We start from the raw sequence: 57671 nt of genomic DNA on the forward strand, positions 1-57671 counted from the left end.
CATCCTGGCCGTCTCGGGTTCAGTGACCGGCTCGCAGTTGTCCGTCGACGGCAACAGCAACACGGGCTCCGTCACGGGCAACAGCGCGACCAACACCTCGAGCGTCGCCGGCAACGCCGTCGCAGCCGGCAGCGGCCGCACGGTGGCGAACGCTGGCGCCCTCGTCACCGGTTCGGGCGCGCAGGCTGACAACGCGCTGTCGAACGTGCAGTCGGTGACCGGTGACTCGGCACTGGTGAGCAATGTGTACGGCAGCTTCGCCGTGGATACCGTGGCTGGCTCGGCCATCGGCAACTCCACTGTGAGCGTGTCCAACAACAGCCAACGAGCGAGCTCGGTTGCCAACACGGCCACCAACACCCTGGACGTGAGCGCCACCAACCTGGCAGCGACCTCCGCGCTGGCATCGCAGCAATCGAGCGCCGCCTCGGTCGCCGCGACCTCGGACGCGGAACTGTATGCACCAGGCGCAGTGTCGGGTTCGTCGGTGGCTCTGGCCAACAACCGCAACGTGTCGCTGGGCGTGATCAACGACGCGACGAACGCGCTGACGGTCACCGCGGGCAACGCGACGCCGGTCGGTGCCACGACCAACGCCGTTCTGAACGCTGCGGGCGCCACTGGCGACCATGTGCTCAGCAACAGCCAGGCTGCGTCCACCTCGGTCGCCAGCACGGCGAGCACGCGTCTGTACAACCAGGACCGTGTGGCCACGGCCACCACGGGTCTGGCGGACAGCACGTTCTCCATCACCGGCAACGCGACCACGGCGGAGGCATCGGCCAATCGCGCGGACAACAGCGCGACGCTCTCGGGCGCCGCACTGCAGGGTAGCAACGTTGGTCTGAGCAACGCGCAGACCAGCAGCGCCGCCGTCAACGCGACGTCAAGCACCACCGCGGGTTTCAACCTCGAAGGTGGCGTGCCGGCGGCAACCGCCGCGCTCAACAGCGGGCTGACCATCGACAGCAATAGCACGACGGCGCTGGCACGCGGCAACGCGGCAAGCAACGTGCTCAACGTGTCGGCGGGCAGCAGCTACGCGACGCCCGCACCGTTCGCCGGCAGCACCGTCGGCGCCTCGCAAGCGACCGCCGCCGTGCTCAACAACCAGGGCAACACGGGCAACGTGAGCTCGTTCGCCACGGCCAGCTACCAGGTGGCCCTGAACGCGACGGCTCCCGTGCTCGTGCCTGGCGTGAGCGGCAGCACCGTGGCCGTCACCGGCAACACGACGGCTGCGCAGGCGTACGGCAACATCGCGACCAACAGCGTCAATGTGAGTGCTCCGAGCGCAAGCCGTCCGACGGCCGCGGTCGGAAACTTCCAGACCAACAGCGGTACGGTCGTGGCGACTGCCACCAGCGTGAACTACGGCATCGGCGTCACTGGCGCGGCCACGGGCAGCACGCTGCGCGCGGCAGGCAACCAGGTCAACGCCACGGCCGTGGGCAACTCCGCCGTGTCGACGATCGCGTCGGTGCGGTGATCTAGTTTCGCCCCTCCCCCGGCGGACGGTTTGCTGCCGGGGACTTTTGCTCAAACCGCTTCGGCGGTTTGAGCCTTTTGATTCGCCGGTTCTTCTCTTGAATCCCTGCATCTTCATCAGAGCCCAATTTCCCGATGTCGCGCGTCGCCGTTGTGCCGCTTCGACCTCGTCGCGCTCGGACGCGGTGGATCTGACGCACCGAGTGAAGGCATACGGCCCGGTCGACGATCTCTCGCCATCCCCTGGCGCGTTCGTTGCCATTCCAACCTGTCACTTCCTGTCCTTCACACAGCTGCTGCAAAGAGAAAAAACAGCTTCGATTTCCATCAACTCCATCTCATCAATCACGGAAAAGCCGGGACCCTGACGTCCAGCGATACAAGTCCCTTCGCGGGACGAGCTGGCGTACGGGGAGGGGAGTCCGTATCCGTTCCAGCATGTATCTGCATCCACTTATTGCCACGCTGCCCGACAGCGAGCGTGCGCTGCTTGTTCAAAGTACCGAACTGCGGGACTATCGTCGCAACGACGTCGTCCTTGCAGTAGACCAGACCTCGGAGCATGTCTATTGCGTCGCCAGCGGCTTGCTGCGCGTGGTGGTCCATGGCAGCGACACCGGCAGCGAAGGCGTCACAACCGATTTCGTCAGCAAGGACGACTTCTTCTTCGGTACATCGATCAAGGAGGACAGCTTCGTGGCGCAATCCACGTTGATCGCCGCCCTCCCATCGTCCGTCTACCTGATACCCATCAGCGTCCTGCGGCGTCTTTGCACGCTCTTTCCACAAGTCGCGGTAGGTCTGCTTGAGCCGGCCCTGAAGCGGATATCCATGATCCGCGGCCAACTGAGGCGAATCTCGTCGCTCTCGCCGGTCGAGCTGGTCGGGCGGGTCCTTCATGAACTGACCCACCTGGCCCCCGCAGGGGCTGATGGATACGACAAGCGGATCACACAGGCCGTGATCGCCTCCTACGCCGGGCTCTCCCGGGAGGGGGTGAACAAGGCCATGCGCGAACTCGAGAACCGCGGGCTCGTGCGTCGCGACGACGAAGGTGTGCACGTGCCGCCGGGGTTCGCATCGACAGACTTCGGCGCTCTGGAGTCGGACGCGGAAAAACACGACGGGAAGGATGCCTCGCGTCTTCGGCTGCAGGACCTTTCGGATCGTCAGCGATCGCGCCGCGGCAGCTGAGCCCGCTGCGGCGCGACTCCTCCGCAAGCACGAAGCCCACGACGCGCCGCAGAATACGCGGGTCATCGAAAAACAAGAATAGTCAGGGAGCTGGTTTTCGCTGTGCGCATCGAAGGATCCGCACCGCCGCGAATCGAAGAGAGATAGATGAACAATGTCCAGGATCCGCTCACCGGTTTGCTCGCCCGCCAGAGCTTCATGGTCGTTGCTTCCGATTGGCTCCGCTCGCAGAGGGGACCGCGTCAACGGCTGGTGATCATCGAAGTCTTCGGTCTGTCCATCATCAACGAGACGCAGGGCCTCGCATCGGGCGACCAGATCCTGCGCGACGTCGCCTTCTGGCTCGGGTCCAGGTTCGATCCGACCCAGTCGGTCCTCGGGCGTTGGGACGGCAACAAGTTCGTCGTGCTGTACGAGGCATGCGATACGGAATGCTTCCTCGCGAGCGTCCACCGTGCGAGTCTTGGGTCGATCGGTCTCGCGACCGACCTCGGCAGGCAGGCCGAAATGATCCGACTGCATGTGGGACTCTGCGACTGTCGCTCGCTTGATCTCGACGATCTCCTGACCTTCGCCAATGAGGCCCTTCATGAATCCGGCAGGTCCGCGACGGCGCCGGCCTATCGGTTCGATGAAGCGATGCATCGACGCCTTCTTCGGCGCCAGGACGTCGAGAAAGACCTGGCATGCGCCATCGAATCGGGGGCCATCGGCTTGTGGTACCAGCCTATCTTCAGCGGTGACGGTCGCAGGATCCAGAGTCTGGAGGCCTTGCTCCGCTGGCACCATCCTCGGCAGGGCTGGACGTCGCCCGAGGAGGTGGTCCACGCCGCCACTCTCATGGGCATGGGCGAGACGCTCCTGCAGCATATCCTTCAGGAGGTATGCCACGGCCTGCATTCGCTCTCGCAAGCCGACGCGGGCTTCGACAGCGTGCCCGTCGCGATGAACGTGTCGCCTCGCGAGATAGGGAGCCTTGCCTTGCGCGATGTGCTGCTGCCCACACTTCGGCGCGAAGGCATCGCGCCCGAACGTCTGAGAGTGGAGATCACCGAGGAAAGCGCACTGGATAGTCCGTCGACGTCCGTCCAGCTCGAGGCGCTCTCGGACGACGGCATAGGCATCGCCGTGGACGACTTTGGTACCGGGTACTCGTCCCTGGCAATGCTGGACGCGAAGTACGTGAGGCAGGTCAAGATCGACCGACTGCTGATAGCGGACCTTCACAAGTCCGATCGGCGCAGGCTGTTGGTAGGTTCGATCATCAATCTTGGCCAGGCCCTGGGCTTGGAGGTGGTGGGTGAGGGAGTGGAGACGGTCGAGGAATATGAACACCTCCGATCGCTCGGCTGCCCTCTGGTCCAGGGTTACTACTTGGCGCGCCCGAGCCCGTTGGAATCCTTGATCGCCCAGGTTCGTCGCACAGGGGCCGGGCTGGGCTAGGTTCGCCCGGTCGTCATGGCCTTCGCGCGCGGGATTTCTCAAGGGCGATGCGGGCATGCCTGCCCGACGCGTTCGCACGCTCGGGACGGCCTTTCGCGGCCAAAGCCATTGCGCAGATCCCTCGCGGGAGGGCTGTCTCGTGCACATCGTTCGCAGCCTGCGTCTAGCGCCAGGGATTCGCCGCCACGAGGGCACGACCGCCGCGCTTCTGCAGCAGCGCGATCCCCTGGTGGATCAGGACCTGCAGCGCTTGATCGAAACGAGCCGTCGACAACGGCACGGCGCACCACTTCCTTACTTCCGCGCGCGCCATATACCCCAGTCCACGGTAGGCGATGGTGTGCAAAGCGTTCGCGACGATCTCGGAATCGACGATGCGCTGATCGCCGGGTTGACCCGCGCCGAACCGCGCCAGGAATTGATCCAGATGCCAGTAGCCGATCTGCCGGGCTCGCTCGAGAACGTCGACCTGCAACGGGCCTTGGAACTCTTCGACCTTGTGGAGCGTGCCTGCGACCCGGGCGATCTGCTCGGCGGTCTTGCCGGCATGTCCCGCGACATCGTTGAGGATCCTGCCGCGTCCCAGGTTTGCTTGGATTTCGTTATAGATGTCGTCGAAGTAGCGCGCCGCCGCTTCGGAGAAGGCGATCACGCAGCGAGCCTCGTCCGCCTCGCGACGGCGAGCACCCTGCTCGAACAGCTCCCGCATACGACAGCCCATGGCGTCGATGTCGTCGTAGCTCAGCGGGCGATCCGAGCGCAGATAGCGACCTCCGAGCGTCGAATGGGGTACGGTCAACAACATGCGTGCCGTTAGCCCGCTTCCATGGGCGAGATGGCCCGTGCGGGCGAAGATGCTCTGCAGCACGGGGCCCTGGAGGGCGAAGTGGCCGCAGACGCGGTAGTCGCTGAGGACGACGCGCTCTTCCTTGACGCGATCCTTGACGAGCGGCGTGGAGTCCCAGGCATTGTTGAGCAGGTCGGTGGAGCGGCCGAGTCGACCGTTGAGCAGACCGCCGGCCTCGGTCGAAGTGATGAAGATCGACTTCGACCCCTCGCCGATCAGATTCTCCAACGCGCCAGGGGTGATGTTGTCGACGAGCATCTTCGGTTCGCCAGCTTGGGCCGGCCGGCGTGCCATCAGCTCCCGGTGCTCGTTCTTGAGGGCGTCGAGATCCTCGCCTTCGCTGGCGGCCTGGTCGAGCCGCTTGTTCAGCACGCGCATCTGCGCCTTCCACGCAGCCTCCTCGGCAAGGCGATCGAGTCGTGCCAACGCATGACGCTCCTGCAGTGCGTCTTCGTACTTGCGCAGAAACCCCACAAACGGGCGCGAGGCAGTGTCCTTGCCCTCGCTGGAATCCGCACTGACCAGATCGAAGGACGACACCGGCGAGGGCGGACAGCGCGGGCGCTGGATGTCTACGTTGTCCTGTGCGCCTACGTGCGCGATCGAGCGGGCATAGCTTGCGATCATCTCGACGGCGACGCCGGTGTTGAACGAGTGCTGGCACACGGCGGGCGCCAGCACGGGACCCAGAGCGTTGACCGGATAGTTCGCCGGATTCGGGTAGTTCAATGCGGGCGAATAGGTGCGTGCAGGGTACGGGTCCACGGGATACATAACAGTCGTCGTCCTTGTCAAAAAATATCGATGACTTGATTGGACTATCGGTTCGAGAAGGGGAGAAGCGCGTCAGCTGTCGGAGTGCGGTGAGCGACAGCACCTTCCAAAAAGCATCTCGTAACGATGCACATCGAATCTCGCATGATCGAATGAAGTCAAGACGAGCGACTGCCTTGGCATCGTGCGCTCGCGTCGTGCTTAGGCACGAAGGCCAGGTAGTAGCGCTACCTGGTCTTGGAAACTACTCGACGACACCGCCGCTTCGCGGCGAGCACACCTCGTCCTTGGATATCCGCACCCAATGCCGAGCTATGTACATATTTGACCTGCATGCGTGATGCAGGGAAACCGTCACCGGTCGGCCACTCATGGTCTTCCCCGAGGCAGCGCGCTCTCGATCGATGGCAGAGACAAGACAAGACAAGGCCGGCATCGCGCGATGTCGCCTCGTCCGTGTGACGCGGGCAGCCATCGATCCCCCCGCATGCCTTGAGGCAATCCAGCTCCAGCCGTTGTCCGCTTAGGACCGCCGAAAGGAGGGACTGCGACCGACGGGAACCAACTCGACCACCTGTCGGGGCAGCTTCACGGCGCTGACGCTCACGGATGCACGACGTGTGCTGAGCGAGTTGCCCAAGGGGATAGCACGTGTACTTGTTGCGCGGCGAACTCGAATTGAACAATCGATTCGTCTCTGCAGCAGGTCCTAACTCGACAAGCTGCAGCCCACTCGAAACAGAAGGAGTTGCCGAGCAAACCAACGATCCCTCGTGAGAGCGCCCGTACCAAACCTGGTCGGGTGTTTAGGAACGTATGTTATCCAAGGAATAGCTATTTACAGAGAAGGATATTCAACAACGCTACAGGAGGATATTGCCGAGTGTTCCATATGGCACTCGAATGGAAACACGCAGGCTGGTACAGCCTGAGCCTCATCGACAACCAACTACATCAAGCAACCACTTTCGGGTACCACAAGCAATACCCCTCCAGCATCGAGCCACCGAAAACACACGACCGAAACAAGGCATTCGAGCAAGAACCCAAGAACTGCAGAAGCAAAGAACCAACGAAAGCAGAAAACCATGTTCTCATTAGAACAACTCGATCAGTTGATGGAGTCCGAGGCATCGCCGCGTCACGTCATCGGCGACGCACCCCAGACTCTGATCCGTACGCAAGAGTACCGGGTGTCGCGGAGTGTCCGCAGGATTGCCCAGTTCGTTCGCAAGATCACGGACACGAGCGATCCCTTGTTCACCCTCAGCCCCCGACCGACGTTCCCGCGAGTGAGAAGCTCCTTGCTTGGGGACCGGTTGCAGGAAGCCGTGTGCAAGGATCTGCGCGAGTTCCAGGAATACTTCCCCTGCCACGCCTACAACCCGTACATCGAATTGCTGAGCAAGGCGATCGATGCCAATCCCAACATCCTCAATGCATTTCTCGACCTCAAGCGCGCCAGGGGCGAAGAGGCCCAGGAGATCTTCCGTGTGGCGACGCACTTCGTGGAGTGGCTGCGTCAGGCGGCCGCGACGAAGGAGTTCCTGGCCGAGTTGGACGCGCGTCGTCGCCAGTGCCAGAAGAACGACGCGTCCGCCGCCAAGTACATCGACGAGATCTTCACCTATCGGGCCTCGAAGAATCTGGCCGTCCGCATCGACCTGGTGGTCGGCTGCGAGGATCCAGACCGTCGAGGCATCACGAGCACCGTGGACGCGCACGAGGCTCGCCATCAGTTCGATCGCTTCATTCGCCATATCCGGAAGAACTTTCCTCTGACCGGCTGGTTGTGCACCTTCGAGTACGGTTCCCTCACGGGCTATCACTTCCACCTGCTCCTCTTCTTCGATGGTCACAAGCAGTGGAATGGGGAGGCGTTGGGATACCTGCTCGGTGAGTTCTGGAAGAACAAGATCACCGAGGGCCGGGGGCGTTACTTCAACTGCAACGCGGTCGACTACGCGATGAATGGCATCGGCATGATCTGGCACGACGACGTGAGCAAGCGAGAGCTGCTCATGAGGAACGTGGTCTCGTACCTGACGAAGACCGACTTCTGGCTCAAGTTCGAAGGTACGCATAGGACCTTCTTCCGCGGCCAGATGCTCACGCAGGAGGAGAAGGACGAGATGGGCAAGTCGGGCGGTCGACCCCGCAGACAAAGCCTCCCCGATCTCGAAGCCGAGGCGGTCTGACCGAGTGACAGTCGGCGATTGGTGGACGCAGATCGCCGATCGCTGACGTTCGGGTGTGGTGTCAGCAGAGCGATATGCAGGCTCGAGTCTTCGGCTGCGCGATGTTTCGCGCTGGCGTCGTGTTCCTTGTGCGGAACGCGCATGCGAGCGACTTCGGCGACCTCGTGAGGGTGAAGACGAAGGCGGGGCGGTGCTTCGCAGGTGCTTGGACGTTTCGGAGCCGGACTGGCAGTCTGCGCCGCTGCGAGGCGGGACGGTAGGGAAGGGCACCCATCTATGGGGTGTTGTGTTCCGCGGGCGGCCTGGCGAAAGTGACGGGGGGACTTCGCCGTTCTCTCTGTCCCTCTCTCTCGTCTTCATGCATCTTGTCTCGCGTCTCGTCCTTCTCTCGTCCTTTCTCGCCTATCGGCGCAGCGAGTCCGATCGGTCGAGCGCCATCGGCGCATTGAGAAAAAGCTGTCGAGTTCGAATCGCGCTGAGCTGACGTCTCCTGGAAGAGCGAAGTCGGCCATAGACTTCATTTTGTCGCGACAACTTCTATCGCATCCGGAAATCGATCGATGCGAGTCAACCCTTTGAATTGGAGTCGAATGCAGATCTATCGAGAGAATCGGATTGCGGTGAGATTGATCGTCGAGGCGATCAAGCTGCTGATCCGGAAGAATGGCCATCGGAGCGATCGCTACCTTTCGAAGGCCGGCTGTCTGCTCTGGGAGCATCGTCATCTGCGGATGGCCCTGTTCGATGACGATGACGATGACGATGTCGGTGCCGTGGCAGGCGAGGAGTCGCACTGCGACTTGGACATCCGGACCTTCGACGGCGTGAAGGTTCTTTGCACCTACTCGGGTTCGCACGATGTGCACATGTTCGAGGCCGACCAGTGGACGGAAGCCCTGGCGCAGATGGTTCTGGAGGAGGGAGTTCTCGGTGGGGCGCCCTCGGTCTCGCAGGACCAGCCCGGTGCGCCCGTCGGACTCCCGCGACATGTTCTGCGCTCTGCCAGCGAGTAAGGCGGATATTTTTTCAACAAGGCAATAAATAGATGAACAAGACCCGCTACAACCGCCAGTACATCGCGAATCTGGCGATCTCGACCCTGGTTCCGCTGATCAAGGCCCGCGGAAAACTCGAGGCAGGCAACGCACGCCAGCCGGCCTATCGCATGCTCGAGGCCTACGGGCTGGAGATGCTTTGGATCGAAAAACGTCCCCCGCAGCTCGATGGTGCCCTGGGGCAGTCCAGCCTCGAGATCTGGACCCCGGGAGTCGGAAAGTCGCTCTTTGTGGTTTGGGCGCCGTTGCAGATCGTTGGATTCCGCGGAGGGCCCTGGGTCGATACCTTGGTCGAGATCGCTCTGCAGACGCAGCCCGATCGTGCAATCTCGGACGGCGTGAGCGGCAGCGCTGCACCCGGCGTCGCGCGCAATTGATCGCCTCGGTTGCTAGTCCACCATCGAGACTTCTGCGCGTGAGGTCACCGTCTAGCGCGCAAAGCTCTTCCTGACGATATGCAAGGACGTCTTGTGCTTGGCCGGGCGATCGCTGCGGTCATGTCGATGCTCGGCGGCCGGGCATGCCGCCGCGGACGCGTCAGCTCGAGGTCTCGCCGGAGCGGTCCGGATCTTGGGCGGGCGATCGGATGGAGCTGACGATTGGATACGGTCAACCGGGAGGGGAAGATAAAAGGCCTCGCACATGCGAGGCCGAGTGGTGGAGGGGGTCAGCCTTGCGCGTAGAAGGCTTTCTTCAACCAACCGCGGATGGTGCGGATCAGGCTGTCCTCCGCGAGCATGGGGAGACGGCTGCTCCACACGAATTCCTTGACCTTGGGGTAGATGGTGCGCGCCGCGTGCGCCGCGTCCTTCCATCCCCCCGCCGGGCACATGGAGCGGAACAGTTTGAACGCATACTCCCGGGCCGGGCGCAGGCGATCCTGACGGGTCTTGCCGCCTTTGACGCGGTCGGCGTGCCGCTTGTCGATGGCGTGCTGCTCGGCGACACGCAGGTGATCGAACGTACGGCAACCTGTATCCGCCGCCGCGAGCAAGCCGGCGAGCGATTTGGGGACACCAACGCGAGCTGCCACGCAGTGCGCGGTTGCGATCTCCAAGGCTGCGATCTGTCCACGTTTGGCGACCTTGGCGTAGCGGTCCCAATGGCCCGCGGCGGTCGGGGGGATGCCGAAACTGGGCTGGTATGCGTCGAGGTCGTGAGGCGTCGGCCGGTGGTCGCGCACATGGGCTTCGAGAGCCGCGAAGGGCACATTGGTCATCAGCGAGTCCCAGCGCTGCGCGATCTTGCGAATGCAAGCGCCAATGGGGAAAAGATGGTCATGGCTGTAGTTCATCTAGATCGGTTCTTTCCAGGTTTGAAGGCTTCGCCGAGCACTGGGGTGTGCTCGAGCGCGACACCGGTGACGGCAGGCAAAAAGGCGGGATCGGATATCTGGGTTGGAATCAGCGGTTGCTGCGGGCGGAGCGATTGCGCACCCACGTGTCGATGTCGCACGCGTGCCATCGCAGCGTCTCATGACGGCGGCAGCTTGCCTCGTGCATCGTCTCGCGGCGCGCCGGCGCCGGGAAGCTCGGGTCGTAGTGCTTCGAGCCCGGATTGAGCCGCGCCAGAATCGCCAAGTGCCGCAGTCCGATGCGTCGCTCGACCTCCCAGATGAAGAGGAGGCGCGAAACCCCTTCCTGGGGCTGAATTGCGCGATCTGCCGGCGGCAGCGCGGGGGTCGGCATGACGGAGAAGGGCGCGCACTTCGGGGGCGAGGCAGGTACCAGCGCACGGTCCGGTGCGCTGGTGCCTGATTCGGGTGCAAGGGAGCAGGGACCCTTGAACTTCGGAAGCTGCGCGCGAGCGCCTCTCGGGCTTCGGCAGTTGCCGGTTCGGGAAGGGCGCTGCCCCCGGAGGTGGGGGCGGCCTTGGCCGTAATGGTTGGGCGGGGAAAACATCGGACTCCTTTCGTAAAGAGCCCGGATCGTCCGTTTTGAGACCTTCGCTGTGGAGGCCTCGGAACGCGATCACCTGCCGCGTTTTTCACCACTTTACAGCCGTCGGCGTTTATGCTAAAGGCTTGGTAGGGGTGGCATTCTTCAGGCCTTGGACCTCACCACCTGCCGCTGCTTTTCAGGGCGCGCGGCTCGGGCGGTGCGGGCGAATTCCGGCAAGATCAGGCGTTCGGCTTGCCCGGCGGTCGTCTTCGTGAAAACCTGTCCTTCAAGGTCGGTGAACCATTTGACGATCTCCTTCCTTGTTGGATAGGTGTCGGGGTCTTTGGGGTCAATGCCTTCCTTGGCCCAGAAGAGCACCGCAGCCTTGCACATCCATTGCAGCATCGGCGACTTGTGGTCGTCGTTCATGTCTGCGAAGCCCGGCAGGTCGTTTTCGGCGCCCGGCTTCTCGCTCACCGCCAGATGTTTGCCAGGATAGTGCCTCTCCATGCGCCAGCGTCTTGCTTCCGCGCGTCTGACGAAGACGTCCTCCTTGCGCACAGCATGTTGAATGGGCCCCGCGTCGGACCAGAGCGCCCATGTTCCCCAGAACGCGCTCTGCGGATCGAGGGGGGCAAATGGTTTGCCGTCGACCATGACGGCAAAAATCGGATTCTTCCCGGCGTCCGAGGGAGCGATCCGGGAAAGGTGTGTGTTATCGCCCCTGCTTCGATATCCCATCGTCGATGCATTGACGAGGGCGGCCGGGCGATCGAGAAGTTGGCCGCAATCGGCCATTTCGAGCTTGAGAAAGTCCGGCGTCTGCATCAAGCTTGGTTCGCCTGTGATCAGTTCACTGCCTCGAGGACGTAGTACGGTTCGCGGATTGAATGGAGGCCGCTGGAAAAGAAGCTCAAGCTGTCCTGCTGCCCCGGCGCGTATCAGCTTTTTCAAGGGAATGCCGGATTCCTTCGCTTCAACCTCCAGCCTCGTGACGACGTCCTGGAGGAGGGATTCAGCTTCCTGCTTCTTGTTGTTGTCTGGACTTTCTACTGTCTCGCTCATGGCCACTTTCAAAAACGTTAGCTTTCTGATCCGGAGCAACGATCGTCTCCGGTTGCGTTGATCGACGCGAGCAGATTCTATTGGCCCTCGAAAATGTCCGTATTGGCCATCATTCGGCAATGACGAGTCGGTCGATCAATGCGGCGGTGCGGCCCGCGAATGCGTGATGTAGCGAAAGCCCGAAGCGAATGGTTGAGGGACCGAATCGATTCTGCGAAGAGGGCCGCGCTTGACGAGGTCAATATCGAAAACGAGCGGGGACGGGGAGCCGAGGCCCTTTGGAGATTGGGTAAATCGAAGGCTGGTTGATGTCGGACCGGACACGTGTCATCGGCTGCGTCACCGTTCGATTCCAGAATATTTCGATCACCTGTGATATGCCCGAGTTCGTGATTCCTTGCACGGAACCACCCTGGATCCTGGCTAGCGCGCTCGGGTATTCGCAAGCCGCGGTATTGGGCGGCGGGACCGCTGAATCCTCGCTTCTCGTATCATCGAACAGTCAGGCGATGGGCGGTGAAAATACAGAACAAACGGGAAATCGACTTGCAGCTGAGAATTTTGTCAAACCATACGGGAGACCGGATCAAGGAGCACGCTGAATTGCGTGGCAGGCGATACGAAGAAGCGAAGACTCGTCGCCAGGATTCCGAAGAGGCGCGCATTCGGGCGCGTTGGAACATGATTGCCGCACCCGTGAAAGCCTTTTCCGATCGTGAGTTCGCGAAGGGGTTGGGCCTGATCTTCGACAGCATTGTGACCCCGCTGCCTGGGCTTGCTCCGATAGCTGTGATGGAGCCTCCTGGCACCGAGGAGCAGCGGTGGACAGCGGGCCGCAAGGGCGAGTCGGATGTTACCCGTTTCCTTTCAAGAAATCTGGATGATCGTTGGATTCTTCTTGTGGGATATCAGGGCGCGCGCGGGGAGATCGATCACGTACTCATCGGACCCTCGGGTGTTTGTGCTGTCGAGGTCAAGCACTACAAGGGCCTCATCTCCTGTTCTGCATTGAAGTGGACTAGGCGAAAACGTGCCGCGAATGGATATGTATATCCCACGGAGGAAGTCCTGCAGGATGCTGGAGGGCGAAGTCCTAGCAGGCAGCTGAATGAAGCAGCGGATGCCCTACAGAGCTCGCTCGATCGAAGATTTGGGAAAGGACGTGTTCGCAGAGGAATCGTTCTCTCGAATCTAGCTGCCGAACTGGATCAGATCCACGAGTTGGGCATCGACTTCTTGACGCGTCTGAAAGGTTGGAACCTCGATAAGACTCTCGGTACCCAGCCTCGAATCTCAATGGAGACCGTCGACGCGATCGCTCGTTTCCTTGCCCAAGATCATCAACTCAACGTTTACCGAAAAAATCTATGACATGTTCAGTGCCGATCGAATGAGAACTTGCCTTCTTCCTGCTGAACAGGATGAGATGGCGAGCGTCGCTCAAAGCAGAAGGCCCTAGAGAAAAACCGATCGGGCTGGTCGAAGGAAGGAAGTAGGTGTTGGATGAGAAAAGCGTTGGTAAGCGGTCAGCCATTCGATCTTGACTGAAAAGCAAGCGCGTGCGGCTAGACTTTCGCTATCGGCCAAGAGAAGTTGCACGTCGGGTCGCCCCAATTGCTCCCAGCAGACTTTCGGGAACGGTGAGGGAGGGGTTCAATGGTGATCACGATGTATTGTTGGCGCTGCAAGGCTGACATGCCCATGCTGACCGAGGAAGAACGGCAAGAAGTCGACCCGATCAGCTACTTCGAGCAGGTGAAGAGATCGAGAAGAGACGGGATGCACATTGGCGGAAGCGCAGAAAGCGGTGGCTATCTGTTCTTGTCCGCGTAAGAGCGAATCACTGGTTTCAAGGAGACCAATTCCAATGCGCTCCTTCATCACCGGGTGAGTCAATACGGCCCACTGTGCCGTGAGTGCGCTAAACCGCTGTGCAGACCGGCTGCAAGTTGCTGCGCCTCGTGTAGTGCGCAACGGCTACGCTGACGCTCCAGGCGGGTGCTGCTCTCGCGCGAAGAAAAAGTTTGACAACGGGTTCGTCGCGGCGGCCGTGTGACCGGCTAAGTCGGCCAAGAGCAGACTGATTGCGTCAGTCTGTTTACGGGCCGGAAGATCACATTGGTCTTCCTCCGATGGCGTGTACTCCAAGTTTTCACCAGTTCTTCAAAAACGGAGACCAATGAAATCGATGACGGGAAAATCAGATGTAAGCGCGCCTTGGTTGCTAAAGCACTCGGCGCTTTCCTATACCAATCAATGGTTCATGACAGACCGCAAGTTCATGAAAGAGCTGAGAAAGAACGGCTCTCAGGCAATTGATGCTCTCGTCCTAGGAAATCTCGCGGCGAAGTACATGGTAGCGCGCGGATTCAAGACTGAGAAAGACAATCCGCTCTCGAGCAGCCAACGATGGCTGACGGCGGCAGCGCACCTCACGGCCGCCGCTCAAAGCGCGCAGCAAGCCGAAGTCAAGGTACGCAATCTCGCGATTGAATTGGGCAAGGTCTCACCGGTAAAGAGCATTACTGGAACCAATCTGCTGTCGGCCGCCACGAAGTTCTTATGGTTTGCTGGCGAGCACGAGGTGCGAATACTGGACAAGCGCGCAGTTGATGCACTCGGCCGGCTCGGAGGCGTTCGAGGCAAACTGGGTGTCGATTACGAGCAGTATGCGGCAGTCTGGAAAGACCAGTTTGATGCGCACAAGGGAGTTCTCGCGGAAGCGCTTGTTAACCTGCCTCGCCAGCTCGCGTGGACTTGCATCCCGTCCGATGCGCATGCCGAGGCAAAGGCGGTTTTTAAAGAACTTTGGTTCGCTGACCGCATTTTCGACAAGTACCTTTGGACGCTCGGGGTCGGCGCGGATGGCGGGTCCACGTCGTTTGTCTAGGATGAAGCGCAGCGATTCGGTACGCGCCCTGAGAGTCAGTTTTTCGGGGCTCAATTGTGCGTAGCCGATTTCCGCTTCGGGCCGAGGCTGTGTGAAAACCCTTACCCAAGTGCCAGTCAAAAAAAATAAATTGAGGTCAACCGTTTCGAGCGAGGTGGCTCATGAAGCGATTTATCGAAGGCGCAGACCGATACCAATTCACTTGGTTGCCGGAATGCCTACGTCGGCAAAGACAACCCGATGCGCGTCGTCGATGCGTTCGTCAACGAATTGAATCTAGGCGCTCTCGGCTTCGAGGGCGCAGACCCTGCAATCACTGGCCGCCCGGGATATCACCCATCGGTCTGCTCAAGCTCTATATCTACAGCTACTTCAGTCGCATCCAGTCCAGCCGCCGGCTGGAGCGCCAAGCCCAACGCAACGTCGAACTCATGTGGCTCACCGGCCGCTTGACTCCCGACTTCAAGACCATTGCTGACTTCCGCCGCGACAACGGCAAGGACGTCCGCAATGTGTGCCGCAGCTTCATCGCGCTGTGCCGTCAAATGAAGCTCTTCTCTCAAGCCGTGGTGGCCATCGACGGTAGCAAGTTCAAAGCGGCCCACAGCCGCGATCGCACTTCTCCCCGGGTAAGACCGACGCACGCAAGGGGCAGATAGGTCCAGACAGCGGTCGACGGAAGCACTACCTCATCGTCGCTTACGAAGTCACGAACATTGGCAACATCGCGCAGTCTGAGCGTTGGCCTTCATTTCACGCCCGCCTGGTAACGCTCAGCTCGGGCAGGCTCACGCAGCGGCTATGCGGGGCAGCACCAAGGCCGTCTGGGGCGCTGCGATCTCACCGCCTCGGAGCGATCCGTTGGTCAGGCGCCATGAATCGAACATGCCCGCGCGTCGACAGTGGCAGGGTTGTATTCGATTCCAGAAAGTTTCAATCCCATATGACATGACCGAGTTCAGTACGCATTGCACTCGCTTCCTGCTCGCGGCGGTACCTGCACTCCAACAGCATCTTTGCCGATCCACCGCCATTTGTAATCCCTAAATCACCGCATCGGAGAAAACATATTCTTATGAGTCGAAGAAAATCATCCAGTGATCGACCTGGTCGATCGTTCGGCCGACGCATCCGACCGCTAATACCAAGCCGCGAGGCGCTCATTCAAGAGGCCCCGTGTTCCGACTGGAACACGGGGCCTCTTGCATCGAGGAGGGTGGAAGCGTCATGACCCGTATGGGTTCTGCCGGCGAGCATGCCGAGATGCCCTGGGGCATCGATTCGCTCGACGCTCCCGCGGCTCTTGGTTTCAGCCCCGCGAAGTCGCCCGTACGGCTTTGGAAGGAAATAGTGGACCGCCTGGATCTGTCCCGACCCGAACTCGGCGAGAGGGTAAAGGGCGGCACATCCAGTCATTGGAGCCGAGTGATCGAGACCCTGTTGCGTGGGCACTATGCCGTGCGCACCGGATACAGATTGCAGCGCACTAAACAAAGCAGACATGCCGAACATCCTTGGATGCTTGGCGGATGGGCCGACCACGTAGCTAGATCGGCTCAAGTCGAACTTCTGATGTGCTTGTCCGTCGGGTCGTCCGAGGTCGCGCTCTGGTGCGACGAGATGCCGCTCGATATCCGAGCGTGCGCGCTCCACGAGCTTGTTGTCGCGTCCGCGAAGGCGATCGACGTCATGGTGCTGCTTGGAGGGCGCGACCTGCAGGTTCATCGCGTCCGGGTCGAACCTCGGGCAGTTGGAGAACTGGTAGCTCGCGAGGCAGCATTCTGGGAATGTGTGCAGGCGCGGCGCCCTCCATCGGCCGACATCGCCCTGGATTCCAGGGTTCTGCTCGACCTGCCGATCGAGCGCATCGACAACGAGTTCCTCGCTTTGCGGTCGTGCTCATAGCTTTCTCAACCAATCCACACCTGGCCCGCTGATGCGGGCCTTTTTATTTGTCTCGTTTCTCACCGTAAGGAGATTTCCTGTGTTTGCCAAATTCGTTTCGGCTTCGATCGACTTCGTGCGCGCCCGGCTTTCGGCGTCATCCCACCTTGGAGGCTGAAATGGGAACCTTGGTCTTTAGTGGAACAAAGCAGCAGGTCGTTCGCGAAAAGCTGCGGCGTGTGCAACGCAACTCCGCAGTGATCGCCTCCAGATTGATGGGCAACAGGCTCTGGTATCTCGCCCGGGCGGACAGGGGCGACGGCTCGACCATCACGTGGATCGGCCTGACGCTTGTCGAGAGCCGGCGGGGAGACGTTTTCGTCAAGAGCATGGACGAGGGTTCCGGGCCGTTCTTCTATGACTGCCCGCTTTCCTTCCTCGCGCAAGCCGATGCTCCTGTTGGGCCGTACGCCACGGCCTGGCGAGAGCAGGTGCGCGCTTTCCATGCGGCGCGAGCCGTCAGGACTGCCGCGATTCGCGCCGGGGCGTGTGTTCATCACGGTACCCAGGTGTTCGAGCTCGTACGTAGCCTGGGGCGTCGCGGCTGGCAGGTGCGCCGCGTGAGCGATGGCGTGATGTTCCGAATGACACGCCGGCAGCTGTCCGTGGCCGAGGTGGTGCGCAGCGACGTCCTGGAGGAAGACTCCCTCCTTGTCGGGCGACAGGCGCAACCAGGCACGCACCCCGACTCCAAGGAGTGCCTCCAATGAGCGCGTCGACACGCACGGTCGTGTTCACCGCCCAGTTGCGTATCGGCGACGTAGAGGCGCTGCGGGCGGCTGCGGCCATGCGCGCGGTGCAAGTCGGGCTCACCGCTCAAGAGTGGACCTCGATGCGTTCGGGCAGCAGCGACGACGTCGTGATGCTCCTGGACCCCGGCAGCATCGCCGCAGCGGGTCTGGAGATCATCCAGTCCCGGTGCGAGATCCTGGATTCCGAGGCCGTCGAGTCGCAAAAGGCCTGCGCGCCATGAGCGAAAGCCATCCGACCAACGTCGAGTTCGTCGTCGATCTGATGGAGCACTCGAAGCATGGGGCGCTGATCCAGGCGTTCGTCCTGCGCGCCATCGAGGTCTACGCCAAGGCGGTGTCCGTGAAGTCCCCCGAAGAAGTGGACACACCGCTGGTGGCCGGTCGGGCCTGGCACGGCTGCGCGGTGGAACTACTCGACAAGCTCGAGGGGCGCTACGGGCGCTGATCGCGCTCTTTCCTTTCCCAGGCAGATCCCGACGAAGACCTGGCTCCCAGCGGGTGCAGGTCGTCGTCGGGGTGTATGCCGCATCTCTGAACATTTCTAATGGACATCGATATCCAAACCATGAAACCCGATGAGCGCGCAGCGTTCTGGATAAAGAATCTGCAGGCGGCACGGACCCTGATGCTTTCGCTGCATCCAGGCCAAGTCGAACTGGATCACTGGAGGCATCCTTGCGGCACGATCTTCTGCTTCGGCGGTTGGCTTCCCACGGACGCGTACTTCCAAAGCCTGGGCGTGACCGCGGAGCCGATGCTGGGATATCCACAGCTGCCAAACGACGAAGATCGCTTCGAGCCCTACAAGGTAGCGCTCGTGCTATTCGGCGAGGAGGCGTTGTTCTTCGCGCGCGACTGGCTCGAGAACGAGTACGAGGCCAACTCCAGCCATACGGATCGCGACGTCGTGCTTCACCGCATCGACGCCCGGTTGCGCAGGCTTGGCGAGGAGAACTGACATGCGGCTGCTCGTTCGTCATGTCGTGCTGCACGATCGTCTGGGCATCACCCGCATGGTGCCGGTCTATACGCGCCGAAGCCGCCGGGCGCCGATGCCCTCGGGTTGAGGGCGCGCGCCTCTTTTCCGAAAGGCGTCCCAGGGTCCCGACCGCGAGGTCAACCGACCCCTCCTGACGCGCCATCGCCCGCGAGCACCGCGCGCGACGTGCGCGTCGACTCGACCTCCGGTCGAGCCCGATGTGCGCGCCCGCGCGGCGCCTGCACCATTTTCGCCCTCACCGGCGCATATCCTTTTCCTAGGAGACCTGCCTATGCGCAGTGGCCTTGCCACGGCCGGCGACCAATTCGCGCCGACCGAATCGACTTCGACGTCGGGGCTACCACCCACGTTGACCTATCACTTCACCCGGGTAAGTCGGAACACCAAGACCGGACCGATCCCCGTCACCACAACCAGCAGGAACTCCTGCCCCGCGAGCTGCAGCTATCGTGCCGTCGGCTGCTACGCCAACACCGGACCGCTCGCGCTGCATTGGAAAAACGTCAGCGAAGGGCACCGAGGAGGAAGCTTCGAGGAGCTGCTCGAGGACGTCGCATCCATCCGGCGCGGCGCCTTGTGGCGACACAACCAGGCTGGCGATCTGGCGCCGACGGCGATTGGAGAGTTGGACATTGCACTTCTGGACAGAATCGTGCGAGCCAACAGTGGCCGTCGTGGCTTCACGTACACGCACCATAGGCCCAGCGACGGCAACCGCGCGGCGCTGCGTCGTGCGAACCATCGCGGCTTCACCGTCAATCTGAGTGCCGAGACCCTCGCTCAGGCGGACAGCCTTGCGGCGACTGGCTGTGCACCGGTGGTCGTCGCGCTGCCCTCCAGCACAAGGCGATCTTTTCGGACACCCGAAGGGCGTCTGGTGATGATCTGCCCCGCAGTCTCTGGTGAGACCGACTGCATGAGCTGCGGGCTGTGCCAGCGCGCGGAGCGCGGCTTCATCGTAGGGTTGCCCGCGCACGGTAGCGGCGCTCGTCACGTCGAGCAGGTCTTCCTCCAAGGGAGAACCGCATGAGCAAGTCGGCGCAGCACTCCAGTGCGGCGGAGGAAGAGCGTGGGCCCACGGACGACCTGTTCGACGAGACCTTCCTTGCTTCGGTGGACAGGGAAATGCTTCTTCTCAAGGAACACGATCCCTGTCGGCTGCGGAGGTTGCCCTACGCCGTGGAAGAGGACATCCGCCATGACCGTTCGGCGCTCATCCATCAGGACCGGCCGAAGGTTAGGAACTAGCGCCGAAATGTCCTGCGATCTCTGCGTCTGGTCGCATAGGAAGTGCGCACCCACCGCCGGCCCCGGGATCCCAAGTCACGGGGCGAATCAGGCGAAGCAGCGCTCTCGATGTTCCACCTGCCGGGCCAGGCTCAACTGTTCCCTCAACTCACCGGGTCCGAGCCTCTTCGGCGTGAACGACCCGGCCACCACCATGGAAAGTGAACACCTCTTCGACCCCGACTGCGATTCGCTCGACGACGGGTATCACTCGGACGCCTTCCCGGGCGAAGGCTGCCCAACCTGCAGATCTTCGCGGGTCGTTCCCCGCGAGCTCGGTAAACGCGCGGGCGCCTTGACCGGCACTGTGGCGGGAATCGTCAGTGGCATCTGTGGCGCCGTGCTTCACGGCGCCATGGACGACGACGGCCCTGCGAACGCCTTGAACATTCCTGGCGCTTCGTGGCTGGGCCCCGTCCTCCGCCGTCCTCGGCGGCATCAGCGGCGGCGTCGCGGGCTGCAGCGTGGGCTCCTCGCTCGGCGCAGCGATCGACGCTTCCATCTTGCACAACCGGCGCTGCACGGACTGCGGGCACACCTTCTCGGTGCTCGTTTTTTGAGCAGTACGCTGGTCAATCACTTCAACTTAAGGGAATCCATCCATCATGTCTACTGCTATCCATTCCACCGTGCTCAATGAAAAGGCGGGGCGTCAACGCCCGGGCCACGCCTTGGAAGCACACCAATCGGTCGAGGCCTGGGCCCAAAAGGCCGGCATGGACTGGACCATCAAGGAGGCTCCCGTGCGGTTCGAGGCCGAGGAGGGCAGGGCGGCAGAGTCGCTGCGTCTCTACGAGTCGCAGAAGGTGCTCTACCGCAGCGACTCGAAGCAGCCGTTGTCAGTCGTTAGCAGCCGATACCAGGTCGTGCAACCGCTGGAAGTGCTCGAGTTCTACCGGGATCTCACCGAGCTTTCCGGCTACGAGCTGGAGACGGCGGGCATCCTGAAGGGCGGGCGAAAGTTCTGGGCGCTGGCGCGCACGGGACGCGAGGCTGTCCTGAAGGGCAGCGATCTCGTCCGCGGCTACTTGCTGTTGGCGACGTCCTGTGACGGGTCGATCGCCACCATCGCCACGCCGACGACCATCCGTGTGGCTTGCGAGAACTCGCTCACCGCGGCGTTGGGGACCGCTCAAGGGGCCGTCAAGGTCTCACACAGCACGGCCTTCGATGCCGACGCGGTCAAGCGCGAACTCGGTGTGGCGGTCGCCGGCTGGGACGAGTTCATGTTCCGAATGCGCACGCTGGCCGACCGAAAGGTCAAGGCGAGCGAGGCTTCGGGCTTCTTTCTCAAGGTCCTATGCAACGCCGAGCGTGAGGCCGCGGGCGATCAGAAGCTCTTCAACGAGCGGGCGCTGAAGAAGGTCCAGGGCCTGTACGACGGGCAGGGGCGGGGGGCAGACCTTTCCTCGGCGAAGAATACGGCGTGGGGACTGCTCAACGCCGTGACGGAGTTCGTCGATCACGAGCGCAGGGCTCGGAACGACGACTACCGCCTCGACAGCGCCTGGTTCGGGCAGGGGGCGGCGTTGAAGGACCGCGCACTCAAGATCGCCTTGGAGCTCGCATCATGAGGCTGCTAAACCTTGCGGCACAAAGCCCCGGCGTCAGAAAGGAGCCGGGGCTTTGTCATTGGGGCCGTGCTCTGGAAAGACGACGCTGTGGGGCGGGCTATGTTGCCAGGCGCTAGCCCCCTGGAGTACTTGGTCGCCTACGCGCTGGCTCTGCTGTTCGGGATCGCGGTGGGCGCTGTGCTGGCTCGGCGCGGACGAGAAGAATGGTGAGTGGCAAAAAAGCTACTTATCGCTCTTTCTTCGCGCTGCTCGACTCCGGCGTCAACGCGACGTCCTGCCGGTTCAGGAAAAAGGTCGGGCCAACCTGATCGTCGCTACGCGGCTGCAGAAGGAAAGCTATCTTGAAGAAGTCGCAGCGCCTGTCGTCGATTTCTTTGGGAGAGCCTGTGATAAAGCAGGAGCAGTTCTGCCTCGTCGTCGTCCTCTGCCCAAAAGTATGACAACGGAACGGCGAGTACTTTCGCCAAGTGCGAGGCCATCAGAACATCAGGCGTGTGCTTTCCCCGTTCGTACTGGTTCACGCGGGCACTCGCCGAAAACTCGTCAACCCCCGCCACAACGCCAAGCTGTTCTTGTGACAGGTCGGCGCGCAACCGCGCTTCCTTCAGCCGCCGGGAAAACAGCGGGAGGGAGGAGTCGATGTGCGATTTGGAGCCAACCGGCATCCTCAGATAGTCTTAGCTTCAACTTTTGCTTACACTAAGGATTCCTTAGTATCGAAAAGCTCTTTGTCCTTGCTGGGTATAGGCCGAAACCTCGCTGGAGGCCGTCGATGCTGGGCGTGGCTTTCCCGGAGAGACACTTGTTTTCTTAACTAAACCACCATGGATTCATTCAACATTTTTCATCTTCTGATCCTCGCCGGCCTGGTCGTCCCTCCCCTGCTGGGCTGGCGTTTCGCTAAGAAGCTTGGCTACCACGGGGCGTGGGGTCTGCTCGCCTGGGCCTTCTGCTTCCCTTGGGCAGGCGTACTTGTGCTGGCCGCGCTTGTCGTTCTCAAGCTGCCCTTCGAGCGCACGGGTAGGCCAGCGTCCCTAGAGGCGGGCAGCAAGCAAGCCTGAATACCGTCGGCAGGTTTATCAAAGCCATGCCCAGTGTCTTGAAGGCATCGAAAGTCGCGGGTGGCGGCGCAGGGCATCACCCGCCAGCAGCAGGGCTAGCAAGAAGCAACTCTCTCGCCGCGTGCACAGCTCTGCTTTTCTACGGCCTCTCGCTCGCCGCCCTGGCCGGCGCCACTGACCCCTTGATCAATCCCGATGCAGTGAAGCATCGGATTGATCGCTCGGCGATGGAAATCCAGATCCAAGGCTGGAGCCGAGACCTCAGGTTCCCTGTCTATCCCATCCAGGTGCAGGCGGGAGGCACGGGCGTGTACTACACGACCAACGAAAACGCACGGGACTACAAGGAGTTCGACTTCGACGAACTGCGCTGCGAGATCGGCGACGCGGATCGCGCGGTCCTCAAGCTGCCGGGGTATAGCTGTGCTGACGGCGTTTGTGTGACCAAGGAGGGCGCCGTGTTAGGCACCGATCCACGCAAGCCTCTTGACAAGAAGCGCGAGTGCTGAGCGTGCCGCGCGGTGAGCGTCGTCCTGCTCAAGTGCTTATCGCCTAAAAAAAGAGTAGTTCTCTTCCGAGCTTGCGACTTCCCCGGGCCACGCCTCCGGTTTTCGCGAGCTTGCACATTTTCAGCCATTCACCATTTATTCAAATGAATCTCAAAGGAAAACTCATTTCTGGTTATGCCGCCATCGGCGTTCTGGTGCTTCTGTATCAGTGGATCTTCGTATCTGGCGCGAGCTTCGGCGTTGCGCTGGGCAAAGGGCTCGTGTGGCCGGCAGTCATCTTCCCCGGGTTGGGTGCCTTCGTCGGCGGGATCCTTCTGATCGCCATCTTGGTGGCGATCTACTTCGCCTGAGGGACGAGGGCATATGCCGTCGACTCCCATGCGGCTGGGCAGGTGGGGCTGTGCTCTGGCTCTGACACTCGGCGGACTGGCCGGCTGTTCCAGCAACGACAGCCGAATCTACGACGCATACAAGTGCGCCCACGTGGCGAAGATCTTCAGCCGTCACTCGCAGGCCGACGCGGCCATCAGGAAGATCGCACCGCTGCTCGAGCAGAAGAACGAGAACCCTCGGATCTACATGATGGCCATGAGAGAGAAGCTGACCGACGACCTGGCGCTGTACAAGCTCAGCCCCGCGGGCCAGGGCGAAAGGCTTCGCGACATCTACGAGTCCGGCACCTGCCAGAAGCTCTACGAGTAACTCATTCCGGCCCTCAGCTCGCGCCCTCCACAGGGGTCGCGAGCGAGGACTGCGGGAGTCATTTTTTTGGTTCGAGGGCGCCGACCGCCTGCTCATCTGCTAATTTTCAGTTCCGACTTCCTCATCATGAACTACTACGACGTCCTGGGCGTGCGCCCGAGTGCCTCTGATCAGGAGATCGAGCTCGCCTACAGAAGCCGCAGGACTCAATACCACCCGGACAAGTACGCCGGCGCGGACGCCGAGACCATGAAATGGGCAACGGCGAAAATGCAGGAGGTCAACGCTGCCTATGCCGTTCTGTCCGACGCTGGCCAACGCAGAGCCTTCAACGAGAGCGCTCGTGGGGCCACGCAGGAGAAAGCCAGCCAAGCCCGGGAGCGCTCCGCGCAGACCGGCAAGAACACCCATACCGGGCAGGCGGATAGTCGCGGGGAGCCGCACGCGAACAAGCGGGTGGCGCTGAGCCTGCGGGAGATGCTGCAACAACGTCTTGCGCCGTACCGAGGGTTCAGCCGCACCTACTTCGCTCCCGCAATACCCGCGAAAAAGCTTGCCGCGGCGCGAGGAAACTATGCGATGGACATCAAGGAGGAAGACGTTCTGGTCATGATGGATGCCACCGTGTTTGGTGGTGCCAAGGAAGGCCTGATCCTGACCAATGAAGGCATCCGTATCAAGGAACTCATGGTGTCGCCGATCGACTGGCAGTGGAAGGATGTTCGGGCCCTGGAGGTGCGAGGCACCGCGCTTCGCATCAACGGGCATCAGATGGCCGACAACACGATGGTCGACAAACCGGAAATGCAGCGTCTGTTCGCGGTGGTGCAGGAATTCCTGAGGCAGCTCAGTGGTCCCGTCTCAGGAAGCCGCGACGCGCATGCGCCGCAGTTCTCTCAGTCCGAGACGCCCTGGAATGATCCGGCTCAGTGCCAGGTGCTCTACGTGGCGGCCAAGGAACATCTGCTCGAACTGTCGAAGCTCCTCGAGCCGGTGGAGCAAGAGGTGGGTGAGGAATGGCTCGATCGCCAAGCGCTCGCAGAGCTCTTCGAACTGTCTCGTGAGGCGTTCAGCGACCCCAGGAAGGCGCGCTTGGCATACCGATGGGTTCTGGCGGTGGGGCGGTTGTGCGAAGCCGCGGTCGCATCCCTGAACCGCGGCGGCACGCCGCTCGACCCAGAGGTCCAGCGCGGCGACTGGGACGAGCCGGTGGTCATCAGCGATCTGCGATCCATGCTGGAGCGGCTGTTGGCCGTCATTCAAGTAGAACGCGAGGAGGAGAGGGCGGATCGATTCTTCGAGAGGTAATGGTCGTCTTCGGATCGGGATGAATGAGTTGCACTTGGCGGTGACTCGATGCACGCGGCCCAAAGTCCTCCAGGTCGCGTGAAGTGCGTAACCGTCTTCGCGGCGATGCTTTGTAGGGTTCAGGGCCGACGCGATGCGTTGCGCAATGCCGCGTCGTGTTTACTGATGAACTGTTTAGCCTCCCCAACGTTACGCAAGGTCATACCACGACTCTCCGAGTCCCCCATCAGAAACCCGTTGTTGCGCCAATTAGCCTTCAGGCACCCTTTTGCGTGCTGAAGGCGTGCCTGAGTGTCGCTGAGCGGAAGAACCACCTCCTTTCGACATGCGGTTCACCACGGGCGGAGTGCTACCTCGTCTAGCGATTCTGCAAGGGTATCGGCGCTGCTGAGGCTTGGCCACGATCAGGCTTTCTTGCTTCATCAGGCGCTGCACTACCTTCTCGGAGATGGTGACGTCTTGCCTGGTCAGCGAGGCCTGCAGCCTGCGGTAGCCGTAGCAACGGTGGTTCGACTCAAAGATCTCGGTGATGGACTGCCGCACTTGGAGGTACTTGTCGCCCACCACTGCGCGGGCCCGATGGTAGAAGTACGAGCTACGTGCCAGGCCCAACTGTGCAAGGAGTTCTGGCCAGCCGTAATGCTCCTTGAGGGCGTCAATCAGCAGTGTCTTCTCCCGGTTGGACAGGAGCTGCAGATCGGCGCACAGGCCTTTTTTTAACAGTACATTAGCCTTGTTCAGGAGGTCCTGCTCAAGGCGCAGTTGCCTCACTTCGCGGCGCAACGTCTCAACCTCGCGCTCGAGCTCGAGCTCGTCACGCTCTTGAGCACGCGGGGATTGCTTGGTGTGTTTCATTGATGCGGGCGTCTCACGTCCCAGAAGCTGGTTCTTCCAGTTGTACAACGTCGGCCTGCTCACGCCAAGCTTCTGCGCAACCACCTGCGCGCTTCCCTCACGAGTACACAGTTCGAGGACCGCCAGCTTCTTCAGTTGCGGCGGCCGAGGTGTACTAACGGCCCTGCCGACAACGCGCTGGCGGGAGTCGGGGTCCAGTTCCATGAATCCAGGCACGCAGCAAATCGCGGCACGGATAGCCCAACGCCTTGACCGCGGAGGCAATGCAGCGCCCGTGCTCGGCGTAGTGTTTGATAGCCTGCTCCTTCTGAATTTGAGAATACTTCGGCTTCGAGCGCACGTAGCCGGGCGACATGTCCAGGCGCCGCACGTACTCCTCATGCCAGCTCCTCAAAGAGTTCTTCGTCGGATAGCCCAACTGGCGGATAGTCGCCCCGGTGCGCTTGCCCAGCTTGATGTAGAGCGTGACCGCTCGGATGCGGTCTTCGTATGAATACATGAACTATCTCCAGGTAGTCCAAGTTTTCCGCCGCACCCCCTCATTGAACTGACGTCAGCGCAACGAGACCAAGATCACATCCCGACAATTTTATGGAGTGACCCTCGAATTCCAGACCGACCATCGGGATTCCTCGGACGCGGAGAGAGTCCTCTTCCTTGGTTCAACAACGCTATTGCGGCATTGATCCAGAATGGTGCGGGCGCCATAGCAATTCCTTGCAACACGGCCCATCTCTGGCACCCCCAGATGGTCGAAAATACATCGCGTCCAGTATTGCACATCGCTCGCGCAGTGATTGACGATTTGCATCGTCGAGGAATTAATTCTGGACGAATCGGGTTGATGGCAACAGATGTGACTCTCGATGCGCGCCTCTACCAAAACCTTCTGGAGGAGAGTGGATACGAATGCGTGACATCCGACACCGCAGAAGTTGAGAAGTACTGTACTGAACCTATTCGACTCGTTAAGAAAAATCGAATCGCAGAATCATTTGCCCCGTTGCACGCTGCGTTGACTTACTCCTGCAACGAGGGGCTGAGGCAGTCGTACTTGGATGCACGGAATTGCCGGTCGCCTTGCCGCATTCGCGGCGTGCTGGGCTTGCCGTACCGATACTTGATTCCATCGACGCGTTAGCGCTTGCGGCCATCGACTGGTACCGATCAGCGCCGGTGACCCCTCTCAGGTACTGAACCACGAACTGAAAGGTATCAATTCATAGAATTAGAAGTTGATCGACAGATTTTCCGAGGTTTTTCGTTTTCTTTGTCCGTGTGCTGACTGTCGCAGTCAACCATTTTCTTGGAGAAACGCGGTTGGGTTCATGGTAATAACCTGACGAAATGCATGTGAGAAGGCTGCTGTACTGCAAAACCTGAGTCGTAGGCGACTTTCGAGGGCGGGAATCCTCGTGCGAGCTGCTAATCGTTCTCACAATTCTTGCTCGCTGCCGCCACGACTTGACGGTAAGCCCAGTTTCCTTAGGAAAGAGACGGCTCACTGTGCGAACAGACGTCGCAGCTCGAAAAGCAATTTCACTCAGGTCGAGTGAAATGCGTTGGTCTGCCAAGCGATCGTAGCGACACGTCGTCCTGTTGGACTCGTCGGCAGGGGCAAGATGTCGGTGCATCCACCATCTCCGTCAACTCATAAAGTGTGAGGTGGACGATGAGCTCGGCCTTGGGAGACGAAGCATCGATCTCAATCGTCTCTTCAAGTAACGATCTAAGTAGCGGCGTCACTCTCAAGACGAATGGAATTTCCAATCTGACATCGCGCAACCACGCGTCAAGTATTGCGCGTGGCCAGTTCAGACCGAGCAGACGCTACATTGCGAATAGCTCGTGTCCTGAAATACGGAGGCGAGATCATATGACTAGCAAGGCGTTTAAACAAGTGTCACGACAAAGGCAGGGGTGGCTGGCGTTCTTTGTCCGAGCCTAATTCGATGAGCACCAAACAAAAATTTGCATAAAAGAATGATCTCCTTTACCTCGTAGAAATTATTCGAAGAGGGCGGGTTGCAGGTCGTGCGGAGGTCCTGTTTAAACCCTGTCGAGGTCAAGTTTTGATTGCCGCCGTAAGGATGTAGCCGGTCGTGGTGATTGCGGGAGGATTCGGTCAGGACAGCGACTTCGCGGCGCGATTGGAATCATGCGTTGGACAGGCACTTGTCACAGAATTAGCCGTTGACTCTCTCGTCGGAGCCGTTCCGCCAAGGCTTGCCTGAGTCGTCCTGGAGCACTGTGGCGTGTCGGCATGCGCGACCCACTCCAGGTGGCTCAGGTGACGAGCCGCGACTCGGTGCCCGAGTGGACGAAGCGCGGCATCCCGTGCAGGCTTGCCGTGCGCGACGGGACCGCGGTCATTCGTTTGGAGCGAATGGCCCCAGCCAAATTCGAGGTTAGGTACTCGCTTTGCTTGACCGCTACAGGCCTGCCTCGCGTTGTAGACGATGTGTGCGTGACCAGTTCCACTCAAAGCTGCTGCAAAGCAGGAACACCTGCTCGTAGAGATAGCCGTAGTACGGATGCTGGGCCGCAAGATTCTTCGTCGCCGCGAGCACCGGCGCACTCTGGCGGGCGGGCGTTGCAGCGCGTAGCTTGGCGAGCCACGCGACCTGCAAAGTCGCCGGTCGCCAGGATTCAGGCAGAACGAAGCCTAGGGCTGGTGCGCGCAGGAAGTCTTGCTGCTTGCGCCGAGCCAGCAGGTCACTTAATTTCCGGCGTTGAGCTGCTTAAGGATCGCGGTCGAGATTTGTCTGAATCGCCCCGGCTTTGAACTGACCCCCAGAAGTTGGACAAACTTCAAAGGGTCCCATGAGGAAGTACGAAACAAAGTTCAAACTCAAAGTCGTTGAGAGCTTTCTGGCTGGAGACGGCGGCGCGAAGCTACTTGCGCGGCGTTGGTCAGTGCCCGAGGAGAAGATTCGCACTTGGGTCAGTCACTACCGGCTGCACGGAGTGGCCGGCCTGCAGCCAAAACGCAGTGCGTACACTGCGGATTTCAAGCTCCAGGTGCTGGCGCATCAAGATCGTGAGAGGCTCTCCAGCCGGCAGGTTGCTGCGATCTACGATATTCGCAATCCGAACCAGGTTGTCGTATGGCGGCGCGCCTTCGATGGCGGCGGTGCCGCGGCACTCGAGGGCAGCAGAAAGGCGCATTCTATGAAGGCTGGCAAGCAGAATTCAGAGCTGCTGGACACGGACAGCGCCAGCTCGAACCGTGCGTTGCGTGAAGAAGTTGAACGACTGCGCGCGGAGGTAGCCTACCTAAAAAAATTGGAGGCCTTGGTTCGAGCCAATCGGCAAGCTGCGCAGAAAAAGCGCAAGCCGTTCTCGAACTGAGGCCAGACTACCCATTGCCGGTTCTGTTGACCGCGGCGCGCTTGTCGCGCAGCACGTTTTACTACCAAGTTAAGGTCTTGGAGACCGGTGACAAGCACGCGGGCTTGAAATCGCGCATCAGGGCCGTTTATGAGCGTCACAGGGGCCGTTACGGCTATCGGCGCATCACCGCCGAGCTGCGTCAGTCGGGCTTGGCGGTGAACCACAAGACCGTGCAGCGGTTAATGGACGGTCTCGGCCTGAAGTCGCTGGTTCGGCCGAAGAGATACCGCTCCTACCGGGGCGAGTCCGTCTCATTGCCGAATGTGCTCGATCGCCAGTTCGACGCAGCGCGGCCGAACGAGAAATGGGTGACTGACGTGACCGAATTCAATGTCCGCGGCGCAAAGCTTTACCTGTCACCTGTCATGGACCTCTACAACGGCGAAATCGTGACCTTCGAGATGCAGGAGCGACCCCTGTACTCCCTTGTAGGGAACATGCTCAAGGAGGCGCTCTCGAAGCTGAAGGGACGGGCCGCTGCGCCACTGCTGCACTCCGATCAGGGATGGCACTATCAAATGCCTGCCTACCGCAAACAACTCAGCGCTCACGGGCTGAGGCAAAGCATGTCACGCAAAGGCAATTGCCTGGACAACGCCGCCATGGAGAGCTTCTTCGGTACGCTCAAGTCCGAGTTCTTCTACCTCAACAAATTCGCCGACATTGAAGAATTGAAGACCGGCCTACGCGGCTACATTCACTACTACAACCATCATCGCATCAAGCTCAAACTCAATAGCCTGAGCCCGGTGCAGTACCGAACTCAGGCATCGAGATGCTAGCTCCCAACCGTCCAACTTCTGGGGGTCAGTTCAAAGCCGGGGCGATTCAGTCTGCGATGAGCTTCTGAGGCGAGCTGTTCTCGACCTCCAGGGATTTCAGACGCTTGCCCCTACGCCTCGGAGCTGCCTCGGCAGCGCCGTGCGATCTGTTTCGCACAGCATCCATGACCATCTCTTCTGGGCATTAGTTTCTCCATTGCCCCGCTTTGGGCGGGAGCCATCTGCTTAAGTGTCAATGTCTTGGGGAGACCTCGCCGCTCAGAACAGGCGGTCTATCTCCATCACAGATGGCGGCATCGAAATATCTCATTTTTTCCTATCCGACGTTTTCATGACAATGACTCGGCGCTGCTAACAGAGTACTTCCATGAGGTCTGCGGAAGCGTCGAGATGTCGCGTCGTAAGGACATCAAAGAAAAGGAAAAATAATGGAGACAAAACTATGCGAAAAAGGACAGTTCCTTGTGGTGCATTGCTTGCGGCTGCTTTTGCAGCTCAAGCGCAAGGTAGTGTGCAGATCTTTGGCAGGGTTGACAACGGGATCGAGATCTCGAAGTCAGGGCTAGGCCTGCAGAAACGCCAGATTTCATCCGGTTACGGCGGCAGCCGATTGGGATTCGACGGAGCGGAAGACCTCGGCGGCGGAGCGAGCGCGGTGTTCAGGCTGGCGATGGGGATCAATACAGATGACGGGACGCTGGCGCAAGGCGGCCGCGGGTTCGGTCGGGAGTCATGGGTGGGTCTTTCATCGAAAGACTACGGAACCGTCTATGTGGGCCGCGCCGAAACACCTACCTATCGTACGCATACGGTGATTGATGCCTTCAATTATGGCTCAGCCGGCATGGGGCAACTATCAAGAAGTACTCCCGGTGGTGTATACCAGGTCGTCCCACTGGCCAACAATGCCCGTTTGGACAATGCCATTTCTTATCTGTCCCCGCTCATGTCTGGTTTCTCGGTGCACGCGATGATGGCCCTCGACGAGGACAGCCCGACTGTCGGGCGCGCATACGACATAGCGCTTCGCTACCGAACAGGATCGTGGGATCTGAACGCGGCCTTCGGTCTACAGAAGGGTAGCGCACACGTCGCGGAGTCAGGGAAAGCTTCCTCGTTTTTGATTGGCGGCATCTACGACTTCGGCACTGTCAAGCTCGTGGCTGGATACACAGAAGAGCGCAATAGTTGCGCCACATGCACCGGTGCGCTCGCACGAGTGCCAGGCGTTACCGGGAGCAATGCTAGCCGCTTCCAACTGGCACATGTAGGTACTCGGGTCGTTATCGGGCCAGCTGTATTGATCGCTCAATACATACGGCTGCGTGATCGATCGGACTACGCCGTAGAAACCGGAAGCCGAAGCGTAGATTGGTTGGCAGTTGGCATGGAGTACTACCTTTCAAAGCGAACGATGGTCTATGCGGCGGCGACCACTTTGAAGAACAAGAACGGCTCGCTTTACGCGCTGGGGACGGGAAGCTCGCAGCAGCCAGTTGGAAGTGTTGGTCGTGGAAATCCTCAAGCGACGACCGTGGCGCTCGGCATATCCCATGCTTTCTGAGGCGTTAATTGAATTTGTATCTCATTAGCAAATATTAAAGAGACAAAAATGATACATTGCAAGGCAATTAATATATTGGCAGCGGGGATGATGCTTGTCATGGCGCTGTGCGGCCATCATGCGGCGGCCCAGGAACAGCTTTGGACCGCCGGGAAGCCCATACGGGTGATCGTTCCCTGGGCGGCTGGTGGCGTAGCCGACGCGACTGCGCGTGCAATGGCCAACGCCATGACGATTCGCCTTAAACACCCGTTTATCGTTGAAAACAAACCTGGAGCTACCGGCATGATTGGCGCAGCTTATGTCGCGACCAGTTCGCCTGATGGCTATACGCTTCTCTTGGGAAATGTAGAGACTCACGTGATGGACCCGCTGCTGTTTCCCAAGACTATTCGCTACGACCCCGAGAAAAGTTTCGATTCGATCATGGAAATGGTTCGTGTTCCCATGGCACTCGTAGCGCGTGGAGACATCCCGGTCCAAGGGCCCCATGATCTAGTGCGTCTTGCCAAGGCTGCACCGGGCAAGTACAGCTATGGAACCTGGGGTGTCGGAAGTACCGCGCATCTCGCCTTTCTTCTGTTGGAGCAACAGCGCGGGATTGAGATGAACCATGTCCCGTACAACGGTGCGCCACCGACTTATGTTGCGCTGCGAGGCGGTCATATCGACTTCATTCTCGCGCAAGTACCCTGGGCCGTAGACGCCACAACCGACGGTAAGGCACGTGTCCTAGGGATCACAAGTGCTACACGCACTACCCTTGCGCCCTCAGTTCCTACCCTTGCTGAGGCAGGCCTGGAAGACTACGTTTTCGAGTCCTGGATGGGTCTCTATGCACCCAGAGGAACGCCAGCCAAGTTTCGCGAAGCCATGAGCAAGGAGCTCACGGCCTGGCTGCAGACTCCAGCCGCGCGCACAGAGCTCGCCCCAGCGGGCGCGGAGCCGAGCATCGGCGACGCGACTCAGTTGTTGAAGCGCCAGACGAAAGAGCTGGAATTTTGGCGACGTATCGTCAAAGCGAGATCAATTAGCATCGAGTGACGTGCTTGACTTCCAGTAGATGATTAATACGTTTGAGATAAATTTAGCATCCGCTGTCGTGCCTGTCACGGGTGCCGCGTCCGGTATCGGTCTAGCCATCTGCAAGTGCTTGCGGGGCTTGGGAGCGACGCCGCTTCTGTTAGACAAAGACGAAGATCTGTTGCGAAAAAGTGTGACGGAGGTGTTCGGTAGCGAGGACAAGCTCCACGAACGTCGCTGCTATGCGGTAGATGTGACGAATTCATCGCAGATTGACGAATGCTTTAATCAGATCGAGCTAGATCATGGTCCAGTGACTCACGCAGTGGCGAATGCTGGTATCAGCATGAATGCAAGTGTGCTCGAGATCTCCGACGAGGATTGGCACAAGGTGTTGGACGTGAACCTGCATGGCGTCATGTACTTCTGTCGCGCGGCTGCTAGGCAGTTGACGCGCCGACAGTCAGGCGCGATCGTCGCCATGTCATCGATCGCAGGATTCCAAGCCAGGCAAAGTCGGTTGAGTTACGCCGCTTCCAAGGCCGCCGTGGTGAACTTGGCGCGTGCATTGGCTCTTGACTTGGCGCCGTACGGGGTACGTGTCAATTCAGTTGCTCCGGGTGTGACGGACACGCCCATGCAGCGTCTGAATCCAGGATTTCGCGAATCGATGAGTGCCATAGTGCCGTTAGGCCGCGCGGGTACGCCAAGTGAAGTTGCGAACGTAGTGGCCTTTCTTCTTTCGGAAATGTCGGCCTATATCACGGGCGAAACTATCGTGGTGGACGGCGGCTTAACAGCGAGATATCGGTAGCGGTCGAACATCGAATTTAAGCGCCCGAGAAGGGCACCTTTTAGCCCTAAGGATGATGATGAACACAAGCACTGAAGCAACGAGGACTGCGCCCCATTCTGACGACTTTCAAATTGAAGCTCTGAGCCCTGTGATGGGTGCATCAATCCGCGGTTTGGACGTGTCTATTCCTCTTTCTGAAAAGATAGTCGAAAGGCTTAAGCAGCTGCTCCTGGACTACAAAGTCCTTTGCTTTCGCGAGCAGCATCTGTCGCTTGATGCGCAATTGGCTTTTACTCGGTGCTGGGGAACTCCGCTAGAACACACGATGGCGGACCAGCTCGCTGGAGTGCGTAACCACGTGCAGATTGCTACGAACGTCGGCCCGGATGGAAAGCCCAATGGAAAAAACCCTGTCGCTACGGCAATGCGGTGGCATACGGATAGGTCCTGGCGTCCGGACCCGGCCTTGGCAACGCTGCTATATGGTGTTGAGACTCCTCGAACGGGCGGAGAGACACGCTTCTGCAACACGTCCAAGGCTTACGAGGCTTTGTCTCCGGCCATGAAACTTCTGATTGATGGCTTACGTGTTGTCCACTCAGTGGCTTATTCGCGTCGTGCAGCTGGCGGACCTGAGGCCACGAAGTACGAATTGCACATCGGCCAGCCGACGCCGCATCCCTTGGTGCGACGGCATCCGGAGACCGGTGAAAAGGCCATCTTTCTTGGCAGCCATGCCTGGATGATCGAAGGAATGTCTGAGGAAGACAGTAGGACTATCATCGACGAGCTGATGGCGTTCACTACTCAAGACGCATTCGTATATCAGCATCCTTGGCGCCGCCACGATCTGGTCATTTGGGACAACCGTTGCACGTTGCATGCGGCCACGCCGTATGACACGGCGCGCGAGGTCCGCATTACCCATCGTACCGTCGTCCAGGGCGAACCCACCTTGCAGAGTGAGCAAGCGTGACGCAGATCGGCGGGTTCTATCTCGGGCCGCTCGATCGGGCGTTGCCCACACGATTCGGCCGGATCTACAGACCTGACGAGGCATGGCTTAGTCGTGCCGATTCGGAGCCGGTGCTGGATCCTGACTTGGCGATCGTCGATGCGCACCACCATCTCTGGGACCTCCCCGATTACACCTATTTGTTGCCGCAATTTTTAGCAGATGTGAACACAGGGCACCGCGTCGTTGGAACGGTCTTCAATGAATGCCATGCGATGTACCGGTTGGAGGGGCCGCCGCACCTGAAGTCGGTAGGCGAAGTGGAGTTTGCGAACGGCATGGCGGCAATGTGCGCGAGCGGCGTCTACGGACGGGCTCTTGTCAATGCAGGGATTGTGGGGTTCGCGGACTTGTTGAGCGACCGATTTGAAGAGGTCCTCGAGTTGCAGTGCAGGTACGGTGGCGGAAGGTTCAGGGGCGTGCGCTATGCAGGCAGTTGGGACAGCGACCCCAACATCGGGTCGAGTCATTCTGGTTCTGGGCCAGGGTTATATAAGCAACATCGGTTCCAGCGGGCTGTGAGGCGGCTGGGCCAACTAGGTCTGTCCTTTGACGCAGGCGTCTTACATACACAGCTAAATGACGTCGCTGAGTTGGCAGCAGCATGCCCCGACACCTCGATCGTGCTTTGTCATGTGGGCTCGCCAACCTGCTATGGACGATTCCGCAACCATGCTTCCGAAGTGTTTTCTAGCTGGAAGGATGGGATGAGCGTGCTGGCGCGACACGAGAACATATCGGTAAAGCTAGGCGGATTGATCATTCGTTTGCCTGCTTATGATTTTGGGCGGCATGACAGGCCATTAGATTCCACCTCCCTCGCTCGCCTCTGGCAGCCATACATGTCACATAGCGTTGACGTCTTCGGCCCCGGACGCTGCATGCTCGAGAGCAACTTTCCGGTGGACAAGATCGGCGTGGGATACCGCACGCTGTGGAACGCTTACAAGAGAGTGTTCTCCGATTACGAGCCATCCGAGAAGGAAGCTCTATTCAGTAAAACCGCTACTCGCGTGTATCGACTATCCCTCAACTGATTTGACTAGTACTTACATCGCACTCATATGAACGTTAGCACAGCCATTCTTTACACCGACGGCGATGGACGCGCTCGGTTCAGGCAACAAATTTTGGATATGCACGAGGGCTCTCCCGGCGTCCTGTTATCCGCGCCACTTCCTGCCGTGGAATTTCGCGTTCGATCAAGTCCCGTCGGCTTTCGAAGTGGCTTCCATTGCACGGTGACGCCACAGTGGGTTTTTGTCCTGCAAGGCGCTATGGAAGTTGGCTTGCAAGACGGAACGACGCGGGTCTTTAGCTGTGGGGAGTCTTTCTATGCCTTTGACCTCTTGCCTGAGGGCGTGGTTTTCGACGCGCGTTTGCACGGTCACAGCAGCCGCCAAATCGGGACCGAGCCGTTGATGACGTTGTTTGTTCCGGATGGTGGAGCCGCCGCACGACGTTGATGCGGCAGGTGAGCATTGGGGTCCAAGAAAGAAAACTCATGACACAAGTGGAACTGGACGATAAGTATGAGCTGGAGAGCGGCCGTATCTTTATCAGCGGAACACAGGCACTGGTAAGGTTGCCGATATCGCAGCGCATTCGTGATTCCCGGGCTGGACTTGACACGGCGGGGTATATCACTGGCTACCGCGGCTCACCGCTCGGCACGTTCGACGAGCAATTGGTTAAAGCTAAGAAGCATCTCGACACTCAAGGCATCGTATTCGTGCCTGGCGTGAATGAGGACCTGGCGGCAACCGCCGTATGGGGATCACAGCAGGCTGAGGCGACAGGGGAAGGCAAACACGATGGTGTGTTCTCACTGTGGTACGGCAAGGGCCCGGGCGTCGATCGGACCGGCGACGCATTCCGTCACGGAAATCTTGCAGGATCCTCTCAACACGGAGGCGTACTACTTCTCCTGGGCGATGACCATACCTGCGAGTCGTCGACGACCTGCCATCAGAGCGAGTTCGCGATGGTCGATGCCATGATTCCTGTCCTGAGCCCGGCAGGCGTCCAAGAAATTCTTGACTTCGGACTGTTCGGTTGGGCCCTGTCCCGTTTTAGCGGTTGCTGGGTGGCGATGAAGTGCGTCAAGGACACGGTTGAGGCAACGGCCTCCGTCGAGGTGGATATCGAGCGGGTTAAGCTGGTGGAACCAGATGATGTAAATCTTCCTTTGGATGGCGTCAACCTACGTCAGCCGGACACGCCCCACGCCCAAGAGGCGCGGCTGCATCGGCATAAACTCGACGCCGTCCGTGCGTTTGCGCGCGCTAACGGCCTCAACCGTACGGTGATCGACGGCGCAGGCGCTCGTTTCGGGATCGTCACGCACGGCAAGAGCTACCTGGATGTGCTGCAAGCTCTGGACGAATTGGAGCTCGATGATACGGCTGCTGCCGATTTGGGCATCCGTCTCTACAAGGTTGGTATGACCTGGCCGCTAGAGCCCGAAGGTGCTCTTAAGTTTGCGGCCAACCTAGATCGGATTCTCGTCGTCGAGGAGAAGCGCGGCCTTGTTGAGCAGCAGTTGAAGGAGCAGCTGTATGGGCTGCCCGATGCCCCCGTGATCATCGGCAAGCACGACGAGCACAAGAAAACACTCCTTCAGTCTGAGATGGCATTGGACCCGGGCCAGATCGCAATCGCGATCGGCGAGCGGTTGCTGCATATGCATCCGAACCGCCAACTTGACTCGCTGAGCAGGCGTGTCGTGGAGCTGCGCGCGTTGAAGGTACCTGGGGCAGCGGTCGATATCGTCTCAAGAAGTTTCTATTTTTGCAGCGGATGCCCTCATAGCTCCTCCACAGTGGTACCTGCGGGAAGCAAGGCTTACGCGGGTATTGGGTGCAGTTGGATGGCGCAGGTGATGGACCGTTCGACGATGGGATACACGCAGATGGGCGCAGAGGGCCTGTCGTGGGTTGGTGAGGCTCCATTCTCCAAGCGTAAACACGTTTTCCAAAACATCGGCGACGGGACTTACTTCCATTCAGGCTTGCTCGCCATTCGAGCCGCGGTGGCCGCCAAAACCAACATCACCTACAAGATCCTTTACAACGATGCTGTCGCCATGACAGGCGGGCAGCGTCATGACGGACCTCTGAGCGTTCCGACCATCGCGCACCAAGTGCATGCTGAAGGCGTGCGACGTATCGTGGTGGTAAGTGACGAACCGCAGAAGTACGACGGGTCGGCGGTGAATCTTCCGGGCGGCGCAACTGTGCATCATCGAGACGACATTAATGTCGTACAAAAGGAGTTGCGCGAGATTGAGGGAACTACGGTTCTGATCTATGACCAGACTTGCGCTGCTGAGAAACGTCGGCGGCGCAAGCGCGGCTCGATGCCGGACCCGGCCAAACGCATTCTCATCAACGATCTCGTCTGCGAGGGCTGCGGCGACTGTGGGGTGAAGTCGAACTGCATGTCGGTGCAGCCGCTGGAAACCGAGTTTGGACGCAAGCGCACGATTGATCAGTCTTCGTGTAACAAGGACTATTCGTGCGTGAAGGGCTTCTGCCCGAGCTTTGTTACAGTATTAGGCGGTCAGCTTCGTAAACCGGCGCCCATTCCCGAGTCTGTCGTATTCAAGGCGCTGCCGCAACCTGAGCGCCCCTCCTTGGATGGTCGTGTTTACAGCATTCTGATCTCCGGGATGGGTGGCACTGGCGTGGTTACGATCGGGGCGGTGCTAGGCATGGCTGCACATATCGAGGGAGCTGGTGTGGGGCTGCTCGATATGGCGGGCTTGGCACAGAAGGGTGGTTCGGTCTGGAGCCACGTTAGACTAGGAGCCTCGCCCCAAGCGATCAAGACGATTCGCATCGCCGCTGGCGGCGCGGATCTTATTCTTGGCTGCGACCTGGTCGTCGCAGGAAATGCCAAGACCTTGGCTGCTGCAACGGCTGGCCGTACTCGCGTCCTTGCCAACACCCACGAGGTCATGCCCGCGGAGTTCACGCGTAACGCGGACCTTGAATTTCCGAGTCGTCAACTGCAGGAAAATATCAACTCGGCGGTTGGGCCAAGTCAAGCCGAGTTCGTCGAAGTAGACCGTATCGCCACGGCGCTGATGGGTGATTCCATCGCTGCAAACATGTTCATGCTCGGATACGCGTATCAACGCGGGCTGATTCCCGTGTCGGCCGAAGCGATTAATCGAGCGATTGAGTTAAACGGTGCCGCGGTTTCCATGAACACCAATGCCTTTCTATGGGGCCGCCGAGCGGTCGTTGATCCTGCCGCGGTCGAACGCGCTGTTCGGGCTGCCGGAGCAAGTCGAAGTTCTCAGCTGTCGCCGGCACCTGTGGCGACTGTGGACGAGGCTATCGCGATGCGTCGTAACTTTCTTACTGATTATCAGAGCGTCGCCTACGCCGCGCGCTACACGGCGTTTGTCGAACAGGTGGCCGCTCTAGAGTCAAGGCTTTTCCCGGGGCGCCAGGAACTCACGAAAGCCGTGGCCAAATACTACTTCAAGTTGCTCGCCATCAAGGACGAGTACGAGGTCGCGCGGCTGCACGCTGGTGCTGGTTTCTTGAAGCAGGTCGCAGAGAAATTCGAAGGCGACTACAAAGTGGTGTTCAATCTCGCGCCTCCGCTGCTGGTCAAGCGGCGAACAGATACAGGCGAACCGGTCAAGTTGGAGATGGGCGGATGGATCGTTCCCGTGTTCCGCTTGCTCGCGAGAATGAAGTTCCTACGCGGCACTCGGTTTGACCCCTTCGGTCATACGGCGGAAAGACGGCTGGACCGAAGCGTGCTCGCCCGCTATGAGAAGACCGTCCAAGCGCTGCTGTCGGAACTGGGTAGCGTTCCAAACTCATCGCGCCATGCGATTGCAGTTCGGCTGGCATCCATTCCTGAAGGCATTCGAGGCTATGGCCACGTGCGGGAGAAAAGTATCAAGGCCGCGGCGGAGCACGAGGCGAACCTGCTTGACGCTTTGCGCCAGCGCGTGATTCCGCTCAAGCAGGCAGCGTAAGCCAGCGCCAAAGCAGATGGGGCCATCTATCAAACTTAATTTCGCTTTCCTTTCCGTGGATGCACACTCAACATGCATATAGCCTGCCTCGGTTTTGAGGCAGAGAAAACCTAAGAGACATTCGACATGAAGATTGTTAGATATGGACTTCCAGGCGAAGAGCGCCCGGGCCTGATCGACAGTGATGGTGCTATCCGCGACCTTTCCCTCCTTATTCCCGATATCGACTTCGGCTATACGCCAGATCTGTTGAAAATCGTATCGCAAACTGATTCCGGTTCATTGCCTATGGTGCCTGGATCGCCGCGCCTAGGTTGTCCGGTTGCCAAAATCGGCAAATTCATCGGCATTGGGCTGAACTACCGCGATCATGCGATTGAGGCCAAATTGGCGATACCCGACGAGCCAGCCGTCTTCATGAAGACTACGAGCTGTATCCAGGGCCCAAACGACCCAATCGTGCTTCCGCGTCATTCGGTGAAAACCGATTGGGAAGTCGAAGTGGGCGTGGTGATTGGCAAGAAGGCTAAGTATGTGGATGAAGTGACCGCCCTTGACTGTATAGCTGGTTACTGCGCAATAAACGATGTCAGTGAACGTTCATTCCAGTTTGAGCGAGGAATCACGATGGACAAAGGCAAGGGCTGCGACACCTTCGGTCCAATCGGTCCCTGGCTTGTGACGGCAGATGAGATTCCTGACCCCGCAAACTTGTCCATGTGGCTGGACGTAAACGGGAAGAGGATGCAATCGGGAAACACACGCGACATGATCTTCAGTATTGCCAAGATTGTCAGCTACTTGAGTGAGTTCATGTCGCTGCTGCCGGGCGACGTAATCGCAACGGGTACCCCCGCTGGCGTGGGATTCGGCATGCGGCCGCCTATGTATTTGAAGAGTGATGATGTGATTCACATTGGAGTTGAGGGCCTTGGTGAGCAGCGGCAGGTTGTGGTTGGCTGGCAGCCCTAGTAGTACTTCGCGGTCGTGGTGGGCCTGTGAATCAAAGGAGACAAAGCCTTATGCACCAGAAGCACTTTCGCGAGTTCAGTATCTTGCATCACCCGCAACGTATGCGTAGGGTGCTATTGAAGCTCATGAGCCTCGCCCTAACCTCGGGCTGGCGTGTTGCCTCGGCGCAGCAATGGAGTCCTGACCGGCCAATTCGAATCATTGTTCCGTTTGCAAACGCGGGCGTCGCGGACCTAGTGGCCCGCGTCGTCGCTGAAGAGCTCGGCAAGCGAATGAAGCAAGCTGTCGTTGTAGAGAACAAGCCAGGCGCTGGAGGAAACATCGGTACTCAGCAAGTGGCGACCGCTAAACCTGATGGTTATACGCTGGTCTTAGGACACGACGGCCCGCTTACGATCAACCCGCACATTTACGCGCGTCTTGGGTTTGACCCGTTGAAAGACTTTGAGCCGATCGGCAAGATCGGTGACGTACCGGTGCTTATCGTCGCAAACGTTGATCTTCAAGCGAACTCAATAGCCGAGTTGATTGCAATGTCGAAGCAAAGAAAGGGAGGCTTGGCCTACGGCAGCGCCGGAACAGGAAGCCCGCAGCATCTGCTCTTCGAACTTATCAATCAGCGCACTGGTTCGAAGTTTGTACACGTTCCATACAAGGGCGGTGCGCCGGCTTTGAGCGATCTGCTGGGCGGACACATTTCGATAAATGGCATGGCGCTAGCGGCAGCATTGGAGTCCGTGAAAGCCGGCCGCATCAAGGCACTGGCAGTGTCTGGTGCGCAGAGATCGCGCCTGCTTCCCAAGGTGCCAACTTTGGTCGAGAGCGGGTTAGACGTCACGGTCACTTCTTGGGAAGGACTGCTTGCCCCCGCCCGAACGCCTGCTTCTGTCGTGCAGACCCTTAATACGCACCTCAACGCGATTCTCGCTGAGCCGGAGGTCGTCCGTCAGCTCGACGTGCTGGGGCTGACCGTTTCCACTGGGTCACCGCAGAACCTGACAACCCAGATCTCGCGCGACTTAGATCGCTACGCGAGTGTTGTGAAAGCCGCGGGCATCCAGCCGCAATGACATCAACGAGACCAACCATGAAACTCTCTCCTTTTCACATTTCCGTCCCAGTCAGCGATCTCACCTCGGCAAGTCATTTCTATGGCGAGCTACTAGGGTGCAGCGAGGGACGTCGAACAGATGCGCGAATCGACTTTAACTTCTTTGGCCACCATCTCGTAGCACACCTAGAGCCCATGGATGCGGCTTACCAGACGCATGACATCGTATCGGGGGGGGTCAAGACGCCATGCCGCCACTTTGGCGTCGTGTTAACTGAAGAGGAATGGGATGGGCTCGCGGAAAAGCTACGTGGCGAAGCAAACTTTTATTTGGAACCACAAAGGTTTCATGCCGGACTAGTGAACGAGCAAAAATGTATGCTTATCCATGATAATTGCGGAAACGTCGTTGAATTCAAGGCAGATCCCGTGAACGGACTGTTTGCTAAGCCGACATCATCCTGATGTCGGGACTGTGTGGCGAACGAGCCTTGCGTCTGACGTTGATTGGACTTCGCTGATGGAAATACGCCAACTCCGCTATTTTGTTGCGATCGTCGAATGTGGCAGTCTTAGCCGCGCGGCAGCAGTATTGCACGTAGTGCAATCGGCTCTCAGTCAACAAATGTCGCAGTTGGAGGAGGATTTGGGGACCACCCTGCTGCTACGCAGTGTGCGTGGCGTCCAAGTTACAGAGGCAGGCTCGGTTTTTTTTCTTCACGCGCAAGCTATTTTGAAACAAGTTGAAAATGCCAGACATGCGTTGCCTGGAACCGATAGTGCCGTCCGCGGCACCGTCGCCGTAGGAATGCCGAATGGAACGGCCATCGTTATGGCTAGCAAGTTTCTAACAAACTTCGTAGCCCGATTTCCTCACATTCAAGTAACGATCGTCGAGGCTCCAAGCCAGCAACTGACCGAAATGGTGGCTGCGGGGAAACTCGATTTTTCCTTTCTTTATCATACGAATCCGTTGCACGGCTTCGAGACCGAAAGCTTGCTGTCAGAGCCACTTTGCTTACTTAGCCAGATGCCGCCCGTGAAAAGCGGGTGTATTAGAAGTTCATCGGCGACGGTAAAGATGGAGAGTGTCGAGCTAAGTGAGCTGGCACAGATGCCACTTATTCTGCCTGGGAGGGCGAACGCGACGCGCACTCTACTGGAAGCGGCCTGCAGAAAGTCTGATGCTACTCTCTCTATCGTGGCTGAGGTGACATCACTCAACACGCTGCTAGCATGCGTAAAGGCTGGGCTCGGCGGTGCGGTGCTAACGGCTGCCAATGTTGCAAAGCTCGCGGATATGCCGGTGCAATGTTGTACGGTTCGGGTCATCGAGCCTCGGGTCGAGCGTTTCACGATCATGGCCCGTTCTCGTGACTACCCGTTTACTCAGGCTGCTGACGCGGCATACGCTTCAGCGCGAGAGACAGCGATAGAGATGGTGGTTTTTGGAGACTGGCCGGGAGGTAGAGTCGCTACGCAGTCCAAAGGCTAAATGCAGTATGCCTTTGTGGCTCCGTTAGATACAGTTTTGATCTGCATTGAAGAAATCTAGACACGTTGAGCGTCTGTCTTTCGGTGATTTGGCCCCGGCAAAGGGGGCGCAGGAGAAATCGTGAGACGGAGTCGTTTTTCGGTGGAGCAGATCGTGGCGGTGCTCAAGCAGGTCGAACTCGGCATGGCAGTGGCAGACGCGTGCCGCAAGTTGGGGGTCAGCGAGCAGACCTTCTATCTCTGGAAGAAGCAGTACGGCAGCCTCGAGCCCGACCAGGCACGCGAGCTCAAGCAGCTGCAGGAAGAGAACGCGAGGCTCAAGAAGCTCGTGGCGGACCTGAGCCTGGACAAAGCGATTCTTCAGGATATCGCCGCAAAAAAATGGTCCGGCCCGCGCTGAGGGTGCAGGCCCTGGACTATGTCCGGGGCCATTACGGCATCAGTCTGCGTCGGGCCTGCCAGCTGGTTCAGGTGTCGCGAAGCACGCCCTACTATGAACGCCGCAAGGACTCGCGGCCGGAGTTGCGACGACGCATGCGGGAACTGGCGAACACGCGCGTGCGCTGGGGCTACCGGCGGCTGCACGTGCTGCTGTGTCGCGAGGGCTGGCAGCTCCGGCGAAGCCAGTGCTACCGCATCTACGACGAGGAGTAACTGCAGCTGCGCTCCAAGTTGCCCAAGAAGCGCAAGATGGTCGTACAGCGCCGACAGCGCACCTTGCCCAGCGCGCCAGGCCGAGCTTGGTCAATGGACTTCGTGGCCGAGGAATTCAGCCATAGCGGCAAGTTCCGCATCCTGACCGTGGTCGATGTGTTCACGCGCGAGGCTTTGGCGGTACCTGCGGGGCATCGGCTCAAGGGCGAGCACGTGGTCGAGGTGCTCAATCGGCTGGCTCGTCACCACGGTGCCCCCAAAGCCATCTTCGTGGACAACGGCAGCGAGTTCACGGGACGGCTGATGGACGTGTGGGCGTACCACCATGGCGTGCGGCTGGACTTCAGCAGGCCAGGCAAGCCCACGGACAACAGCTTCGTCGAGACCTTCAACGGCTCGCTGCGGGACGAGTGCTTGAACGTGAACTGGTTCGCCTCGCTGGTCGAGGAGCAGGGACTTCTAGAGGCCTGGCGCCAGGACTACAACGAGAGTCGTCCTCACAGTACTCTCAATGACCTGACACCGGCCGAATATGCCCGTAGGTTCAAGGAGATGGGGCCTGCCTAGTGGCCCCAAGACTAGCCTGGACTAACACTTCGGGTGGCTCGAAGGATCCAAGCGGATCACCCGGGGAGCTTGGACCTAAAAACTTCAGAGGCTATAGTGGGACCTTTGCCACGGCCTACAGATGGTTCCAACCCACTTCGAAATGGAGCGTCGGCTTCGAAACGCCGGCGTTGCAGTTCGTCCGTATCCAACGCTGGACAAGGACCTGTCGTCTTCTGAGCCGGCCTTGGCGGACCGGCTCCTTATCGCAGCGGGCACGACATGGGAGAACGAGATCGAGCGGCTTTTCGCGATCCAACTGCAGGCGGAAGAACTCAGCAACTACTCGAGCTTCGGCCAGACCTTTGACGAGATCTGCGCGGTGCAAGGCATCGGCGTGGCCCTCCAGATCCTCAATGAGGACGTGCCACATCGCTACACAGCCGTCTATCGACTTGCGGAGGGCAGGATGATCAACATCGGGCTGGTCGACAAGCTTCGTGAGCCTCGACCAGAATTCCTGTCGGAGGTGCCCATCGGTTCAAGCTTCTGCCAGTACGTCTTGCGCGACGGTTCTTTCTTCACAGGCGACTCCGGCCTTGACAAGCGTTTGAATGGGCACCCATATCAAGGTGTCATGGTCTCCTATTGCGGCATTCCTGTCTTCGACAACGAAGGAAAGGCGGTGGGAACGGCTTGCCACTTCGATGTGATTCGCCATGAAATCGCTGAAGAAAGCATCGGGCGCTTAAGGGCAGCAGCCCGCATTCTGTCGAACTACTTTTCCTCTGGAACGCGGGCTCGTTGAAATACGGAGATTTCGACCTACGCGAGAATCTTCCGCCGCGAAAATCGCCTAACCCCGAAGCCTGTCGCCAGCATCTGGCGTCTGGACGGGGATGGCGCGTGCAAGCGCGCACGAGCGTGCGGCAACAGTTCCAGCCGGTCTTTCTGCGCCAAGGGCCCGTGCGGATTTCCTTGTCCGGCGCTTAGCGGGCTGCTGACATACCGTCACCGTAGTGGCTGATGTCAGTGCAAGCTCGTGTGGTAGCAAAACAATCGCTTCCGCGCGTCTAGTCCACTGAATCATTGAAATCGGATGTGTATGCTTTATCTTGAAAGGCATGCGCAGGATGAAGTTGACGGCCGACGAGCGCGGCGACCTGGAAGCAGTGATTCGCAAGCGCAGTGGCAGCGCGGCGTTGGCGCGGCGCGCGCGTTGCGTGCTGCTGTGGGCCGACGGTGAACGTCGTGTAGACATCCGGGCCAAGCTGGCCTGCAACGACGCCTTCGTGACGCGATGGACGAAGGCGTTTGAATTTCAAGGTCTCGCCGGGCTGGTGTCGCTGCATCCGGGCCGCGCGCCTGTACGGCCGATAGCCGAGCTGGAAGCGCGGGTGCTCAACAAGACGCTCAAGCACAAGCCGAAGGATGGCTCCACGCACTGGAGCAGCCGCAAGCTCGCGGCCGAACTGGGTGACGTGTCGTTCTCTGCCGTGCAGCGCATCTGGCGCAAGCACGGACTGCAGCCGCATCGGCTGGAGCGGCACCTGGTTTCCAACGACCCCGACTTCGAGACAAAGGCTGCGGACGTGATCGGCCTGTACCTGAACCCGCCGGCGCACGCCGCCGTGTTCTGCGTGGACGAGAAGACGGCGATCCAGGCGCTGGATCGCAAGGACCGCATGCTGCCGCTGGCACCCGGTCGTGCCGAGAGTCACGGGTTCGAGTACAAGCGAAACGGCACCCTCAGCCTGTTCGCTGCCCTGAACACCGCCACCGGCGAGGTCCTCGGTATGACCGCCCCGCGCCATACCAGCGAGCAGTTCGTCAGCTTCCTCGGCGACGTTGTCAACACGCAGCCGCAGGGCAGCGAGATCCACGTCATCTGCGACAACGTCAGCAGCCACAAGACCGAGCTGGTCGAGGCCTTCCAGGCTGGACACGAGAACGTTCGGATCCACTACACGCCCACCTACTCGTCGTGGCTCAACCAGGTCGAGAACTGGTTCTCGCGCATCCAGCGCGACGTCATCAGTCGCGGCATCTTCACCTCGCTCAAGGACGTGGACAAGAAGCTCATGCGATACATCCGTCAGCACAACAAGGACCCAAAGCCGATCAAGTGGAAGTACGACAATCCCCAGCGCCCACACCACCAATTCTTCTGATTCAGTGGACTAGTATCTCAGCGGCATGCTGCTATAGGCCTCATGTCATCTAGCTTGCGAACGGCGTCGACACGCTGCCATTTGTGATGCTCAAGCCCGCACCGGCGAAGGAGACGCGATCCACGGGCCAGAGGAGGGCAACGAGATTGCCGACGACTGTGCGGCGAGGCCCGTTACTCTTCAGAGGTCGGGCTTGAGGCCACCCCGCTTCCAGAAGTGCTTCCCTTTATCAAGCAATTCCAGTCGACTTTGGGTGAATCCTCGGCTCTTATCGCGGAAGATCTTGGACTGTTGTCTGTGTGAGAGGGTCTGCCCTTACGTCGCAACTCGTGTTCGCAAGCCTCGCCGGTCACGCTCGTGCAAGACTGGCAAATATCGCAAATGAGTCGACCGCACGCGCAACTTTGCACCTTGCCGTAAACCAGCGGCCAGTTGCCGCACTCCACCAAATTCGGCAGTCGGCCACCGCAGTGGGCTAGCAGCGTGCGGCGCATCCCATCAGGAAAGTTCGCCGAAAGGACGCCATTGGACAGCAGCGTGAATCGCGACATGCCAACGAAACGTTGCGGCGGCAAATGGCGATCTAGCAAAGCCAAAGATTTCAGCAGTTGATCCAATGTGGCAGCGGGATCAACGATGCCTAGCGCCGCCCCTGCTGTCTTAGAAGTACTATTGGAGAATACATGTAGAGGGCTAAAAAGCTCGAGAATGCGCGTTGCATCGGAAGGATGTCCTGCCAAGCGGTAGCGCAGCCATGCATGCAAAATAAACAGGTAGAGCCATGCCAGGCGCGGCACTGATGCTTTTTCGCGCTTGCGCTCGGTCGGCGTTTGCCAGCAACGATGCAAGGTTTCGAGAAATTCCCTTTGCTGTGGGTCCAGATGCTTTACTAGATCTATAGGTAGTTCGACTCCCAGAAGCACCAAAAAGACGGGGGGCAAACTTGAAATTTTACGCAGCGTCAACTGGCTACAGTCGTTTCGTCGCAAGATTTCTGCAATTTTTTCTAGACGAGCGTTGCGTCGCTCGTAATGGAAAGCTGGATAGTCCCATGTCCAAACTGGCAACTCCGCTAAGCGTCCTGGACGCGGCATACGGATTTCGCTGATCTGCTCAAACTCCCTCATCAACCGCAGAATTTCAGAAGCATTGCTTACTCCCAGGACTACCATGGCGCTCTCGCTTGTCACACTGCCAGCCTTAACTCGCAATAGACCTTGATGGTCGTAGGCGGAAAATGGGCTGCTGACAGCCATTAAGGTAACCGCTTGCCCCTTGATATCTGCCTTGAACGACTTGACCTTCCACCGGCCGGAACGCAACCCGCCGTTGGGTGTTCGGCGGCAATTCTTCACGTCCACACCGTACTTGCCGTCCAACTCTAAGTCCATCAACTGCCATTCGCGTGTTGATTGCTCAAGTTGCGTGATAGCCACGTCTCGAGTGGCTCTTTCAAAACGCGCAAAGTACAACATGGCGCAACGCTCGGCAGCGCGTGCGCTGAGCATTTGGGCACCATAGCGGTGGAGCATCGCTTCGCTGCCCTCTTTGGGGACCCAGAGGGACGCTAGTGCAAGGTCGTGCGCATCCAGCGCATCCAGGATCTCTTGGGCAACAAAATTTATTTTTTGCCGATCGGTAATTCCGTCCGCTGCGATCCCGTCGAGCTCGGCGATAAGTTCAGGATAGCGGCGTGCAACCAATACATCGACGACGGACGGAGGCGCAGAGCGCAGGGCGGACCAGTCATCCCATCCGGCTAACCAGGGCAGTCGAGGATTGACTGCGGCGCTAGCAACAACTTTCCAGAGCGTAGGATCGGTTTCGTCGCGATCCAGGGCACGGCATGCCCATTGCAACAATTCCTCGCTCGGAGCGCGCTCGAGATGGTCGGCAAGCCAAGCAACGAGTTGGGAGCGTTCCGCATGCAACGAGGACCAGAGCGTACCAATCTCGCCGGCACTGGGTGCCCCGGGTAGACTATGCGCACTGGTGCGCAACATACGCCACGCTAATTTCGGAGAATGCTGTACGCGGTGCCTGTAGACGTCGAGTCTGACCTCAGGCGAAACGTGGTCCAATGGTAGGTCAAAATCCAGTGCAGGCTCGTTCCAAATGAACGCGGACAGCTGAGATATTCGCGGCCTTAAATTTTCGCTTGGGAAGCCTTTTTCGCGCATCACCAAGAGGAGCGGCAACAATGCCCGTTGCAGTATCAGTTGCTCATGGCTCATAGAGTCCGGACTATCGATTTTCCCGAAGGATCGTGCTAGCGCGGATGTAATGAAATTACGGGCGATCGCGATGCGTTCTTTACCATATCGACCCTGGCTTGCTACATAACTCCATAATAGCTCGGATACATGGGGTGCGGACAAGTCCAGATGTCGTGCGGCAACGGCAGAGCGTCTGCCGTCTGGCTTGGTGATGATCACTAGCTCGAGCAACGCGGCGTCCAAAGGAAGCCCCTGAGCCACGAGCTCCGAAACCCGGGACTCGTTAAGGAATATCTCATTGTCGCTTCGGCCAACCAGTGACTGTGCAAAAGCAAAGCCTTTTGCGTGTCGGCTTTTCAATATAGCAATTTCTAATGAATTGCGGGTGTCGTGGTGAAAGACGGGCGGATTCATCTATCGGGATCAACAGGCTATCACGGAAAAGCAATCATCTTTTGCTAGCTGGGGAGTAGTCGATGCTAGTACTCCGGCGATGTGTGTAGGCAGACTTTAAGTCAGTTTATGTTTTTGGTTGGACTTCCGGGGTGAGGAGATACATCGCTAAATTCGCTTGTCCGATCTCCTCCGGCGTGCCCGGTTTCGACCAGAGGCCGAGGGGTGCTCTACACTAGACGAGCTCGCAACTCCATCGAATTCAGCGAGCCAAAGGAGGGTGGCGAAATCGCCGTCGACTAGGCGGCAAGCCGCCGGCGGCGAGACTACCGTGTGCGATGCCAGATCAGGTCGTGTGTGGCCCAAGCAGATTCGAGACGCTGTTCTACGCGTGTTCTTGATCTAGCAGTTCAGTGCGACCCAGAAGAGTTCCGTGGCTCAGCAATGCCCCTGGGGCAACTACCGAATTCGCACCTAGCCGCGAATAATCGCCAACGAGCGCTCCGAACTTGTTTGCATCAACGGTAACAAGATTGGCGCCGATCCGAACTCGGATTCCAGCTTGGGGGCGCTCATTGCGGTAGTTGCAGATGAGGGCGCCAGCTTCAACGTTCACGCGCTCGCCCAGAATGGAATCTCCAACGAAGTTGAAATGAGCGAGTTTCGACGAAGCAAAAATGAAGGATGATTTCACCTCGCACCCTGGACCAATGACGCAGTCCTCGTCTAGCCAGCAGCCGCCGCGCAGGTAGGCCCCTGATGCAATGAAACTGCGTGGACCAATCACCAACGGGCCTTTGAGCACTGCGTTGCGCTCGACGATTGCGGTTCGGTGGATCAAAACGTTGTCGATGACGTCGAAATCATCGTTTGCCGTTTCCATGATCAGTTCGCTTACCACGGTTTCGGAACGAGTCGTCAGTTCCCAAGGCGGCCTGTTGGCCCAGGCTCTGAGTGGACAACTGGTTATCCGCCGCACGTAGTCTTGTAGTGAAGGCATAAAAGTCATTCTGAGACTTTACATTGATCTCTTTGCGTTCTTGAGTTGTTTGCCCAGCGCGCCTTCAACTGTGAGGCCGGCAGCATCCGCGTACAAGCCCTTCGAAACTCTCGAAATTTTGCAACCTGCTGACCGCGTGGTCGCTATCCATTCGCCACTTGCTGCGAACCCAAAGTAGGTCCTGGCGTCGACGAAGCTGGAGCATCGGCGCCGGTGACTCGTCTTCCTGAAGTACCTGCCCTGCAGTATTTTGACTTCGCTTTTTTTCGCCTCCATCAGTGACTGCAGGCGCGCTCGCACTCGCGGATTCGCTGCACGAGCAGCGGATGCGCGCAAGTCCCCGGCGCTCGAAATCCGCTCCTGCCGGCGCAGGGGCTACGGCCTACGAAGTCCGGCAGCAGCTCAGCCGAGGACCATGCCTACAACGTAATGTTCGTCGGCACCGGCACCGGTGCCGGTGCCTGAACGATCATCTCGCAGCAGCGGGACGCCCTCTCGTCGCTCAGGTGGAGCTCCAGAGTGAAAGCGCAGGCTGGTAGTTCAGCTCTCGACCAAGTCCTCGTCGATGCGCTGGATCGGTTGCCTGCAGCCATGGATCGCGTTCGTCGATTCGTGCCGGGCCCATCGCAAGCGTAGCAAGAGTGGTGGCAGCAGGGCGCCCTTGGACGTATCCTTCAAGCCTTCTTCGTCCCTCGGGGCTGTCTGGCGAACGCGCGGTGCGCATAGGACGCTAGGATCGCTCTCATTCAGGAAGCTGGGATGCTTCTGTATTTGCCTGAGGGCCCCATGAGTTCTGAACCTGTCGCCCGGCCGCGCAGCGGTCCCCGCAATCCCGTGCGAAAGCACGCCCAGGAGCGTTTCGACGCGTTGCTTGACGCGACGGAGCAGTTGCTGGCTCACAATCAGAACGAAGAGATCAGCCTGGCGCAGATTGCCGACATCGCTGGCGTGCCACTGGCCTCGGTGTATCACTTCTTCCCCAACCGAAACGCGGCCTTCGTCGCCCTGGCCCAGCGCTTCCATGCCGAGCTGTGGCGCCTGGCCGCGCAGCCGCATGACCCGATGCCAGAGACCTGGCAGGAAATGGTCGAGCGCAACCAGCGACGCTCGTCCTCCTACTTGAATGCACACCCGGCTGCCCTGCGCCTGTTCATGGGAGCGGGCGTGAGCGTGCAGGTACGCAACCTCGACATGCACGGCAACACGGTGCTCACGCGCATGCGGGTGGACCAGTTCGTGCGCTACTTCGAGACGCCCCGCATCCCTGATTTCGAGAAACGCCTGGCCGTTGCGCTTGCGATTTCCGATGGCGTCTGGGCGCTGTCGTACAGCGCCCACGGGCGCATCACCGACGAGTACATCACCGAGTCGGTGCGTGCGGCCGTTGTCTACCTGCGCTGTTTCATGCCCGAGGTGCTGGAGCCTCGACGTTGAGACGCCGGGGCCCCGGGGCCTCGGTCCGGGCATGCGGGTTTTCCGCGTTCTTATTCGAATAATCTTTTAATAGTATTCGTCTTGGCATTGTCCTTGCGTCAGTGCTGGTTCTGCTCGCGTGTCGTTCATGCGTGAGCGAAATAGGTGCAGCTTTTCCGCTGCAGTGCACCATCCTGACGTGAGCCTCCTTAGCCCCAAATTTTGTTGAAGTCGAATTTTCTATCAATTAATATCGACTAGGACGGCGCGCCAACTGGCGTGTCGCAGCGAAGACATCGACATCAACCCCATCAAAGGACGGCTTCCATGTGGACGAATACCCAGGACAAGGCGCTTCAAGCGCGTGCGCAGCGCGTCATGCCAGGCGGCATGTACGGCCATGAATCCACGCGGCTGCTGCCGGCGGACTTTCCCCAGTTCTTCCAGCGCGCGCAGGGCACGCGGCTCTGGGACGTGGACGGCAACGAGTACATCGACTACATGTGTGCCTTCGGCCCCAACCTGTTGGGCTACGGTCACGAGGCGGTCGAGGCAGCCGCACGTGCGCAGGCGCAGCGCGGCGACACGATGACGGGCCCAAGTGACGCGATGGTGCGCCTGGCCGAGCTGTTCGTCGACACAGTGAGCCATGCGGACTGGGCGATGTTCTGCAAGAACGGCACCGACGCGACGGCCATGGCGCTGGTGTGCGCGCGAGCTCATCGCCAGCGCCGCAAGGTGCTTCTGGCTCAAGGCGCCTACCACGGCGCGGCGCCGTGGTGCATGCCGCAGGCCGCGGGAAGCACGCCCGAAGATCGCGCGCACATCATCCCGTTCCGCTACAACGATCTGGACAGCCTGGCGGCGGCTGTCGAACTCGCCGGCGACGATCTTGCAGGCATCTTCGCCACGCCATTTCGTCACGAAGCCTTCAGCGACCAATACCTGCCGGGCGCTGACTATGCGCGTGCCGTGCGGCGGGTGTGCGACGAACGCGATGCGCTGCTGGTTGTGGACGACGTGCGCGCGGGCTTTCGCATGGCGCGTGACTGCAGTTGGTCCGCGCTCGGCGTGCAGCCTGACCTAAGCACATGGGGCAAATGCATCGCCAACGGCCATCCGATCTCGGCCATGCTGGGTTCGGAGAAAGCGCGCGACGCGGCCAAAAGCATCTACGTGACAGGCTCCTTCTGGTTCTCTGCCGTTCCAATGGAAGCGGCGATTGCCACACTGCAACTGGTCCGCGACACCGACTACCTCGAACGCATCATGCACACGGGTCAGCTGCTGCGTGATGGGCTGCAAGCGCAAGCTGCCAGCCACGGTTTCGCGTTGCGTCAGACCGGCCCCGTGCAGATGCCCCAGATCTTTTTCGAGGACGACGCCGATATGCGCGTTGGGTATGCATGGACCGCGGCTGCCGTACGCCGCGGGGTTTATCTGCATCCATACCACAACATGTTCATCAATGCGGCGCTCACGCCCGAGGACGTAGCCCGCACGCTCGAGCGTACCGACGACGCCTTTGCCGAGTTGCGCCACAGCCGTGCCGCGCTGCCGCCGCAAAACGATGCGCGCGTGATGGAGCGCCTGCGTCGCGCCGCGCTCGCAACCGAGCCTGCCTGAGACCCGCTTTTCTCAAAGACCTTCGACCCATCCCTCATCGCTCCTGGAGATTCGCATGAAACGCAGAGATGTCCTCAAGGCCGGCGCCGCCGGTGCATTGATGCCGGGCTTCGCCATCGGCCAACAGGCCAAGGTGATCAAGTTCGTCCCGCAGGCAGACCTCGCGCTGCTCGACCCGGTGCAGACCACGGGCTTGGTCACGCGCAATCACGCGATGATGGTGTTCGACACGCTCTACGGCATGGACAACCAGTTCCAGCCGCAGCCGCAGATGGTTGCCGGGCATCAGGTCGGCGATGACGGCAAGACCTGGACGCTCACGCTGCGCGACAAGCTCGCGTTCCATGACGGCACTCCAGTGCTCGCACGCGATGCGGTTGCCAGCATCGAGCGCTGGGCCAAGGTCGACGTGCTGGGGCAGCTGATGCGAGCGCAACTCGACGAGCTCAGCGCGCCGAGCGACAAGACCCTGCGTTTTCGCTTCAAGAAGCCGTTTCCCTTGCTACCGCTCGCACTGAGCAAGACCAGCGGCATGTGTCCGATCATGCCGGCGCGTTTGGCCGCCACCGAGCCGTCAGTGCAGGTGACGGAGATGATGGGCAGCGGGCCCTTTCGCTTCGTGCCCGGCGAACGGGTGCCGGGGTCGCGCGTGGTGTATCAGAAGTTCGCGGGCTACGTCCCTCGTGAGGGCGCACCAGCCTTCACCTCGGGCGCCAAGATCGCCTATGTCGATCGCGTGGAGTGGCACACCATCCCCGACGCCGCCACGGCCGCTGCAGCGTTGCAGTCCGGAGAGGTGGATTGGTGGGAGCAGCCCATCCCGGACCTGATCCCGGTGTTGCGTGGCCACAAGGACATCAACGTGCAGGTCCACGACAAGGCCGGCTCGATGGCGATGATTCGCTTCAATCAGCTCAACGCGCCCTTCGACAAACCCGCGGTACGCCGCGCGCTGCTTGCGGGCATCACGCAGTCGGACTACATGATGGCCGCGATGGGCGAGGACAAGCTGCGCTGGCGCGACAACGTGGGCTTCTTCCTGCCGGGCACGCCCTACGCCAACGACGGTGGCATGGCATCCCTCACGAGCGCGAGGAGCCTCGAAAAGGTCAAGAAGGACCTTGCCGCAGCAGGTTACAAGGGCGAGAAAGTGGTGATGCTGGTGCCGACCGACTTCGCGGTGCTCAACGCGATGAGCGAAGTGGCGGGTGATTACTTCAAGCGCGTGGGCATCAACCTCGACTACCAGTCGCTCGACTGGGGCACGGTGCTGCAGCGCCTGGCCTCCAAGCAGCCGATCGACAAGGGCGGCTGGAACCTGTTTTGTAACTTCGTGCCGGGCATCATCACTACCAGCCCGCCGTTGCACACCTACATGCGCGGCGTCGGGGCCAAGGGCACATTCGGCTGGCCCGAAAGCGCCAAGCACGAGGCGCTGCTCGATGCTTTCTTCGGTGCCGCCGCACTCCCGGAGCAGCAGCGCTTGGCCCGCGAGATGCAGCTACAGGCCTTCCAGGATGTGCCCTACATCCCGACGGGACTGATGCTGCAGCCGGCCGCGTACCGCAAGAGCCTGAGCGGCATGCTTGACGGCTCGCCGCTGTTCCACAACATCAAGAAGGCCTGATCCGCGGCGATCGCGATCCTCCTTCGCCATCACGAAAGCGGCCCGTCCATGCTCACCACAGACGCATCCCAGGCGCGTTACCTCATCGATCCCACGCGGCTCGACCTGGCACGCGAGTTCCGTCGCATGCCCCGCGGCCATTACAGCCTGGAGCTGCAGCAGGTGCTCTACCGGATGCGCTGGTCCGGAGTGGGGCAGCGACACGTGCTGCTCATGTTGGAGCCGGGTCGACGCTGGATGCTGGCGCAACTGCCGGAGCGGCGCGGCGAGCCGCTGAAGACCTTCCCTGAACAGGTGTTCACGAGCATCGCGGATGCGGAGTGGACGGTGTTTTGCCTGCGCTGGGAATTGCTCACCGGCGAATCGATCTCGAACCTGAACCTCGACTGAGGCCCCCATGCTGAATACCGTTGCCGTCATCGGATATGCCGCGCCGATCGAAGTCGCCCGCGGCTCGACTGTCGAATTCAAGCTCAGCAGCGCCACGCTCACCTCGGCGCGCGCACAAATTGTGAAGATCCGCTGCGGCGATCCCGATCCATCGGGACCCGGCGTGCAGCTGATTGCGATGCCTTCGCCGCTGGACGGTGAGGTCGCGCTCACCCATCAACCAATCCATGCCGGCTCCTGTGGATTGGTCGACGATGCACCGGTGCTGCGCGCACTGGGCTCTTTCAGCATCGGCTGCTGGGTCTGGCCGACCTTGCTCGATGCTGGCGCGCAGACCGTGGTGGCGCGTTGGCGCGAGGACACGCAGGAGGGCTGGCGCCTGGGCCTCGATGCGCAGGGCCGCGCGAGCTTCGCCGTCGCAGTCGCGGGCCACACTTGCTCGGCGACCGCTTCTCGCGCGCTGCTTGAACGGGAGTGGGCGTTCATCGGAGCAAGCTATGACGCGACCAGCGGCCAGTTGGAGGTGTTCCAGCACAGTCTCGATGTTCTTGGTGGGCGAGATCGCAGTGCCTCGGACAAAGGCTCGGCGCCGCGCCACGCCGCCTGGCCCGCTGGCTTGCCGCTGAGCTTTGCGGCGCACCTGTGCGATGACGGCACGCAGCATCTGGCGGCAGCGCATTTCAATGGAAAGATTGACCGTCCACGGCTGCATGCCGGCGTGCATTCTCTCGAGGCCCTGCGCGCCAGCGCCGCCGCGCTGCGGCCCGCGCGCGGTGACGCCGACCTCGTCGCGGCATGGGACTTCTCGGAGAGCATCGGCAGCGACCGCATCGTAGACCGTGGTCCTCATGGCTTGCATGGCAAGCTGCGCAACGCGCCCACGCGCGCCGTGACCGGTGCCAATTGGAGCGCACGCACACCGCACTGGACCGAGGCGACCGAGGAGTACGGGGCCATCCATTTCCACAACGACGATATCGACGATTGCCGTTGGAATACCAATCTGTCCCTGGACATTCCGACGGACTGGCCCAGCGGCTTCTACTCCCTGCGGCTGAGCGCCACAGACACCGACGGCCAGCCGGCCGAGAGTCACGTGCCATTCTTCATCGGCGCGCAGCCCGGGCAGGCGCGCGCGCGCCTGGCCTTCGTGGCTTCGACTGCCACCTTCCTTGCCTATTCGAACAGCGCGATCCGTCTCGACCTGCAGCCCACCGAAGCGATGCTCGAACAATTGCTTGTACTGGGCCCTGACGACGCCTACCTGCAGGAGCACCGGGAGCTCGGACTGTCGACCTACGACACACATTCCGACGGCAGCGGTTGGTGCTATGCCAGCGCCGCGCGGCCGATCCTGAACATGCGTCCCCATGGCGGTGGCTACTACCAGATGGACACCCGCGTGATCGACTGGCTCGACAGTACGGGCATTTCTTACGACGTCATCACCGACTCGGACATTCACCGTCACGGTGCGCAGTTGCTTGCGGACTATGGCTGCGTCCTCACCGGCTGCCATCCGGAGTACTACACACAGCAGATGCTCGATGCTTTCGAGACTTATCAGGCCGGCGGCGGCCGGCACGTCTATCTCGGCGGGAACGGCTTCTACTGGCGCACGGCCTTCCATCCGACGAAGCCCGGTCGCATCGAGATCCGCCGCGGGCTCACTGGCACGCGCACCTGGGAGGGCGAGCCTGGCGAGAACGGTCTGTCGAGCACCGGCGAACCCAGCGGCCTGTGGCGCAGCAACGGACGTCCGCCGCAGCGCCTGGTGGGCGTGGGCTTCGATGCCCAGGTGTTCGACCGCGGCTGCGCCTACAGGAGGCTACCCGACAGCCTCGATCCGCGCGTTGCCTTCATCTTCGAGGGCGTGGGCGAGCAGGAGGTCATCGGCGACTTCGGCCTGCGCGGTGGCGCCGGCGGCCATGAGATCGACCGCGTCGACACGCGCCTGGGCTCGCCACCGCACCTTCTGCGCGTGGCCACGGCCGACGACTTCGGCTCGGGCGGGCTGGCCACGCCCGAGGAGTTCGGCGTGAGCCACCGCGGTCTGGGTGGCGATCAGAACAACCAGATCCGTGCCGATATGACTTTCTTCCCGACCGCGCGCGGCGGTGCTGTATTCACCACCGGGTCCATTGCCTGGGGCATGGCACTTGCGCACCGGGGGTACGACAACAACGTGAGCCGCATCACCGCCAACGTGCTGCGCCGGTTCATCGACCCGGCACCGTTCACGGGCTTCGGCTCCAGCGACGAGGAGGCGTACTGATGTTTGCGTCAATGCACGGCCGCACGGCCATCGTCACCGGAGCTAGCAGAGGCATCGGCCGCGGCATCGCGGCTCGTTTTGCCGCGGCTGGCATGCGGGTGCTCGTGGTGGCACGGCGGCTGGAAGACGCGCAGCGCACCGCGCAGGAGATCGGTGGCACGGCCTCGGGCTTTGCCGCCGACATCACCGACCCCAAGGCCACACGCGCCATGGCCGCGGAAGCTCTCGCGCGCTACGGAGCCATTGACGTGCTGTGCGCCAACGCCGGCATCTTTCCGCGCGCTCGCATCGACGAGATGACGGCGGACGGCTTCGACGCGATGACCAGCGTCAATCTCAAGGGCACCTTTCTATCGGTGCAGGCGTGCCTCGACGCGATGAAGGCGCGGCACGACGGCCGCATCGTCATCGTCGGCTCGATCACCGGCACGACCGGGGGCTATCC

49 protein-coding genes and 4 pseudogenes (2 of these 53 cut by a window edge) are annotated in these 57671 nt (G+C 60.1%); 45 read left to right on the forward strand and 8 right to left on the reverse strand.

The genetic code is table 11. The annotated features are described in order from the left end of the window. The 4 genes from INQ48_43535 to INQ48_43550 all read left to right on the forward strand — a co-directional run. Positions 1-1489 carry the 3' portion of an S-layer family protein gene (locus INQ48_43535; GenBank protein ID QRF63268.1) on the forward strand. 3212 nt of this gene lie to the left of the window's left edge, so only the last 1489 of its 4701 coding nucleotides appear in the window; its start codon lies beyond the left edge, outside the window; the stop codon is at positions 1487-1489. Between the two features lie 97 nt (positions 1490-1586). Continuing rightward, positions 1587-1856 carry a hypothetical protein gene (locus INQ48_43540; protein QRF63269.1) on the forward strand — a complete coding sequence of 90 codons (270 nt, stop codon included), beginning with the start codon at positions 1587-1589 and terminating at the stop codon, positions 1854-1856. A gap of 70 nt (positions 1857-1926) precedes the next feature. Further along, positions 1927-2682, forward strand: coding sequence for a Crp/Fnr family transcriptional regulator (locus tag INQ48_43545; GenBank protein ID QRF63270.1), 756 nt, complete (start codon positions 1927-1929; stop codon positions 2680-2682). Between the two features lie 147 nt (positions 2683-2829). Then, on the forward strand, positions 2830-4125 hold the full coding sequence (locus tag INQ48_43550; protein QRF63271.1) for an EAL domain-containing protein: 1296 nt from the start codon (positions 2830-2832) through the stop codon (positions 4123-4125). Between the two features lie 163 nt (positions 4126-4288). Here INQ48_43550 and INQ48_43555 read toward each other — a convergent pair whose 3' ends face one another. Further along, a complete protein-coding gene (locus INQ48_43555) occupies positions 4289-5701 on the reverse strand; it encodes a DUF3987 domain-containing protein (protein QRF63272.1) in 1413 nt (470 codons plus the stop codon). Positions 5702-6834: 1133 nt separating this feature from the next. On the opposite strand from INQ48_43555, the gene INQ48_43560 reads away from it, so the two are divergent. The 3 genes from INQ48_43560 (at position 6835) to INQ48_43570 (ending at position 9376) form a co-directional block, all read left to right on the forward strand. Continuing rightward, complete coding sequence (locus INQ48_43560; GenBank protein ID QRF63273.1) at positions 6835-7944, forward strand: inovirus-type Gp2 protein; 1110 nt, start codon at positions 6835-6837, stop codon at positions 7942-7944. 590 nt (positions 7945-8534) lie between these two features. Then, positions 8535-8957: a hypothetical protein gene (locus tag INQ48_43565; protein QRF63274.1), complete on the forward strand. Its 423-nt coding sequence runs from the start codon at positions 8535-8537 to the stop codon at positions 8955-8957. Between the two features lie 32 nt (positions 8958-8989). Next, positions 8990-9376, forward strand: a complete 387-nt coding sequence (locus tag INQ48_43570; GenBank protein ID QRF63275.1) for a hypothetical protein — start codon at positions 8990-8992, stop codon at positions 9374-9376. Positions 9377-9666: 290 nt separating this feature from the next. Here the strand turns inward: INQ48_43570 and INQ48_43575 are convergent, their stop codons facing one another. The 3 genes from INQ48_43575 to INQ48_43585 all read right to left on the reverse strand — a co-directional run bounded on the left by INQ48_43575 (position 9667) and on the right by INQ48_43585 (position 11944). Continuing rightward, a complete protein-coding gene (locus INQ48_43575; GenBank protein QRF63276.1) occupies positions 9667-10293 on the reverse strand; it encodes a hypothetical protein in 627 nt (208 codons plus the stop codon). A gap of 109 nt (positions 10294-10402) precedes the next feature. Further along, complete coding sequence (locus INQ48_43580; GenBank protein ID QRF63277.1) at positions 10403-10687, reverse strand: hypothetical protein; 285 nt, start codon at positions 10685-10687, stop codon at positions 10403-10405. A gap of 354 nt (positions 10688-11041) precedes the next feature. Next, a complete protein-coding gene (locus tag INQ48_43585; protein QRF63278.1) occupies positions 11042-11944 on the reverse strand; it encodes a hypothetical protein in 903 nt (300 codons plus the stop codon). Between the two features lie 516 nt (positions 11945-12460). Between INQ48_43585 and INQ48_43590 the strand changes: the two genes are divergently transcribed. The 12 genes and pseudogenes from INQ48_43590 to INQ48_43645 all read left to right on the forward strand — a co-directional run bounded on the left by INQ48_43590 (position 12461) and on the right by INQ48_43645 (position 21391). After that, positions 12461-13315: an NERD domain-containing protein gene (locus tag INQ48_43590; GenBank protein QRF63279.1), complete on the forward strand. Its 855-nt coding sequence runs from the start codon at positions 12461-12463 to the stop codon at positions 13313-13315. 808 nt (positions 13316-14123) lie between these two features. After that, on the forward strand, positions 14124-14834 hold the full coding sequence (locus INQ48_43595; GenBank protein QRF63280.1) for a hypothetical protein: 711 nt from the start codon (positions 14124-14126) through the stop codon (positions 14832-14834). A gap of 161 nt (positions 14835-14995) precedes the next feature. Further along, positions 14996-15451 (forward strand): annotated as a pseudogene (locus INQ48_43600) (transposase). Between the two features lie 610 nt (positions 15452-16061). Continuing rightward, on the forward strand, positions 16062-16739 hold the full coding sequence (locus INQ48_43605) for a YqaJ viral recombinase family protein (GenBank protein QRF63281.1): 678 nt from the start codon (positions 16062-16064) through the stop codon (positions 16737-16739). 158 nt (positions 16740-16897) lie between these two features. After that, positions 16898-17488 carry a hypothetical protein gene (locus INQ48_43610; GenBank protein QRF63282.1) on the forward strand — a complete coding sequence of 197 codons (591 nt, stop codon included), beginning with the start codon at positions 16898-16900 and terminating at the stop codon, positions 17486-17488. After that, positions 17485-17751 (forward strand): hypothetical protein, encoded by a 267-nt coding sequence (locus tag INQ48_43615; protein ID QRF63283.1) that lies wholly within the window; start codon positions 17485-17487, stop codon positions 17749-17751. The genes INQ48_43610 and INQ48_43615 overlap by 4 nt, the downstream gene beginning before the upstream one ends. Beyond that, positions 17748-17975: a hypothetical protein gene (locus INQ48_43620; protein QRF63284.1), complete on the forward strand. Its 228-nt coding sequence runs from the start codon at positions 17748-17750 to the stop codon at positions 17973-17975. Before INQ48_43615 ends, INQ48_43620 begins: the two co-directional genes overlap by 4 nt. A gap of 99 nt (positions 17976-18074) precedes the next feature. Further along, positions 18075-18488 (forward strand): hypothetical protein, encoded by a 414-nt coding sequence (locus tag INQ48_43625; protein ID QRF63285.1) that lies wholly within the window; start codon positions 18075-18077, stop codon positions 18486-18488. 391 nt (positions 18489-18879) lie between these two features. Further along, a complete protein-coding gene (locus INQ48_43630; GenBank protein ID QRF63448.1) occupies positions 18880-19560 on the forward strand; it encodes a hypothetical protein in 681 nt (226 codons plus the stop codon). Then, entirely contained in the window at positions 19557-19778 is a 222-nt protein-coding gene (locus INQ48_43635; protein ID QRF63286.1) for a hypothetical protein, read from the forward strand. The genes INQ48_43630 and INQ48_43635 overlap by 4 nt, the downstream gene beginning before the upstream one ends. 172 nt (positions 19779-19950) lie before the next feature. After that, the gene (locus INQ48_43640; protein ID QRF63287.1) at positions 19951-20457 is read left to right on the forward strand and encodes a hypothetical protein; all 507 of its coding nucleotides are present in this window, start codon (positions 19951-19953) and stop codon (positions 20455-20457) included. After that, positions 20423-21391, forward strand: a complete 969-nt coding sequence (locus tag INQ48_43645) for a DUF932 domain-containing protein (protein QRF63288.1) — start codon at positions 20423-20425, stop codon at positions 21389-21391. Before INQ48_43640 ends, INQ48_43645 begins: the two co-directional genes overlap by 35 nt. Before the next feature lie 314 nt (positions 21392-21705). Here INQ48_43645 and INQ48_43650 read toward each other — a convergent pair whose 3' ends face one another. Further along, positions 21706-22056 carry a helix-turn-helix transcriptional regulator gene (locus tag INQ48_43650; protein ID QRF63289.1) on the reverse strand — a complete coding sequence of 117 codons (351 nt, stop codon included), beginning with the start codon at positions 22054-22056 and terminating at the stop codon, positions 21706-21708. Positions 22057-22215: 159 nt separating this feature from the next. On the opposite strand from INQ48_43650, the gene INQ48_43655 reads away from it, so the two are divergent. From INQ48_43655 to INQ48_43675, 5 genes are all read left to right on the forward strand, one after another. Further along, positions 22216-22452, forward strand: a complete 237-nt coding sequence (locus tag INQ48_43655; protein ID QRF63290.1) for a hypothetical protein — start codon at positions 22216-22218, stop codon at positions 22450-22452. A 26-nt stretch (positions 22453-22478) separates the two neighbouring features. Beyond that, positions 22479-22961 (forward strand): hypothetical protein, encoded by a 483-nt coding sequence (locus tag INQ48_43660; GenBank protein QRF63291.1) that lies wholly within the window; start codon positions 22479-22481, stop codon positions 22959-22961. 143 nt (positions 22962-23104) lie between these two features. Continuing rightward, positions 23105-23311: a hypothetical protein gene (locus INQ48_43665; protein QRF63292.1), complete on the forward strand. Its 207-nt coding sequence runs from the start codon at positions 23105-23107 to the stop codon at positions 23309-23311. A gap of 133 nt (positions 23312-23444) precedes the next feature. Next, positions 23445-23663 carry a hypothetical protein gene (locus tag INQ48_43670; protein QRF63293.1) on the forward strand — a complete coding sequence of 73 codons (219 nt, stop codon included), beginning with the start codon at positions 23445-23447 and terminating at the stop codon, positions 23661-23663. Positions 23664-23789: 126 nt separating this feature from the next. Further along, positions 23790-24971, forward strand: a complete 1182-nt coding sequence (locus tag INQ48_43675; GenBank protein ID QRF63294.1) for a J domain-containing protein — start codon at positions 23790-23792, stop codon at positions 24969-24971. A gap of 375 nt (positions 24972-25346) precedes the next feature. Here INQ48_43675 and INQ48_43680 read toward each other — a convergent pair. After that, positions 25347-26325 (reverse strand): annotated as a pseudogene (locus tag INQ48_43680) (IS3 family transposase). Positions 26326-26574: 249 nt separating this feature from the next. Between INQ48_43680 and INQ48_43685 the strand changes: the two are divergent. The 15 genes and pseudogenes from INQ48_43685 to INQ48_43755 all read left to right on the forward strand — a co-directional run bounded on the left by INQ48_43685 (position 26575) and on the right by INQ48_43755 (position 46286). Then, positions 26575-27023: pseudogene (locus INQ48_43685) on the forward strand (aspartate/glutamate racemase family protein). Positions 27024-28649: 1626 nt separating this feature from the next. Next, a protein-coding gene (locus tag INQ48_43690; protein QRF63295.1) for an IS3 family transposase occupies positions 28650-30001 on the forward strand; the annotation gives its coding sequence in 2 pieces (ribosomal slippage) (positions 28650-29115 and positions 29115-30001; 1353 coding nt in all). A 442-nt stretch (positions 30002-30443) separates the two neighbouring features. Beyond that, positions 30444-31565, forward strand: a complete 1122-nt coding sequence (locus tag INQ48_43695; protein QRF63296.1) for a porin — start codon at positions 30444-30446, stop codon at positions 31563-31565. Between the two features lie 99 nt (positions 31566-31664). Next, a complete protein-coding gene (locus INQ48_43700; protein QRF63297.1) occupies positions 31665-32609 on the forward strand; it encodes a tripartite tricarboxylate transporter substrate binding protein in 945 nt (314 codons plus the stop codon). Positions 32610-32628: 19 nt separating this feature from the next. After that, positions 32629-33402 carry an SDR family oxidoreductase gene (locus INQ48_43705; protein QRF63298.1) on the forward strand — a complete coding sequence of 258 codons (774 nt, stop codon included), beginning with the start codon at positions 32629-32631 and terminating at the stop codon, positions 33400-33402. A gap of 58 nt (positions 33403-33460) precedes the next feature. Continuing rightward, positions 33461-34360: a TauD/TfdA family dioxygenase gene (locus tag INQ48_43710; GenBank protein ID QRF63299.1), complete on the forward strand. Its 900-nt coding sequence runs from the start codon at positions 33461-33463 to the stop codon at positions 34358-34360. 41 nt (positions 34361-34401) lie between these two features. Next, a complete protein-coding gene (locus INQ48_43715; protein ID QRF63449.1) occupies positions 34402-35436 on the forward strand; it encodes an amidohydrolase family protein in 1035 nt (344 codons plus the stop codon). Positions 35437-35864: 428 nt separating this feature from the next. Further along, a complete protein-coding gene (locus INQ48_43720) occupies positions 35865-39398 on the forward strand; it encodes an indolepyruvate ferredoxin oxidoreductase family protein (protein QRF63300.1) in 3534 nt (1177 codons plus the stop codon). Between the two features lie 126 nt (positions 39399-39524). Continuing rightward, the gene (locus tag INQ48_43725; protein QRF63301.1) at positions 39525-40370 is read left to right on the forward strand and encodes a fumarylacetoacetate hydrolase family protein; all 846 of its coding nucleotides are present in this window, start codon (positions 39525-39527) and stop codon (positions 40368-40370) included. A gap of 50 nt (positions 40371-40420) precedes the next feature. After that, a complete protein-coding gene (locus tag INQ48_43730) occupies positions 40421-41440 on the forward strand; it encodes a tripartite tricarboxylate transporter substrate binding protein (protein QRF63302.1) in 1020 nt (339 codons plus the stop codon). Between the two features lie 17 nt (positions 41441-41457). Continuing rightward, the gene (locus INQ48_43735) at positions 41458-41886 is read left to right on the forward strand and encodes a glyoxalase (protein ID QRF63303.1); all 429 of its coding nucleotides are present in this window, start codon (positions 41458-41460) and stop codon (positions 41884-41886) included. A gap of 55 nt (positions 41887-41941) precedes the next feature. Then, complete coding sequence (locus tag INQ48_43740; protein QRF63304.1) at positions 41942-42916, forward strand: LysR family transcriptional regulator; 975 nt, start codon at positions 41942-41944, stop codon at positions 42914-42916. 120 nt (positions 42917-43036) lie between these two features. Then, positions 43037-44136: pseudogene (locus tag INQ48_43745) on the forward strand (IS3 family transposase). Between the two features lie 121 nt (positions 44137-44257). After that, positions 44258-44923, forward strand: a complete 666-nt coding sequence (locus tag INQ48_43750; GenBank protein QRF63305.1) for a hypothetical protein — start codon at positions 44258-44260, stop codon at positions 44921-44923. A gap of 316 nt (positions 44924-45239) precedes the next feature. After that, positions 45240-46286: an IS630 family transposase gene (locus INQ48_43755; GenBank protein ID QRF63306.1), complete on the forward strand. Its 1047-nt coding sequence runs from the start codon at positions 45240-45242 to the stop codon at positions 46284-46286. 173 nt (positions 46287-46459) lie between these two features. Here INQ48_43755 and INQ48_43760 read toward each other — a convergent pair whose 3' ends face one another. Both INQ48_43760 and INQ48_43765 read right to left on the reverse strand, forming a co-directional pair. Beyond that, the gene (locus INQ48_43760) at positions 46460-48916 is read right to left on the reverse strand and encodes a hypothetical protein (protein QRF63307.1); all 2457 of its coding nucleotides are present in this window, start codon (positions 48914-48916) and stop codon (positions 46460-46462) included. Between the two features lie 364 nt (positions 48917-49280). Next, positions 49281-49895: an LpxA family transferase gene (locus INQ48_43765; GenBank protein QRF63308.1), complete on the reverse strand. Its 615-nt coding sequence runs from the start codon at positions 49893-49895 to the stop codon at positions 49281-49283. A 786-nt stretch (positions 49896-50681) separates the two neighbouring features. On the opposite strand from INQ48_43765, the gene INQ48_43770 reads away from it, so the two are divergent. From INQ48_43770 to fabG, 6 genes are all read left to right on the forward strand, one after another. Then, complete coding sequence (locus INQ48_43770) at positions 50682-51329, forward strand: TetR/AcrR family transcriptional regulator (GenBank protein QRF63309.1); 648 nt, start codon at positions 50682-50684, stop codon at positions 51327-51329. Positions 51330-51635: 306 nt separating this feature from the next. Continuing rightward, positions 51636-52934, forward strand: a complete 1299-nt coding sequence (locus INQ48_43775; protein ID QRF63310.1) for an aminotransferase class III-fold pyridoxal phosphate-dependent enzyme — start codon at positions 51636-51638, stop codon at positions 52932-52934. Positions 52935-52989: 55 nt separating this feature from the next. After that, on the forward strand, positions 52990-54561 hold the full coding sequence (locus INQ48_43780) for an ABC transporter substrate-binding protein (GenBank protein QRF63311.1): 1572 nt from the start codon (positions 52990-52992) through the stop codon (positions 54559-54561). Positions 54562-54609: 48 nt separating this feature from the next. After that, on the forward strand, positions 54610-54951 hold the full coding sequence (locus INQ48_43785; GenBank protein ID QRF63312.1) for a hypothetical protein: 342 nt from the start codon (positions 54610-54612) through the stop codon (positions 54949-54951). Between the two features lie 7 nt (positions 54952-54958). Further along, the gene (locus INQ48_43790; protein QRF63313.1) at positions 54959-57226 is read left to right on the forward strand and encodes a N,N-dimethylformamidase; all 2268 of its coding nucleotides are present in this window, start codon (positions 54959-54961) and stop codon (positions 57224-57226) included. Then, positions 57226-57671, forward strand: partial view of a 3-oxoacyl-ACP reductase FabG gene (fabG, locus tag INQ48_43795; protein ID QRF63314.1) — the 5' portion only. The gene runs 346 nt beyond the window's last position; 446 of the gene's 792 nt are visible here — the first part of the coding sequence; it begins with the start codon at positions 57226-57228; its stop codon lies off the right edge, out of view. The genes INQ48_43790 and fabG overlap by 1 nt, the downstream gene beginning before the upstream one ends.

Source organism: Variovorax paradoxus (genome assembly GCA_016806145.1).
Classification (GTDB): domain Bacteria; phylum Pseudomonadota; class Gammaproteobacteria; order Burkholderiales; family Burkholderiaceae_C; genus Variovorax.

Bases quoted from the DNA above. Each gene is read 5' to 3' on its own strand.
- INQ48_43675 (QRF63294.1), top strand. From the start codon at position 23,790: ATGAACTACTACGACGTCCTGGGCGTGCGCCCGAGTGCCTCTGATCAG.
- INQ48_43755 (QRF63306.1), top strand. From the start codon at position 45,240: ATGCGCAGGATGAAGTTGACGGCCGACGAGCGCGGCGACCTGGAAGCA.
- INQ48_43710 (QRF63299.1), top strand. From the start codon at position 33,461: ATGAACACAAGCACTGAAGCAACGAGGACTGCGCCCCATTCTGACGAC.
- INQ48_43595 (QRF63280.1), top strand. From the start codon at position 14,124: ATGAAATCGATGACGGGAAAATCAGATGTAAGCGCGCCTTGGTTGCTA.
- INQ48_43605 (QRF63281.1), top strand. From the start codon at position 16,062: ATGACCCGTATGGGTTCTGCCGGCGAGCATGCCGAGATGCCCTGGGGC.
- INQ48_43705 (QRF63298.1), top strand. From the start codon at position 32,629: ATGATTAATACGTTTGAGATAAATTTAGCATCCGCTGTCGTGCCTGTC.
- INQ48_43730 (QRF63302.1), top strand. From the start codon at position 40,421: ATGCACCAGAAGCACTTTCGCGAGTTCAGTATCTTGCATCACCCGCAA.
- INQ48_43550 (QRF63271.1), top strand. From the start codon at position 2,830: ATGAACAATGTCCAGGATCCGCTCACCGGTTTGCTCGCCCGCCAGAGC.
- INQ48_43750 (QRF63305.1), top strand. From the start codon at position 44,258: ATGGTTCCAACCCACTTCGAAATGGAGCGTCGGCTTCGAAACGCCGGC.
- INQ48_43560 (QRF63273.1), top strand. From the start codon at position 6,835: ATGTTCTCATTAGAACAACTCGATCAGTTGATGGAGTCCGAGGCATCG.
- INQ48_43625 (QRF63285.1), top strand. From the start codon at position 18,075: ATGGACATCGATATCCAAACCATGAAACCCGATGAGCGCGCAGCGTTC.
- INQ48_43760 (QRF63307.1), bottom strand. From the start codon at position 48,916: ATGAATCCGCCCGTCTTTCACCACGACACCCGCAATTCATTAGAAATT.
- INQ48_43785 (QRF63312.1), top strand. From the start codon at position 54,610: ATGCTCACCACAGACGCATCCCAGGCGCGTTACCTCATCGATCCCACG.
- INQ48_43580 (QRF63277.1), bottom strand. From the start codon at position 10,687: ATGCCGACCCCCGCGCTGCCGCCGGCAGATCGCGCAATTCAGCCCCAG.
- INQ48_43545 (QRF63270.1), top strand. From the start codon at position 1,927: ATGTATCTGCATCCACTTATTGCCACGCTGCCCGACAGCGAGCGTGCG.
- INQ48_43585 (QRF63278.1), bottom strand. From the start codon at position 11,944: ATGAGCGAGACAGTAGAAAGTCCAGACAACAACAAGAAGCAGGAAGCT.
- INQ48_43615 (QRF63283.1), top strand. From the start codon at position 17,485: ATGAGCGCGTCGACACGCACGGTCGTGTTCACCGCCCAGTTGCGTATC.
- INQ48_43695 (QRF63296.1), top strand. From the start codon at position 30,444: ATGCGAAAAAGGACAGTTCCTTGTGGTGCATTGCTTGCGGCTGCTTTT.
- INQ48_43735 (QRF63303.1), top strand. From the start codon at position 41,458: ATGAAACTCTCTCCTTTTCACATTTCCGTCCCAGTCAGCGATCTCACC.
- INQ48_43565 (QRF63274.1), top strand. From the start codon at position 8,535: ATGCAGATCTATCGAGAGAATCGGATTGCGGTGAGATTGATCGTCGAG.
- INQ48_43775 (QRF63310.1), top strand. From the start codon at position 51,636: ATGTGGACGAATACCCAGGACAAGGCGCTTCAAGCGCGTGCGCAGCGC.
- INQ48_43650 (QRF63289.1), bottom strand. From the start codon at position 22,056: ATGCCGGTTGGCTCCAAATCGCACATCGACTCCTCCCTCCCGCTGTTT.
- INQ48_43780 (QRF63311.1), top strand. From the start codon at position 52,990: ATGAAACGCAGAGATGTCCTCAAGGCCGGCGCCGCCGGTGCATTGATG.
- INQ48_43720 (QRF63300.1), top strand. From the start codon at position 35,865: ATGCGGCAGGTGAGCATTGGGGTCCAAGAAAGAAAACTCATGACACAA.
- INQ48_43575 (QRF63276.1), bottom strand. From the start codon at position 10,293: ATGAACTACAGCCATGACCATCTTTTCCCCATTGGCGCTTGCATTCGC.
- INQ48_43725 (QRF63301.1), top strand. From the start codon at position 39,525: ATGAAGATTGTTAGATATGGACTTCCAGGCGAAGAGCGCCCGGGCCTG.
- INQ48_43620 (QRF63284.1), top strand. From the start codon at position 17,748: ATGAGCGAAAGCCATCCGACCAACGTCGAGTTCGTCGTCGATCTGATG.
- INQ48_43660 (QRF63291.1), top strand. From the start codon at position 22,479: ATGCCCAGTGTCTTGAAGGCATCGAAAGTCGCGGGTGGCGGCGCAGGG.
- INQ48_43655 (QRF63290.1), top strand. From the start codon at position 22,216: ATGGATTCATTCAACATTTTTCATCTTCTGATCCTCGCCGGCCTGGTC.
- INQ48_43700 (QRF63297.1), top strand. From the start codon at position 31,665: ATGGCGCTGTGCGGCCATCATGCGGCGGCCCAGGAACAGCTTTGGACC.
- INQ48_43765 (QRF63308.1), bottom strand. From the start codon at position 49,895: ATGCCTTCACTACAAGACTACGTGCGGCGGATAACCAGTTGTCCACTC.
- INQ48_43790 (QRF63313.1), top strand. From the start codon at position 54,959: ATGCTGAATACCGTTGCCGTCATCGGATATGCCGCGCCGATCGAAGTC.
- INQ48_43645 (QRF63288.1), top strand. From the start codon at position 20,423: ATGTCTACTGCTATCCATTCCACCGTGCTCAATGAAAAGGCGGGGCGT.
- INQ48_43635 (QRF63286.1), top strand. From the start codon at position 19,557: ATGAGCAAGTCGGCGCAGCACTCCAGTGCGGCGGAGGAAGAGCGTGGG.
- INQ48_43570 (QRF63275.1), top strand. From the start codon at position 8,990: ATGAACAAGACCCGCTACAACCGCCAGTACATCGCGAATCTGGCGATC.
- INQ48_43665 (QRF63292.1), top strand. From the start codon at position 23,105: ATGAATCTCAAAGGAAAACTCATTTCTGGTTATGCCGCCATCGGCGTT.
- INQ48_43740 (QRF63304.1), top strand. From the start codon at position 41,942: ATGGAAATACGCCAACTCCGCTATTTTGTTGCGATCGTCGAATGTGGC.
- INQ48_43610 (QRF63282.1), top strand. From the start codon at position 16,898: ATGGGAACCTTGGTCTTTAGTGGAACAAAGCAGCAGGTCGTTCGCGAA.
- INQ48_43770 (QRF63309.1), top strand. From the start codon at position 50,682: ATGAGTTCTGAACCTGTCGCCCGGCCGCGCAGCGGTCCCCGCAATCCC.